The following is a 51,488-nucleotide window of genomic DNA, read 5'->3' on the forward strand; positions in this document are numbered from 1 at the left end:
ATCTCTTCCAGCGTCCGCTTGCCCGACAGCATCGCCTTGGCCTCGGCGCTGTTCCAGCCGGCGTAGCGTTCGGCGAGCGGGCCCGACAATGCCTTGTCCTCGACCATGCGGGCCGCCGCCTTGAGGCCGCGCGCGCAAGAATCCATGCCGCCGATGTGGCCGATCAGCAGGTCCTGCGGGTCGAGCGACTGGCGGCGCAGCTTGGCGTCGAAATTGGTGCCGCCGGTCTTGAAGCCGCCGGCCTGGAGGACCTGGTAGTAGGCGAGCGCCATCTCCGGCACGTTGTTGGGGAACTGGTCGGTATCCCAGCCCGACTGGTAGTCGTTGCGGTTCATGTCGATCGAGCCGAAGACGCCGAGCGCATTGGCCAGGGCCAGTTCGTGCTCGAAGGAATGGCCGGCCAGGATGGCGTGGCCCTGCTCGATGTTGAGCTTGACCTCCTTTTCCAGGCCGAAGCGCTTGAGGAAGCCGTAAACGGTCGCGACGTCGTAGTCATATTGGTGCTTTGTCGGCTCCTGTGGCTTCGGCTCGATCAGGATCGTGCCCTTGAAGCCGATCTTGTGCTTGTAGTCGACGACGAGGTTCAGGAAGCGGCCGGCCTGTTCCTGCTCGCGGGCAAGGTCGGTGTTGAGCAGGGTCTCGTAACCCTCGCGCCCGCCCCACAGCACGTAGTTCTCGCCCTTCAGCCGCTTGGTGACGTCGATGCAGCTCTTCACCGTCGCAGCGGCATAGGCGAACACATCCGGATCGGGATTGGTCGCGGCACCGGACATGAAACGGCGGTTGGAGAACAGGTTCGCCGTGCCCCAGAGAAGCTTGACGCCGGTCTGCTTCATCTTTCCGGCAAAATAATCGGCGATTTCATCCAGCCGGGCCGCACTTTCGGAGAAATCCTTGCCCTCGGGCCGTACATCGGCGTCATGGAAGCAGAAATAGGGAGCGCCGAGCAGCGAGAACATCTCGAAGGCCACATCCGCCTTCAGTTTCGCCAGTTCCATCGTGTCGACGCCGCCGGCCTTGGGGAACCAGGGACGATCGAAGGTCTGGCCGCCGAACGGGTCGCCGCCCGGCCAGGCGAAGGAATGCCAGTAGGCGACGGCAAAGCGCAGATGGTCTTCCAGACGCTTGCCAGCCACCACTTCGTCGGGATTGTAGAAACGATAGGCCAGCGGATTGGTCGAATCCGGTCCCTCATATTTGATCTTCTGGATGTCGCCGAAAAAGCCGCTGCTCATGTTCTCTTCCTCTCCAAGATAGTTTTGCCTGATTACCTCAGGCGTAATTGGTTTCACGCCGGTGCTGGTCGAAAACGGTCACGTCAAAACCGTCAAACGAAGGAGACAGATCATGACCGACCTCAACACGATCGCCCAAAACTACATCACCGCCTGGAACGAGAGCGATGCCGGCCGCCGGGCAGCGTTGCTCAAGGCTGTTTTCACCGAAGACATCAGCTATCGCGATCCGCTCATGCAGGGCGACGGCCATGAAGGCGTCGCGGCGCTGATCGACGGCGTGCAGCAGCGCTTTGCCGGCTTCCGCTTCTCGCTGAAGGGCACTCCGGACGGCTTTGCCGACAAGATCCGGTTTTCGTGGAATCTCGGGCCGGAAGGGGTCCCGTCCGTCATCGAAGGCACTGACATCGGCGTCATCGAGGACGGTCGCCTGAAAAGCGTGACCGGCTTCCTCGACAAGGTGCCGGCGCAGTGAGGTCACCTCGTCAAGACGTGGTGGAGAATACCAATCGCCAAAGTCGGTGCTGCCCCTCATCGCCCTGCCGGGCACTTCTCCCCGTATAGGGACGGGGAGAAGGGGGCTGGCCGCAACCTTGGCGCCTTCGTCACTACGCTGGTGATTGGCGAAACCGGTGACGGGAGCGCCCCTCTCCCCGTCCCTATGCGGGGAGAGGATGCCGGCAGGCAGGTGAGGGGCAGCGCCGGCGCCCTGATAAAGAGGGTGGGACACGCCCCAACTCACGCGGTTACAGCCCTGATCGCCGGGTAAAGCGCCCGGTAGCGGTGATAGGCATCGGCATAGGCGTTGCCGAGCGCCGCATCCGGTTCGATCGTGGCGTCTGTCTTCGGCGTCGTGCACACGGCCAGGGGATCCGCCCCTGTCGCGGCGATAAGGCCAAGCCGCGCAGCCCCAAACGCGGCGCCGAAATCGCCGTCGGCGGGGATGTCGACCGGCACCTGCAGCGCGGTGGCGATGGCCTTCAGCCAATAGCGCGAGCGCGAGCCGCCGCCGATCGCCGTCACCCGCGTCAAGGTGGTGCCGGCTGTCTTCAACGCTTCGAGGCTGTCGCGGAAGGCGAAGGCGACGCCTTCGAGCACGGCCTGGGTCAGCACGGCGCGGCCCGATTCATGCGCGAGGCCGGTGAAGGAACCGCGAATGGCGGAATCATTGTGTGGCGTGCGCTCGCCCGAAAGATAGGGCAGGAAGGACACGCCGGTCGGCGCTTTCAGCGTCTCGCCGAGTTCCGACGTCAACTCGCCTGCGCCCCTGCCCGTGATCTCCGACAGCCAGTTGAGCGAATCGCTCGCCGACAGGATGACGCCCATCTGGTGCCAGGTGTTGGGCAACGCATGGCAGAAGGTATGCACCGCGCTTGCCGGATTGGGCAGATAGGCGGCGTTAGCGGCAAACAGCACGCCCGACGTGCCGAGCGAGACAAAGGCGTGGCCGGCGCGGACCGTGCCCATGCCGCAGGCGGAAGCCGCGTTGTCGCCGGCGCCGCCAGCCACCGGAATGCCGGCCGCGATACCCCATTGCGAGGCGAGTTCGGCGCGCAGCCCGCCAGCCTTCGCGGTGCCCTCGACCAGCGCCGGCATATGGCTCTCGTCGAGCGATGTCGCCGCGAGCAGGTCCGCCGACCAGCGGCGCTTGCCGACATCGAGCCAGGACGTACCGGCTGCATCAGACATTTCGGAAATGTGTTCCCCGGTCAGCCAAAGCCGCAGGAAGTCCTTGGGCAAAAGCACCTTTGCCACCTTGGCGAAGACAGCGGGCTCGTTGTTCTTCACCCAGGCCAGCTTCGGCGCGGTGAAGCCAGGAAAGACGATGTTGCCGGTGAGCGCGCGGAAGCGTGGATCGGCGTCGAGCACGGCCGCCTCGATATGGCTGCGCGTGTCATTCCAGAGGATGCAGGGACGCAGCACCTGATCGGCCGCGTCGAGCAAGGTCGCGCCATGCATCTGGCCCGACAGGCCGATGCCCTTAACCGCCGCGAACTGCCCGGGATGCGACGCCTTCAGTTCGGCGATCGCGTCTTGGCAGGCGCGTATCCAGTGCAGCGGATCCTGCTCGGACCAGCCGGGATGCGGGCGCGAAACGTCAAGCGTGCCATGGCCGGAGCCGATGACGCCCTGTCCGGCATAGATCAGCAGCGCCTTGACGCCCGATGTCCCCAGGTCGAGGCCGAGATACATGGTTTCCTCCCACGTTCTTATTTTTTTCGGATTCCGAAAAATATGCTTCAGCCAGTTTTTAAGGCAAGATCCGCTCCGGGTCAATTCTCTGACAAATCCGCGGCGCGTCTCGAAAACAGCGCCGACAGCGGACTGTCCGGGCGTACCATCGAGCGCTCCATCGTCAGCACCTTGGCGAGCGCGCCGTCGCCGGCGCGCAGGGCGGCCTCGATCAGCGTGAGATCGATGACGTCGCGCTGCGCGTGGCTGCCGCCAAAGCGATGGGCGATCGCCCGGATGGGCCGGATCAATCGGATGGTCTCGGCGTAATTGCCCTCCCCGAACGCCTTGATCGCAAGCGTCAGGGGGTGCCCCACATCCCGCGTGAAAGCGGCATTGTCCGCATCGCCCCGCATCGCCTCGCGCTGGGCCTCGAGCAAGGTCCGGGCCGGGGCGTCGAGCCCGGCGCCGACAAAGGCCATCATCGCATGGGCGTCGTTGAACGCGTAATTGCCGGAGGCGGCCCTGGGCACCCAATTGGCAGCCAGCGCCGCCCAGCGGTCGCCGACATCGACGTCACCGAGATGAAGCCGCCACAGGATCGCCGATGCATCGACCATGTTGAGCGCCAGCGTCGATCTGGCGCCGTAGATCGGTCCGTCATAGAGCGCCAGCACCTCGCCGGTCTCGCCGAGATCGTAGTGGAACAGTGCCAGGTGCCACCAATTGTGCACTTGGAGGAAGCTCTCCTTGGTCCAGGCATCGGGATCGGCACGCATCCAGGCAATGCCGTCCCTTTGCCGGCTTTGCATCTCCATCACATGCGCCACCGCATGTTGCGCCCAGCCGTCGCGCGGTTCGATCTCGACCGCTCTGCGACCCAGCCTTTCGGCCTGTGCGTATTCAGCCATCTCTTCGAGCCCGAAGGCCTGCATGCCGAGGATGGCGTGGTAACCCCGCATGTCCGCCTGCCATGACGGCAGGGCGCGGGCGATGCGGTCGCGCAGCATGCGGGCGTTGCCGGTGAAGAAATCGACCTGGTGTCCGACCTGGAGCGCCACGGCATCGAGCGGGAAATCGATCGCTATGTCCTGAAGGATGCCGGAAGCCTGATGCCAGCGGCCGTTGGCGAGGTGGCCGAGAGCTGAGACATGCGCCCGTTCGCGCGTTGTCGCGGCAAGCGGCAGCGCCGCCTCGTGGCAGGTCCTGGCCACGGCCGTAGCTTCCGGCTCGGTGGCAAGGCCGAAGAGATAGCCCTTGAAGACATGCGCCATGACGAAACCGGGGTCCTGCGCGATGGCGCGATCGACGGAGTTGACCGGATCGCCGATGAAACACTGCAATTCGCGCACGGCCTGGCCGTAGAGCGCGAATCCGGCTTCCGTCGCGCCCGAAACTGCCAAGCCGAATGTGTCTTTGATTGGCATGCGAGAGTCCTTGGTCAGACCCGGATGAGCATGATGCCCCTCGGTCCAACATCATCTTAAAGCATGGGCGAAGGCGATGCCATTTCACGGGCACCTCTGCGCCATGTCAGTTATTTTTGCAGTTCATCAACCATGAGAGGCAGATTAGGCTTTGTAAAACTGGACGAATTGTGGCTTCAATGCGGCGCGGGTAAGGGGCTTGAAATCGCGATCTGAGAGGGGACGCGATGCGGCACTTTGAAATACAGCCTCCGAACAGCGGTTCGGAGCACATCGGCGAGGCTATTTCTTTGACGCGGCGAAGGCCTAGGCGAATCAATCCTGGGTTTATTAGCTTACTTGCAACTACAGCGCTTATGTTGCTGCCTGGCTCCGCGGCCTTCGCGGCATGCGTGCTGGTTCCGTCTCCGGGAAATGACACCTTCACTTGCGATAGTAGCGATTCGAGCGGCAGCCTCAACGATACCAGCGGCAACAACACGCTGACCTTCCCTGCCGGCGGTACCGGCCAGGTGAGCGGCAATGTCACATTCGGCGCCGGCACGGACCGCATCGACATGCAGTCCGGCACCATCACCGGCGTGGTCGATCAGGGCGACGGCACCGATTTCTTCACCATCGGCGGCGGCACGGTCGCCGGCAATGTCCAGCAGGGCGCCGGCATCGACGACTTCAGCATGAGCGGCGGCCAGGTCGGTTCGCTGAACCAGGGCGACGGGCTGGACACCTTCACCATGACGGGCGGCCGCATCGTCGATTTCTTCGACGATGGGGACCGTGCCGTGATGACCGGCGGCCGCATCGGCCGCGTCAACATGAAGCTCGACAAGAACTATTTCAACATGTCGGGCGGCATCATCGACCGCAACCTCGTCACCGGCTTCGATCAGGACACCATCATTCTCTCCGGTGGCACGATCGGCGGCAACATCAGCGTCAGCGGCGGCAACGACAGCGTGACGATCACAGGCGGCACGGTGGGCGGCGATGTGCTGATGAGCTTCGGCGCGGACAATTTCGTCTGGAACGGCGGCGGCATCATCTATGGCTCGGTCGACCTCGGCGCCGACAACGATACCGCCAAACTCAGCAATCTCACCAACGCCAATCTCGGCGGAGCCGATGCGCTGAATGGCGGCCTCGGCACCGATGCGCTTACCTTCGACAACGTCAAGCTGGAAGGCATCGCCAGGGTCCAGAACTGGGAAACCATAGACGCCACCAACGATACCCAGTTGATCCTCGACGGCAATCTCGTACTGGGCGACAGCGGCACGGGCACCGGAAGGCTCAGCGTCGACCAGGCAAGCACGCTCTATGGCGGCGGTGGCTTCAACAGTTCCATCCAGGCCTTCACCTCGGGCCAACTGGCCGATGTGGTCAATGCCGGCCGCATCGACCTGACCAACGGCGGCACCGGTGCTTCCGATCGCCTGACCATATCGGGCAATTATGTCGGCATGGGCGGGCTGCTCCTCCTCCAGACCGAGCTTGGCGACGACAGCTCCGCTTCCGACCGGCTGGTGCTGTCCGGCGGCACGGCCTCCGGCTCGACCGGCATCGCCGTGGTCAATGTCGGCGGCGCCGGGGCGCAGACCACGTCCGACGGCATCATGCTCGTCCAGGCGGTCAACGGCGCCACGTCGAGCGCAAGCGCCTTTGCCCTCGATGCGCCGGTCGCCGCCGGCGCCTTCGAATATTATCTCTTCAAGGGCGGCGTCAGCGCCGGCAGCGCGGAGAACTGGTATCTGCGTTCGACGCTGAACACACCGGCAACACCGGCCGCCGGGCCGTCGGCGCTCGAACCGACGCCGCAACCAGAGCCGGAGCCGCCGCAGGCCGAGCCGCCGCCGCCGCCGTCCGAGTTGCCGCCGGTGCCGGTGCCGACCGATGGCGACATCAACAATCCGCCGGTCGATTCGACACCGCCGGTGCAGGCGAGCGACCCCGAACCCGAGGCGCCGCCGCCACCGCCGCCAGCGCCGCCGGCTGATCCACCACCGCCACCACCGGTGGTGCCGACCGCCGTTCCGGACCTGCCGACGCCGGCTGCCGGCGAGACGATCCTGCTCTACCGCATCGAGGTGCCCACCTATTCGGCCTTGCCGCCGGTGGCCGAGCACCTTGCGATGACGACGCTCGGCACCTTCCACGAGCGGCGCGGCGAACAGAGTCTGTTGTCGAACGCCGAGCTGTCGCCTGTCTGGGGCCGCATCTACGGCCAGGACGCCAAAATGGGCTGGTCGGGAACGGTGTCGCCGTCTTTCGACGGCACCTTGTTCGGCCTGCAGGCGGGCTTCGACGTCTTCGGCCGCGAAACCGCTTCGGGCGGCTTCGATCGCGCCGGCCTCTTCGTCGCCTATGCCAGCATGAAGGGTGACGTGCGCGGCCAGGCTCTGGGGCAGAATGATCTGTCCGTGGGCGGGCTCGATGTCAGCGGCACCAGCGTCGGCGGCTACTGGACCCGCATCGGCCAGGGCGGCTGGTACCTCGACGGGGTGCTCATCGCCACCTTCTTCGGCGGCGACGCGACGTCGTCGCGCGACGTTGGCATCGACATTGGCGGAACGGGTGTCACCGCCTCGCTGGAGGGCGGCTATCCCATAGCGCTGGCGCAGGGCTGGACGCTGGAACCACAGGCGCAACTGATCTGGCAGCATCTGTCGCTCGACGATACCAAGGACCGTTTCTCGTCGGTCTCATTCGATAGCGACGGCAGCGTCACCGGCCGGCTGGGCGCTCGGCTGCAGGGCGAAGCCTCTGTCAACGGCATAGCGCTGCAGCCCTATCTCAAGGCCAATATCTGGCATGATTTCGGCGGCACCGACCGTGTCAGCTTCGACACCACCGACATCTCGACCGAGGGCAGGTCGACCTCGTTCGAGTTCGGCGGCGGTATCGTCGCCAAGGTGACGGACAAGGTCAGCATCTTCGCCACCGGCGATTACACCACCAACCTCGACGGCGACAAACGCCGCATCCTCGAGGGCAATCTGGGCTTCAGCGTCAAATGGTGAAGCAAGCTGTGCTGATGTTCAGCTAGTGCCAGCCTGACCTGAATCTCAACACGCCTTGGCCGCGCCTGCTTTCTCAATTGCCGGACCGCATCGCCACCGTGGCGATGCCGGCGCCGACCAGCAGCGTGCCGCCGGTGCGGTTGAAGATGCGGATCGCCCTGGGATTGCGCACCACGTTGCGGGCGCGTGCCGCGATCAGCGCGTAACCGAAGGCGTTGGCGAAGGCGAGCGCCAGGAAGGTCGTCTCGAAAACCAGCATCTGCGCCCAGAAACTGGCATGCCGGTCGAGAAACTGCGGCAGGAAGGCGACGAAGAAGGTGATGCTCTTCGGGTTGAGCGCGGTGACCAGCCAGGCATGCGCCATCATCTTGGCCGACGACACGGCGTCGGTACGCGGTTCGGCCTTCAGCGTGCCGCCGGCGCGGAACAGTTTCACGCCGAGATAGATCAGATAGCCGGCGCCGATCAGCTTCAGGATGGTGAAGACACCAGCGGAAGCCGCCAGCAGCGCGCCGATGCCCAGCATCGACAAGGTCATGGCGGTGAAGTCGCCGAGCGCCACGCCGACGGCCATCGGCAAAGCGGTGCGCCAGCCCTGGCCCAGCGCATAGGACACGACCAGAAGGATGGTCGGACCCGGGATCACAAGGAGGATGGTCGACGCGGCAGCGAAGGCGGCCCAGTTTTCGAAGGACATGCTCGTCTCCTTTGAGCTCAAAGAAGAGGATAAATCCTTGGGTCCCGAAGAATGTAAAGGGCCGAATCTTTGTTTTTCGCGCATTCCGGCCGGGCAACCGGTACGACCCTTACGGGTCGACGACATCAATTGGGCCAGCGGCAGCCCGGTGTCAGTTCGCGCCGCCCAGCGTGCTCACGATATCGGCCAGGCTGACATTGGCACCGAGAACCGTGGCGGCCGCGACAATGGCAGCGGCAAAAAGCTTGATGTCGGTTTTTAACGTCTTGCACATGGAGGCCCCTCGCTGATCATCGGGAGAGGTAGGAAACACCAGCGCCGGGATTGTGACCTGACAGGGGTGATTTTGTGCCTGACACTGGATGACGGTCGCCGGGAGGGCGGAACGGCGTTTCCGGCAATGCGCAAACGCAAGCAGCGCAAGGCATTCACGCTTTATCAACCATGAATGATGAAAATGCCCGCTATCCGGCCGGACCGTGCTTCCCGCCGACAGCGTAGGGTTTGGGTATATGCGTGAGTTGCCGCAAGGTCCGACGCCGCCGCGAAACGGCGACGCAATCGAAACCGATCTTCTCCTCTCCCGCCGCGCCGTCCTGTCCGGGGCGGGCGCCTTGGCGCTGCTCGGCGTCGCCGGCTGCTCGACTTCGGGTGGCGGCGGCCTGCCGGCGCTCCAGCTCGACGATACGGTCACCGGGTCGGTGCCGATCCGGCCCTCGATCAGCGTCGACAAGAACATCACCAGCGCCGACGTCATGTATGCCGCGCTGACCGACAACGGCTTCAACGTGCCCGAGGTGCCCTATCTCAAGGTGAAGCCGGAATTCCGCCGCCAGATCGTCGTCGATACGACAGGCGAGGCCCCCGGCACGATCGTCGTGCATCTCAAGGAGCGCATGCTCTATCTCGTCCAGCCGGGTGGCGACGCCATCCGCTACGGCGTCGGCATCGGCAAGGACGGTTTCCGCTGGTCCGGCCGGGCCAACATCCAGTACGGCCGCGAATGGCCGACCTGGACGCCGCCGCCCGAAATGATCCAGCGCAAGCCGGAACTGGTGAAGTGGCAGGGCGGCCAGCCCGGCGGCCTCACCAATCCGCTTGGCGCCCGCGCGCTCTACATCTACCAGGATGGCAAGGACACCGGCTACCGCATCCACGGCTCGCCCGAATGGTGGAGCATCGGCCAGGCGATGTCGTCGGGCTGCGTGCGCCTGATCAACCAGGACATCATCGACCTCTACAGCCGGGTATCGAAGAAAAACCCCGTCGTCGTCATGTGATCGTGGCCACGTTTTGCGGCCGCCAGACTCTTCCGTTGCGCGAGGCGAGAAGACAGGCCAAGGTGCCTTGAAAACCTCGGGAGACGTCAGGAATGGCCGGAACTTTTGTTATCGCGCAGGGCGGCGGCCCTACCGCCGTCATCAACCAGACGGTGGTGGGCGCCACTCTGGAGATCCGCAAGCGCCATCCCGGCGCCAAGGTGCTGGGCTCGATCCACGGCGTGCGCGGTATTCGTGACGGCAACTATGTCGACCTTTCGGCCATTCCCGAGGACCGGCTGCGGCTGATTGCCGGAACGCCGAGCGCGGCACTGGGCTCGACGCGCGACAAGCCGGATGCTGCCTATTGCGAGGTCATCCTGAAGGGCCTGCAGAAGGCGGGCGCCGACGCCTTCATCTATATTGGCGGCAACGACACCTCGGGCACGCAGCAGATCCTGACCGATGCCGCCGGCGGCAAGATCGCTTTCGTCCATGCGCCGAAAACCATCGACAACGATCTCGAGGAAAACGACCATACGCCGGGCTTCATCTCGGCGGCCGAATTCGTCGCCGGCGCCTTCCTGTCGGTCGACCTCGATTTTCGCGCGCTGCCCGGCATCTATGTCGGCATCGTCATGGGCCGGCATGCCGGCTTCCTGACCGCGGCCGCCGCGGCCTGGCAGCTCGACCCCGACAGCGGCCCGCATCTCGTCTACGCGCCGGAGCGGCCGTTCTCCGCCGCAGGCTTCATCGAGGACGTGCGCGCCACGCTCGACCGCCACAAGCGCTGTATCGTCGCCGTGTCGGAAGGCGTCAGCACCGCCGACGGCAAGGCGCTGGTCGAAAGCCTGGTGCCGGCGGACAAGCTCGAACGCGACCAGCATGGCAACGTCAAATTGTCGGGCAGCGACCTGCCGGCGGCGCTAGAGCGCGCGCTTGCCGACGGGCTGCCGGGCAAGCGCGCCCGCGTCGACGCACTCGGCTATATGCCGCGCGGCTATGTCGGCGCCATCAGCGCGGTCGACGCGCAGGAGGCCTTCGATGCCGGCGCCTTCGCCGTCGGCGTCGCCGAACAGGGCGGCGGCTCGGTCGCGCTGCAGTATGATGGCAGCAAAATAGTGCTGAAGAAGGTGCCGCTGAAGAACGTCGCCGGCAAGACCCGGCACATGCCCGACGATTTCATGAAGTCCGACGCCAACCAACTGTCCGAGACCGGCATGGCCTATCTCAAGCGGCTGGTGCCGGAAAAATACAAGGTCGGAAAACCGTTCGTCTGATCTTGGGCTTGGAATTAATGCCTGGTGCCGCCTGATGGAAAACTGGTTCAGCAAGCGCATCGTCGACGACAGGACGATGATGCTGACCGAGCCGTTCGTGCACGACTATGTGCGCGCCAACATCTGGCATTTCACCGGTCGCGACGCCGACCTTCTGGTCGACACCGGCATGGGCATCTGTCCGCTGGCGCCGCAGATAGAGACGCCCGCAGGCAAGCCGCTTCTGGTCGTCGCCACCCATATCCACCTCGACCATGTCGGCTCGCTGCACGAATTTCCGCTGCGGGCCGGGCCAAGGATGAGCGCGGCGCAATTCGAGAGCATGGATGAGGCCGCGACCTACGCCTACATGTTTCACGATCTCGAGGGCGCGGTTTCGAAGCTGCCCGAGCCGGGTTGGAAGTCGGCGGATTACAAGATCCCATCGGCGCCGCTGACGCGGACCCTTGATGAGGGCGACGTGGTCGACCTCGGCGACCGGCAATTTCGCGTGCTGCACCTTCCCGGCCACTCGCCGGATTCGATAGCGCTGTTCGACGAGGCCGATGGCCTGTTCTTTAGTGGCGACGCCATCTATGACGACACGCTGATCGACGATCTGCCGGATTCCGACAGGGGCGCTTATGCCAGCACGATGCGGCGCCTGCTCGACCTGCCGATCCGCATCGGCCATGGCGGCCACGGCCCGAGTTTCGACGGCAAGCGCATGCGTGAAATCGCGTCGGCCTATCTGCGATCCGGAAGCGCGCTCTGAATTAAATCTTCGTAAGGTCGGGCAAAAACCCTAATTCGGGCCATTCGGCACCCTAGATACCTCGTGTCGATCCGGCCGGCCGCCATGTACGGCGAGACAGGCCATCCCGGCCGTCGACACGCTGACGGGCGCCTTCTCCCAAGAGCCGCCCGAGGCGCCGGATCAACCCTCGCCCGGACAGAACGACCATGTCACCTCTTGGTATTCTTCGTAGGCATCGCGTCGCCGCCCTGCTGGGCGCCGCGCTGATCATCTCCCCCGCCGTCGTCTCCCTCGCTCAAAATGCCGGCAATGGCGGCTTGAGCAACGTCGCTGCGACGACGCAGACCCCTGTCGCAGGGATAACGGCTCCGAGCGGCTCGTTCGCGCCGACCGTGGCCGCGACCAAGCCCGCTGTCGTCACCGTCACGACAGTCATGAAAGGGCAGCCGGAAGTCATGAGCGAAGGTTCGCCTGACGGTTCGCCCTTTGGCGGCAATTCGCCCTTCGACGACTATTTCCGCCAGTTCTTCGGCGATCAGGGCATGCCTGGTCCAAAGACGCCTCCGCAGCAACAGCAGTCGCAGCGCGCCGAGGCGCTCGGTTCGGGCTTCATCGTCAGCGCCGACGGCACCATCGTCACCAACAACCACGTCGTCGACGGCGCCTCCTCGATCAAGGTCACGCTCGACGACGGCACGGAGCTTCCGGCCAAGCTGGTCGGTCACGACGCCAAGAACGATCTCGCGGTGTTGAAGATCAAGGCCGGCAAGTCGCTGCCGACCGTGAAATGGGGCGACTCCGACAAGCTCATGACAGGCGACCAGGTGCTGGCAATCGGCAATCCGTTCGGCATCGGCACCACGGTGACGGCCGGCATTGTCTCGGCGCGTGGCCGTGACCTGCACAGCGGGCCGTTCGACGATTTCATTCAGATCGACGCGCCGATCAATCACGGCAATTCCGGCGGCCCGCTGGTGGATGTCAGCGGCAATGTCGTCGGCATCAACACGGCGATCTATTCGCCGAATGGCGGCAGCGTCGGTGTCGGCTTCGCCATTCCATCGGACCAGGCTCAGAAGGTGGTCGCCAAGCTGATGAAGGGTGGCGACATCGAATACGGCTATCTCGGCGTCGAGATCCAGCCCGTCACCCCGGACGTGGCCAGCGCCATCGGGCTCGACCATCCCGCCGGCGCCTTGGTCTCGCAGGTCAATGACGGCTCGCCCGCGGCCAAGGCCGGTGTCGAGACCGGCGATGTCATAACCAGCTTCGCCGGACAGGACGTCAAGGATCCCAAGGATCTGTCGCGGGCTGTCGCCGACCGTCGCGCCGGGTGCCAGGGAGACACTGGATGTCTGGCGCAAGGGCAAGGCCATGCGGATTTCCGTCGATGTCGGCCGCAACAGCGACGATGTGAAAACGGCATCGACCGGCGATTCCAGCGCGCCGGGCACTGAACAGGGCTCCCGCGCGCCGGCCATCGGCCTCGGCCTGATGGACATCACGCCCGATATCCGCCAGCAGATGAACCTGGCCGACAACGAGCGCGGCGCGGTGGTCGCCACCGTCAACCCGGACAAGGCCGCGGCCACCGCCGGCATCCAGCCCGGCGACATCATCGTCGCCGTCAACCAGGCGCCGGTGAAGAACGCCAGGCAGGTCACGCAAGCCATCGCGCAGGCCGGCAAGTCAGGCCGCAAGTCGGTGCTGCTGCTGGTCGAACGCGAGGGCAGCCAGATCTATGTCGCCGTCCCGTTCGCCAATGGCTGAACCGTGATCCCGCATTTGGCTCGTAGCAGGTTCGACGAACCTGCTACGAGCTGCTAGCGCGCCGCTGTATCGGCGCGGATGAGCACTGTCACCGAACCATTCTGGAGCAGCAAGCGGTAGCCCCGCAGCGCGTCTGCGACCGCTGGGTTGTCGCGAAGTGGCTTCGGCGGAGGGGGGTTGTCCGCGATCTTCAGCAATACCGGGGCACTGGGTACCGTCGTCCCATCGTCAAGGACGATGTCCGGCCGTTTGGTGGTCACTTCCTTCGCAATATCGAGAATGTATGTGTCCCGCAATGCTTGCAGTTCCGTCCGTGTGACCGGATCCCTCCCCGCCTCGATCAGCAGCCCGGAATCCCTGACCATCCACGCGGAGGGGTGACGACCGACAAGGCGGCCACCGACCGCCCGCACGAGTGGGTTGCCGACCTGCAGCCGAGAGCCGATCGACATGACGGTGGGGCGATCGACGGCGATGGCGATGGCGGCTGTAGCCGCGTCCAGATCGCCGCGAGGCTGCAACAGCGCTGAGACCTGTCCCTGAAGGGCGATCAGTATCAACAGAAGCAGGCCGAGCGCGGTTCCGGTCCTGGCCAAGATGGTCAGGTCCCGCCACGGCGGCCGCCGGACAAATTGGAGCAGGAACGCCAAGGCGCCAAATGTCAGGAACGGCAGCGCCTGATAGGTCCAACCCTTGCCCATCATGAGGAAAGCGGGGACATAAGCTGTCCCGGCCAGAAGCAGTATTTTCGCATCGCGATGAATACGGTCGGGGCGAGCCATTGCGAGCGTGGTCGCCGCCATTGCCAGGAACGCTTCGATCGGCCAGAGCGTCAACATATCAACGACCGGCGCGCGCATCGGCAGATAGACCTGACGCAGCAACGGCAAGACATCGGTGAAGAAGGGGCGCATGAAGACTGCGACCGCAGTCAGATAGATGACGGTCAAGATGCCGCCGACGATATTCTCCGTCGTCCAAAGCGGACGCAATGAGCGTCGTTGCAGCGCAACCACCAAGGCCGGCACCGCCAGCGCCAGCACACTGTAAGGAGGCTTGATCATGACGAAGACAGCGGCGCCGGCACCCGCAACGATCCGCTCGGCAGCGCTGCCGGCGTGGAAGTCCACTCTGTGATCGCGCACCGAGAACAGTGCCAGCCATGGCAGCAAGGCAATGACGGAAATCTGCTCGCGTTGGCCGAAATCCAGCGGCAGCAGGAACAGCACGCAAAACACCGCGACCGGAGCGAGCCTGGCGTATCGCTTGAGCGATTCATCGGCCTGGATGAGAATGCGGGCCGAAAACCAGATTGAAGCAACCGCCAGCGCCGCCAGTCCAACGCTCAGCCAGAGTTCCGCCGCGAGCCCGGTCAGCCGCTCCATGACAAGGAAGGGCAGATAGAGCCAGGTTGAAAACGGCGGGTTGGCCTCGGCAATATCAACGTAAAGGCGTTCGCCATTGAGGACGCGGTCGCCGACCGTCAGCAGCCAGGAGACGTCGACATTGACCGGTAGAAGAAGCGAGGTGATGGTCGCATAGGCGACGATCAGCAACGTTGCAGCGGCCGGAGCACCGAGACGAGACGCGGCCTGGCTGGAATTCAAGCTTGCCGGCTTGCCCGGGGCAATGAGCGGCGCATCCATGCCAACGGCCTTCACCACAACAGCTGATATGGCGGAGTTCTAGCAACCAATCGGTTAAGGGCGTTCTAATCGGACGCCAGTCGCATCGAAACGGTTCGAGCGGAACCGTTTTCTGAAAGCCTAGAGCTTGCGCAGCGCCACTTCCTCGACCAGGTGGTCGGCGCCCTTGCGCAGGATCAAGTCGGCGCGGGCGCGCGTCGGCAGGATGTTCTCGCGCAGGTTCTTCAGGTTGATGTTGGTCCACAGGCCCTCGGCGATTGCCTTGGCCGCATCCTCCGACAGCCGCGAATAGCGATGGAAGAAGGAGTCCGGGTTGCGGAAGGCGGTCTCGCGCAGCCGCATGAAGCGGGAAATATACCACTGGTGGATCAGCTTCTCATCGGCATCGATATAGATGGCGAAGTCGAAGAAGTCCGACAGGAAAGGCACGATCTTGCCGTCCTGCGGCAGCTTGCCCGGCTGCAGCACGTTGATGCCTTCGAAGATCAGGATGTCGGGCCGGTCGATGGTGACGAACTCGCCGGGGATGACGTCATAGGTGAGGTGCGAATAGACCGGCGCGCGGACGTCGGGCAACGCCGACTTGATGCCCGAGAGGAAACGCAGCAGCGCGCCGACATCGTAGCTGTCGGGAAACCCCTTGCGCTCCATCAGGTTTTCGCGGCGCAGCACCTCGTTGGGCAGCAGGAAGCCGTCGGTGGTGATGAGGTCGACCTTGGGGCTCGACGGCCATCGCGCCAGCAATTCCTTCAGCACGCGCGCCGTGGTCGATTTGCCGACCGCGACCGAACCGGCGATGCCGATGATGAACGGCGTCTTGGCGACATCGACGGCATTGAAGAAGGCCTGGCGCTGCCTGAAAAGAAGCTGGCTCGCCTCGACATGCGCCGACAAAAGCCGCGACAGCGACAGATAGATGCGCTTGACCTCTTCGAGGTCGACCGGGTCGTTGAGCGACCGCAGGCGGCGAAACTCGTCCTCGCTCAGCGTCAGCGGGGTGTCGGCGCGGAATTGCGACCATTGCTCGGCCGAGAAAAAGCGAAACGGGGAATATTTCTCGGTTGGCGCGAGCTGATCCATCGAGATACCTGCCCTCCCTCGCGGTCAGCCCTTGGGCCGTGACGCCTTCTCGGCGATGCCCGAACGCCCGGTGCGGCCTTCGAGCTCCCTGAGCACGTCGTTCAGCGGAACGCCCGCTATGCCGAGAACGACGAGCCAATGATATATGAGATCGGCGCTTTCCGAAACGAGGCCCTGTTTGTCGCCCTTGACGGCGGCAATCACGGTCTCGACCGCCTCCTCGCCGAGCTTCTGCGCCGCCTTGTCCATGCCGCGCGAAAACAGCTTGGCCGTCCATGAGTCCGGATCGCCGGAATGGGCGCGGTCACTGACGATTTTTTCCAGGTCGGAGAGCGAAAACTCGGCCATGTCAGTCTATCTTCTTGTTTAAGCCTGCTCTTTTCCGAAAGCCGGTTCAAGGAACATGCTCTAGGACCTGTTTCCCAGCGAGTCCAGCCGCATCGGCAGGCCGGCCGCGGCCATATGCGCCTTGGCTTGCGCGATGGTGTAGGTGCCGAAGTGGAAGATGGAGGCCGCCAGAACAGCCCCTGCATGGCCGTCACGAATGCCTTCGACCATATGATCCAGCGTGCCGACGCCACCCGATGCGATGACTGGCGCACGCACCGCGTCCGATACCGCCCGGGTCAGCGCGATGTCGTAGCCGGCCTTGGTGCCGTCGCGGTCCATCGAGGTCAACAGGATCTCGCCGGCGCCGCGATCGACCATTTTTCGCGCAAACTCGATGGCGTTGATGCCGGTCTTTTCGCGCCCGCCATGGGTAAAGATTTCCCAGCGGTCGGCTTCATTGGGCGCCGACACTTTCTTGGCGTCGATGGCGACGACGATGCACTGGTTGCCGAACTTGTCGGCGGCTTCGGCGACGAAATCCGGGTTCTTCACCGCGGCCGTGTTGATCGACACCTTGTCGGCGCCGGCCAGCAGCAATTTCCTGATGTCGGAGACCTGGCGCACGCCGCCGCCGACGGTCAGCGGCATGAAGCATTGTTCGGCGGTGCGGGCGATGACGTCGAAGATGGTCTCGCGATTGTCCGACGAAGCGGTGATGTCGAGAAAGCAGAGCTCGTCGGCGCCGGCGGCATCATAGGCCTTGGCTGCCTCCACCGGATCGCCGGCGTCGATGAGATCGACGAAATTGACGCCCTTGACGACACGGCCGTCCTTGACGTCGAGGCAAGGGATGACACGGGCTTTCAGCATCAGCGGCCCTCTATCGTGGCAAGCAGATCGTTGAGCAACTGGCCGACCAGCGGCGGCACCTCGGCCTGGGCATCGAAGGCCGGATCGTAAGCGGAAACGGTGATGCCGACGACCGGCACCGCAAGCGCCATGGCGCAGGCCGCGTGGCGCAGCTGCTCCGCGTTCGGTCCGCCTGATGTGACATAGCGGTTGGCCTGCAGCGCCTTGGGATCATGCACGTCGAGATCGAGATGCATGTGCACGCTGTTGGCGCCGGCGGCCTTCAATTGTTCCGTCGCTTGCGCCACGCCGGGGCATTCCGTCCGGATGACCGGCAATGTTTCGAGAAGTTTTTCCTCCGCCGGATCGAGATCGCGGGCGTTGACGAGCACGCAGCGCGCGGGATCGATCGGCCTGAAGCCGGGAATGGCCGATGCCATCGGGCGCCAGCACAAGCCGAGCACCGTCGACAGCGCCATGCCGTCGAGAAAACCGTATACGGACGTCTCGGGCGTGTTGAGGTCGCCATGCTGGTCGGCCCAGATGATGGCGTCGGCGCCTTCGCCGGCGACCGCGCCGGCACTGGTCAGGCAGTTTCCGGCCAGCACGATGGGAAACCGCCCCCTGTCGCGGGCGATGCGGACCTCGCCCGAGACGGCGTTGCAGACGGCGAAACCCGTGGCGATCTCGCGCTCCTGGTCGTCGCCGACCCTGCCGATATCTTCGACCGTGACGTCATGGCCGGCAAGGGTCAAGGCGTCGACCAGCCCGCCCGAGATCAGCGCGTCGGGCCCCTGGCCCATGCCGCCATGATAGTGGCCGCTGTCATAGGAGGCCAGGATGAGCGAAACCTTCACGACCGCGTCTCCGTCGCCGGCCTGACCTGCAGGATCGCCAGCGCCTCTGCGGGATCGATGCGGCCGTCATAGAGCGCGCGGCCCGAGATGGCGCCTTCGAGTTTTTGCGCGTCGGGCATGGTCATGCGCACGATGTCGGCGATCGAAGCCAGTCCGCCGGAGGCGATGACCGGGATCGACACGGCGTCGGCGAGATCGATGGTGGCGTCCCAGTTGATGCCGGTCAGCACGCCGTCGCGGTCGATGTCGGTGTAGATGATGGCGGCCACGCCGGCGCCCTCGAATTTCCTGGCCAGTTCGATGACGCCGAGGCTCGACGCCTCGGCCCAGCCTTCGACGGCAACCTTGCCGGCCTTGGCATCGATGCCGACGGCGACCTTGCCCGGAAATGCCTTGCAGGCCTGCCTGACCAGATCTGGATCGCGCACCGCCACCGTGCCGAGGATGACGCGGGCCAGCCCACGGTCGAGCCAATCCTCGATCTGCTCCAGCGTGCGGATGCCGCCGCCGAGTTGCACAGGGTTCTTCGTCGCTTTCAGGATGGCGCCGACCGCGGCGCTGTTGACGCTCTGGCCCTGAAAAGCGCCGTTGAGATCGACGACATGCAGCCACTCAAAACCCTGCTCTTCGAAGGCCTTGGCCTGCGCGGCCGGGTCGTCATTGTAGATGGTCGCGGTCGCCATGTCGCCGTGCTTGAGGCGCACGCATTGGCCGTCCTTGAGATCGATGGCTGGAAACAGGATCATACGGCTTGGGACTCCTGGAACGTTTGGGCGCCCGAATTGGCCGGTGGAGCGCTGCGATCCATCACAGGTCCGCGCTGCCCCTCATCGCCCTGCCGGGCACTTCTCCCCGTATAGAGACGGGGAGAAGGGGGCAGTTCCGGCCTCGTCGCCTCTTTCAGAATTGTCGAAAACATCGAAGACAGCGTTTTTCTCCCCGTCCTTATACGGGGAGAAATGTCCGGCAGGACAATGAGGGGCAGCGCCAACGGTCGGTGCGGATGGCTCATCAGGGCCTCCAGCGCAGGAAATTCGTGATCAGCGCCAGGCCCAGCGCCTGGCTCTTTTCAGGATGGAACTGCGTGCCGGCCAGATTTTCGCGGGCGACCGTTGCGGTCACCGGGCCGCCATAGTCGGCAACCGCAAGGACCTCGTCGGAGTTTTTCGCATCGAGATGGTAGGAGTGGACGAAATAGGCATGCAGCCCGTCTGGCCCGGTCGGAATGCCGGAAAACAGCGGGTGCCGACGCCTCAATTCGATCGTGTTCCAGCCGATCTGCGGAATCTTCAGCGCCGGATCGGCAGGCTGGATCTCCTTGACGTCACCCGATATCCAGCCGAAGCCGTTGGTGATGGTCTTCTCGAGGCCGCGCTGCGACATCAGCTGCATGCCGACGCAAATGCCCAGGAAAGGCCGGCCCTTGGCGATGGCGACCTCCTCGACCGCCTCCCACATGCCCTCGACGGCGCGCAGGCCGGCCGCGCAATCGGCGTAAGCGCCGACGCCGGGCAGGACGATGCGGTCCGCGGTGCGCACACGGTCGGCATCGGCCGTCAGGTCGATCTCGGCCGCGATTCCGGCCTCACGCGCGGCGCGCTCGAAAGCCTTGGTGGCCGAGCGCAGATTGCCCGAACCGTAATCGATGATCGCAACGCGCATCTCAGCGCCGTCCCGGAATGTGGGTCAGCCCCAGCGCCATGCCGGGCTGCGCCGGGCGCGCCAGAGCGGCATCCGGAACGATGCGCGGCGCGGGTGCCGCTTCATCCGAAAGACCTTCGACCTCAAGGGCATAGCGCATGTCGGCGTCCCCGAGCCGGCCGGCCTCGACGACGCCCCATTCATGCCAGCCGCGGCGGCGCATCGCCGCGATGCGCAATCCCTGGCCCTCCAGGCCGACATAGAGCGAGACGAGCAGCGACAGCAGCGAGCCGGCCACGCCGAGGCCAAGTTTCTGACCAAGCATCGAAAGCACGCCCATGATGACAAAGGCCAGCGCCGCTTCGACCCACAGCCGGTGCCAGGCAAGCCACAGCGGCGGCACCAGCAGGCCGAGCCAGGTGAAGCCGTCGCGGACCAACGTCGTCATGTCGACTTTCTCGCTGCGGCCAGGTGGCTCCATCACGACATAGGCGGTCATGAGGCTATCCCTTCAAAGAACCCTTGGTGGAGGGAACCGCGTCGGGCTGGCGCGGATCGCGCTCGAGCGCGGCGCGCAGCGCGCGCGCCACCGCCTTGAAGCAGGTCTCGGCGATATGATGGTTGTTGGCGCCATAGTGGTTGGTGACATGCAGCGTGATGCCGGCATTCTGCGCCAGCGCCTGGAAGAACTCACGCACCAGTTCGGTGTCGAAGGTGCCGATCTTGGGCGACGAGAACGAAACGTTCCAGACCAGGAAGGGGCGGCCAGAGACGTCGATCGCCGCACGCGTCAGCGTCTCGTCCATGGCAAGGTCGATCGAGGCATAGCGCATGATGCCGCGCCGCTCGCCCAACGCCTTGGTCAAGGCCTGGCCGAGCGCGATGCCGGTGTCCTCGACCGTGTGGTGGTCGTCTATGTGCAGGTCGCCCTTGGCCCTGACGGTCATGTCGATCAGCGAATGGCGGGAAAGCTGGTCCAGCATATGGTCGAAGAAGCCGACGCCGGTGGCGATGTCCGATTTGCCGGAGCCGTCGACATGGATCGACACCGAGATGTCGGTTTCCCTGGTCTTGCGGCTTGCATCGGCGGAACGGGGCGCCATCACTCTATCCTTGTGCCAGTGGTTCAGACCGCGACCGGTTCACGGGCCTCAAGCGCTCGCTGGCTTGAAAACGAGAGCCTTCTAGCAGCATGATCCGGCGATTGCCAGTTGCGATCCCGGCCGCTATCGAGCGGTTTGCAATCATTGGCCCCATGCATACATATGGCCGATCAAAGTCACTCGTACCGCGCCAAATCGCCTTTTAAAGGGATGGCGCTGCTCGGAGCAGGAAATGTCCAATGAATTGACCATGCATGCCACGACGATCGTGACCGTGCGCAAGGGCAACAAGGTGGTGATCGCCGGCGACGGCCAGGTCAGCCTTGGCCAGACCATCATGAAGGGCAATGCCCGCAAAGTGCGCCGCATCGGCAAGGGCGGCAATGTGATTGCCGGTTTCGCGGGCGCCACCGCTGATGCCTTCACGCTGCTGGAGCGGCTCGAAGCCAAGCTCGAACAGTACCCCGATCAACTGACCCGCGCCTGCGTCGAACTCGCCAAGGACTGGCGCACCGACCGTTATCTGCGCCGGCTGGAGGCGATGATGCTGGTTGCCGACAAGTCGGTCTCGCTGGCGCTGACCGGCAATGGCGACGTGCTGGAGCCCGAACATGGCGTCATGGCCATCGGTTCGGGCGGCAATTACGCGCTGGCCGCGGCGCGCGCGCTGATGGACACCGACAAGGATGCCGAGGAGATCGCCCGCAAGGCGATGCAGATCGCCTCCGACATCTGCGTCTACACCAACAACAATTTCGTCGTCGAAACGCTCGATGCCGCCTGAGAGGGTGGTGCCCTACGATTTTCGGCCGGTGACCAAAAAGGACCTGCCGATGATCGCCGGCTGGCTGGCCGAGCCGCATGTCGCCGAGTGGTGGAACGATCCGGAGACGGAAATCGCAGAGATTGCCGATCACATAGACAGCATTTCCGTCGAGCCGCTGATCGTGGAGCTCGACGGCAAGCCGATCGCTTATCTCCAAAGCTACGACCCCCATATGGAGGACGATCATCCCTATTCCGATCAGCCGTTCGGCACGCTCGGCATTGATCTTTCGATCGGCCGGCCGGAACTGGTCGGCATCGGCCATGGCTCGGCGATCGTGCGCCAGTTCGTCGAAGACCTGTTCGAGGAAGGCGTGCCGCGCGTCATCATCGACCCCGATCCCGCCAACATCAGGGCCATTCGCGCCTATGAAAAGGCGGGATTTCGGGCCATAGACCGCAGGCAATCGATCTATGGCGACGCCGTGCTGATGGCGATCGACGCCGAAGACGCGCAAGAGGGGTAATCCAGGCATGGCCACATCCAGCGAGGACAAGAGCCTTTCTGCTTACGAGGATAGCTGGCGGATGGGGCTGATTATCGTCGCCGGCCTGCTCGTCGCCCAGGCCGTCACGCTCTATCTCATGGGCCATCCGCCGATCTGCACCTGCGGTTATGTCAAGCTGTGGCATGGCGTGGTGAACAGTTCGGAGAATTCCCAGCACATTTCGGACTGGTACACCTTTTCGCACATCATCCACGGCTTCCTGTTCTATGCGCTGGCCCGGTTCCTGTTCCCGCGCTCGCCGATCGGCTTGCGGCTGGCATTCGCCGTCCTCATCGAGGGCGGCTGGGAAATCCTCGAAAACAGCCCGTTCATCATCGAGCGCTACCGCGCCGGCACCATCTCGCTCGATTATTACGGGGACAGCATCATCAATTCGGTGTCCGACACACTGGCCATGGTGCTGGGATTTGTGATGGCGCGAAGGCTACCTATATGGGTGATCGTCAGCCTCGCCGTCCTCTTCGAACTGGGTACCGGCTATCTCATCCGGGACAATCTGACGCTCAACGGGATCATGCTGCTGCATCCGTTCGAGGCCATCAAGCAGTGGCAAAGTGGAATTTAGTGATATGAGCACATTTTCTCCCCGCGAAATCGTTTCGGAACTCGACCGCTTCATCATCGGCCAGAAGGACGCCAAGCGCGCCGTGGCCATCGCCTTGCGCAACCGCTGGCGCCGCCAGCAGCTCGAAGGCCAGATGCGCGAAGAGGTGATGCCGAAGAACATCCTGATGATCGGCCCGACAGGCGTCGGCAAGACCGAGATCTCGCGCCGCCTGGCGCGGCTGGCCGGCGCGCCGTTCGTCAAGGTCGAAGCGACCAAATTCACCGAAGTCGGCTATGTCGGCCGCGACGTCGAGCAGATCATCCGCGACCTGGTCGAGATCGCCATCGGCCTGGTGCGCGAGAAGATGCGCGAGGACGTCAAGGCGCGCGCCCATGTCAACGCCGAGGAACGTGTACTGGAAACTCTAGTCGGCAAGACGGCGAGCCCGGCGACGCGCGACAGCTTCCGCAAGAAACTGCGCGACGGCGAACTCGACGACAAGGAAATCGAGATCGAGGTGGCCGACACCGGCAATGGCGGCATGCCCGGCTTCGAGATTCCCGGCATGCCGGGCGCCAATATCGGCGTGCTCAACATCAACGACATGCTGTCGAAGGCGATGGGCGGCAAGAAGACCAAGCTGCGCAAGACCACGGTGAAGGAATCCTACGACCTGCTGGTCGCAGACGAATCCGACAAGCTGCTCGACCAGGACGAGGTGGTGCGCCGGGCGCTGGACGCGGCGGAGAATGACGGCATCGTCTTCCTCGACGAGATCGACAAGATCGCCGCCAGGTCTGACATTTCGGGCGGCCCTTCGCGTGAAGGCGTGCAGCGTGATCTGCTGCCGCTGGTCGAAGGCACCACGGTGGCGACCAAATACGGGCCGTTGAAGACGGATCACATCCTGTTCATCGCGTCGGGCGCATTCCACGTCTCGAAGCCGTCCGACCTGCTGCCGGAATTGCAGGGACGCCTGCCGATCCGCGTCGAGCTGCGTGCGCTGGAGAAGGAGGACTTCGTCCGTATCCTGACCGAGACCGAGGCCAGCCTGATCAAGCAGTATATCGCGCTGATGAAGACCGAGGGCGTCGAGCTCACCTTCACCGACGACGCCATCGATTCGCTCGCCGGCGTCGCCGTCGACCTCAACGCCAGTATCGAGAATATCGGCGCGAGGCGGCTGCAGACGGTGATGGAGCGGGTGCTGGACGAGATCTCCTACGATGCGCCCGACCGCAACGGCACGGCCGTCACAATCGACGCTGCCTATGTCCAGAAGCATGTCGGCGACCTCTCCAGAAACACGGATCTGTCGCGGTTCATCCTTTGAACGGCAGCGCCGGACCGTTCCGGCGCGGGGTCCGGTGACACCTTCCGGCAGGAGCCATGTGTGGCCAGATGGTACCATCTGGCCACCTTTCGTCTCGCCGGATGATGACGCGCTCTCGACTCAACCAAGAGCAATACCCTAGTTTGCGCGGCAATTCTCTAGGCGGCGGCGCATGAAAAAACTCATCCTGGTCATTCTCGGCTTGACGCTGGCGGCGACGCTGTTCGCCGCCGATGCGGCGACATTGGTGCCGGCGGGAAACCGCAATGCCGAGCAGCCGGACATTCCCGGCGCCTCAAGCCGACGCACGCAGGCGACCAACACCACCTTCCAGGCGAAGTACCGCAAGGTCTACGCGCTGCTGCAGAACGACGCCGATCTGCGCGCCAAGATCAAGAAGGCGGCAAGCGCCTATGGCATCGACCCCATGCATATCGTTGGCGCCATTGTCGGCGAGCACACCTACAATGTCGACGCCTATGACCGGCTGCAGACCTACTACGTCAAGGCGATCTCCTATCTCTCGAGCAAGCTCTCCTTCGCCTATGACGGCGAGGACATCACCGATTTCGTGCAGCGACCGGAATTCAAGAAATGCGCCGCGATTTCGGACAGCTACGATCTGTGGGAATGCCGCGAACAGGTCTGGAACCGTTCGTTTCGCGGCAAGACAGTCGGCGGCGAGGATTTCCCCGACAACCGTTTCGGCGCCACCTTCTTCCAGCCCTACTATGCCGGCCAGACCTTCGGCCTCGGCCAGCTCAACCCGTTGACCGCCCTGCAGATGAGCGACCTCGTGCACAAGGTGTCCGGCTTGCCGAAGCTCGACGTCTCCGATCCCAACTCGGTCTACAAGACCATCATGGATCCGGACCTGACGCTGCCATATGTCGCGGCGACGATCAGGAAGTCGATCGACGCCTATAAGAGCATCGCCGGCTTCGACATTTCGGGCAATCCAGGACTGACCGCCACGCTCTACAATGTCGGCAATCCGGAGCAGCGGGCCTATGCGCTGAAGGCTGAAAACGGCAAGCGCCGCGCCGCCGGCGAGCCGGAGAAGCTGCCGGAAGAGAATTATTACGGCTGGCTGGTCAACGACAAGCTGCCGGAGCTCAGGGCGCTGTTCTAGCGGCTCCGGCGTGGTGGCATTAGCTCGTTGACGCCTGCGCCCCTCATTGCCCTGCCGGACATTTCTCCCCGTATTGTGACGGGGAGAAAGATGCTGATATCAATGATTTCGCCAATTTTTAGCGGTGCATGATGAATTGCGGCGAGGGTGCCACAGCTCCCTTCTCCCCGTTCTACGGGGAGAAGATGCCGGCAGGCAGATGAGGGGCGGCGCCGCCATCGGCGAGCCGATGCGACCGTTCAGGCCGCCAGCAACGCCTTCAGCTTGACGTCAGGCGATTCTAGCGCCTCCACCGACGGCTTCGCTCGCTTGCCGATCAGCATTTCGGCGAGCCTTATGTCGCGGGCCACCGCATTGCCCGGGCCGATGCCGCTGGCCGCCACCAGCCTGCCGTCCTCGGCCAGATGAAACAGGATGAAAGCGCCGTCGTCGAGATCGCGACGCACCGTGCTGCGGCCTTCGTCGGAAAGTCCGGCGATCTGCAGGGACAGGCCGTACTGATCCGACCAGAACCACGGCACCGCCGCATGCGCCTCGCCGGCGCCAAGCATGTTCCTGGCCGCCAGCGCGCCCTGTTCCTGCGCATTGCGCCAGGCTTCCAGCCGCACGCGGCGGCCGCCGTAGACGGCGAGCGGAAACGAGCAGCAATCGCCGGCGGCGAAGATGTCGGGATCGCTGCTGCGCAGCTCGGCGTCGACTGCGATGCCATTTTCGATGGCCAGGCCGGCTTCCGCCGCGAGTTCGGTCACGGGCACGGCGCCGATGCCGATGACGGCGAGGTCGGCTGATATCTCGCGCCCGCCGGCAAGCATCACTCGCACCTCCTTGCCGTCGTCGGCGATGGAGGCGATGCCTTGCCCGCAGACCACGTCGACACCCTCGGCGACATGCGCTTTGTGAATGATTTCGGCGATCTCGGCCGGAACGCCACGCATCAGGATGCGCGGCTGCGCCTCGATGACGGTGACCGAAGCGCCGAGCTTGCGCGCCGCCGCGGCAAGCTCGAGGCCGATGAAGCCGCCGCCGATGACGGCGATGCGGTTGCCGGCACGAAGATGGGCGCGAATGGCCAGCGCGTCGGCGAAGGTTCTGAGATAGACGCAGCGCCCGCCAAGGCCAGGCATCGGCAGCTTGCGCGGCGTCGAGCCGGTGGCGAGCAGCAGCTTGTCGTAGGGCAGCGCCGAGCCGTCGGACAGGCGCACCGTGTGCGCCGCGCGATCGATAGCCACGGCCTGGACGGAATGGATATGCCGGATCGATTTTTCGGCCAGCACCTCGTCGCTGGCGATCGCCTTGATTGCCGGCGCGTCGCTGGCCATCGCCTCCTTGGACAAAGGCGGCCTCTCATAGGGCAGATGCGGCTCGTCGCCGACCAGCGTCACCGGCCCGTCATAGCCGAGATCGCGCAAGGCAAGGGCTGCCCGACCGCCGCATTCGCCGGCTCCGATGATCACCATCCCGCGTGCCATGCCGGTCACCCGATCTGAACGAGGACTTTGCCGGCGTCGACCTTGACCGGATAGGTCTTGATGTTGACGCAGACCGGCGCGCCCCTGGCCGCGCCGGTCTTGTAGTTGAAGCGGCCATTGTGCTTGGGACATTCGATGATGTCATCCATCACCAGCCCGTCGGCGAGATGCACCTTCTCATGCGTGCAAAGTCCGTCGGTGGCGAAATACTCGTCGTCCGGGCTGCGATAGATGGCGAAGGTGCGCCCGCCATGATCGAAGCGCATCACGTCCTCTTCATCGATGTCACCGGCGGCGCACGCCTCGACCCAATCGCTCATTCAGTCCTCCCCTGGAGCCGTTCGATGTCATTCCGCCGCCGTGGCGACGGCGTCGTTGTGGAATTCCTCGCGGTATGGCCTGGCGGTCGGCGGCAGCTCGCGCTTGAGGAAATAATCCTCGTTGCGCAGCTGGCGGCGGAAGACCGGGATCATCTCGCGGTACCCGGCCAGGATCGATCGCGTCGGTGCCGGCAGATCGTGCTTGATCAGCGCATGCAGCCTGGGCAGCGCATGGTAGGGCACCATCGGGAACATGTGATGCTCGACGTGGTAGTTCATGTTCCAGTAGATGAAGCGGCTGATCGGGTTCATGTAGACGGTGCGGCTGTTCAGCCGGTGGTCGGTGACGTTGTCGGCAAGGCCGCCATGCTGCAGCAGGCCGACCATGACATGATGCCAGGCACCGTAGAGCCTGGGCAGGCCGACCAGCATCAAGGGCAGGAACGATCCGGTGTAGAGCGCCAGCGCGATGGTCGCGGCATAGATCGCCGTCCAGATGCGGGCAATGCGGATCGCCTTCTGCTGTTCCTGCTCGGGAATGAAGGTCTTCTCGGCCGCGCTGATGTTGCCGGCGGCATTGCGCAGCATGTCTGACATCGCGTGCCAGGCGTCAAGCACGCCGACAAAACCGAGGACGAGGCGCACCAGGTCCGGCGGCCGCATGACCGAAATCTCAGGGTCGCGGCCGACGATGATGGTGTCGGTGTGATGGCGCGTGTGGCTCCAGCGCCAGGTCACCGGATTGCGCATGATCATGAAGCAGGCGACCTGATAGACCGCATCATTCATCCACTGCGTGCGGAACGCCGTGCCGTGGCCGCATTCGTGCCAGCGTGAATCGGTGGATGAGCCGTAGAGCACGCCATAGGCGAAGAAGAACGGTACGCACCACCAGCTGCCCCAGAACCAGGCGCCGCCGGCGCTGCTGATGGCGAGGGCGGCCAGCCAGATCGCCGTGTCGCGGATCGCCGGACCATCGGAGCGCTGCATCAGCTCCTTCATCTGCTTGCGGGGAATGTCGGTGTGATACCACTCGGCCGCCGACAGGCCGTTTTCGACGGCAAGTCGGGCGTCGCGGCCGATCAGGCTATAATCACGCCGGGACGGCGCTGCGGTCATGATTGCCTCCCAAGGCAGGGGCATTCGCCATGCGAATGCCGATCACCACTGGTTTCATGCCTAGAAATAACGCCGCGCCATGATAGACTCAACGTCACAAAGATAGTTTCTATCATTTCCTATCAAAGTGGTATATCAATACCAGGCAATCGAACGGGGCGATCATGGCGAAACGGCCGACGATAACAGATCTGGCGCGCGTCTCCGGCGTCAGCGTCGCCACGGTGGACCGCGTGCTCAACAATCGCTTGCCGGTTCGCGAGGAAACGGCACGCCGCGTCTACGAGACCGCGACCGAGATCGGCTATCACGCGGCCGGCCTGATCAAGCAGCGTATGCGCCATGAATTGCCGGAATACCGGCTCGGCTTCCTGCTTTTGAGAGGCAACGATGTCTTCTACACGGAGTTCGCGCGGCAACTCGAACTCGCGGTGTCGCAATCGCAGCGCTTTCGCGGCGTCGCGATCATCGACTTCGCCGTTTCGCTGACGCCGGACGAAATCGTCGAGCGCACGCGCAAGCTGGCGGCCAAGTGCAAGGCCGTCGCCCTGGTCGGGCCGGATCACCCGGCGCTGACGGTCATTGTCGAGGAGATGAAGGCCAGGGGATTGCCGGTTTTTTCGCTGCTGTCCGACTTCGCCGCCGGCATTCGCGAGGGCTATGTCGGCCTCGACAACCGCAAGGTCGGGCGCACGGCAGCCTGGATGATCTCGAAAGCGGCGAAGCGGCCGGGCAAGGTCGCGCTTTTCGTCGGCAGCCACCGCTTCCACGGCCATGAACTGCGCGAGATCGGCTTCCGCTCCTTCTTCCGCGAACAGGCGCCGGACTTCACCCTGCTCGAAACGCTGGTCAATCTCGAGGCCAACCAGATCACGCAGGACACGCTGCTCGACCTGCTCGGCCGTCATCCGGACCTCGTCGGCTGCTATGTCGCGGGCGGCGGCATGGAAGGCGCGGTCGCGGCGCTTAGGCAGGCCAAGCCAGCAGAGATGCCAGCGGTGGTCTGCAACGAGATATCGGCGGTCTCGCGATCCGCCCTGGCGGACGGGGTGCTGACCATGGTGATCTCCACGCCGCTGGCGGCTTTGTGCCGCGAACTGCTCGATCTCATGGCGCACGCCATCGAGACGGGCGCGGCTAACGCTCCCGGCCAGACCTTCCTGCCGTTCGACATCTACCTGCCCGAGAACATCTAGCGAGCCAGGGCTTTCAGCGCGTCGCCCGACGGGGGCATCCAAATTTGACGCATTAATGATTGCTAATATATACATGCCCGATGGGCGGAGATGGGTTTGGGTACATCGCTTTTGGGAGCGACGAGCTCTATGCGCGTGGCGCGCTCTTCAGCGCCCTTCGCCTGCTTTACTATTGCCCGGATGCCAGGGTCATGGTCCTGACCGACAGGCCCTCCATTTTCGACGGCTATCCTATCGAAACGATCGAGCTAACGGCCGAGAGAAAGGCCGAGATGTCCTTCGGCAATCGATACAGGTTTGGCATCAAGGCAGCCGGCATCGTCGATTTGCTGCGGCGTTGCGAGCGCCTGTTCTTCATGGACACGGACATGTATCCGACCGGCGACATATCGCGATGTTTCAGGCGAATTACAGCGTTGTCCTCCATAATGTGGCGGTGCGAAGGGCGCCCAAAGGCCCCTTATCGAGCGCTCGAAGGCAAAGGGCTCTCAATTGGAGGCCACATCCTGACCGGAGATGAAACCATGTGGGCGAGCGGCGTCCTTGGCGTTCATCATAACAACATTCCTGCGCTGGAGCGAGCATACGCCGCCAGCGAGAGAGTCAGTGAAATCGTGCGTTTGCATACCCCGGAACAATTCTGCATCGGCGTCGCGCTATCACAGGATGGGCGAACGATCAGCCGCCAGCAGCTGCCTATCCGCAATTACACCACCACCGGAACAAAGCTTCACGCCCGAAGGCGAATTGGAGTTTTCTTCGATGTCAGCGGCAAGCTCAGCGTCGAACAGCAGGTGAGGCAGGCGGCGGGATACAGGGTCTGGAGAGCGCCGCTCGATCTCTTGCTGCAGAGAGACATCTGGCATTTCTGAACTGCCATCGCCTGTCGACGGCATCCAGGGAACGGACCTGGCGCGCTGATGCCATAGGCCTCGCCGCCGGCGCCGGGCGTGCGCCTGTCTGCTCCGCCGCCAACCAGCGGCATTCTTCCGGCAGCATCCGCACACCGTCGACGCGTCCGCCAAAATCGCACGTCCGGTTTTGGAATCGCCCTTGACGCCTCCCGACGGAATGGAATAAATATTTCATCGGTGATGTATTTTGGTCCTTACGTTCCGGGAACATCTGTTTCAAACAGAGGCTTTGGCGTTCCAGCAAACGGCAGGCGCCACCGGGGAGAAGACAATCGGGAGAGATTCCCCGGGGAGATCGGGGATTCCGGAGAAATCGGTGCAACCGGACACCAAAGTGGAGGAGAGATTAAAATGAAGAAACTGCTTTTGGGCGTCGCCTTCGCGGCGCTGATGAGTTCATCGGCCATGGCCGCCAAGATCGGCGTCTCGATGGCCAAGTTCGACGACAATTTCCTTACCGTGCTGCGCAACGGCATGATCGAGCAGGCCAAGGGCATGAGCGGCGTCGAGCTGCAGGTCGAGGACGCGCAGAACGACGTCGCCAAGCAACTCGACCAGATCAAGAACTTCGCCGCTTCGGGCGTCGACGCCATCATCGTCAACCCGGTCGACACCTCGGCCACGCAGGCAATGTCGGATGCGGCCGCCGCGGCCAAGATCCCGCTGGTCTATGTCAACCGCCAGCCGGTCAATGTCGACACGTTGCCCGACAACCAGGCCTTCGTCGCTTCCAATGAGGCCGATTCCGGCACGCTCGAAACCAAGGAAGTCTGCCGCCTGTTCAAGGAAGCCGGCAAGAAGGAAGCCAATGTCTATGTCATCATGGGCGAGCTTTCCAACCAGGCCGCCGTGCAGCGCACCAAGGACATCGACGATGTCATCGCCACCCCGGACTGCAGCTTCATCAAGATCATCGACAAGCAGACCTCGAACTGGGATCGCGACCAGGCGCAGAACCTGATGACCAACTGGCTGTCGACCGGCAAGAAGTTCGACGGCGTCATCGCCAACAATGACGAAAGCGCCATCGGTGCCATCCAGGCGATGAAGGCCGCCAACATCGACATGAAGTCGGTTGTCGTCGGCGGCGTCGACGCCACCCAGGACGCGCTTGCCGCCATGCAGGCGGGCGACCTCGATGCCACCGTGTTCCAGGATGCCGCCGGCCAGGGCGCGGGCGCGCTGGACGCAGCGCTGAAGCTCGCCAAGGGCGAGAAGGTCGAACACAAGGTCTATGTCCCGTTCCAGCTGGTCACGCCTGCGAACATCGACAAGTTCTTGAAGAAGAACTGAGCCGCGGACATACGGAGCGGCGCTCTCGCGTCAAGGCAGCGCCGCTCCTCTTCCCCTCGGCGCCTTTAAGGTGCTCGAGGAACGACCGCGGCTGACGGAGGATAGAAGATTGGCACAGACATCTCACGGCGTCGGCGGCGTCGGCTATGACGCCAGGAAGCGTATATGGCCGGCCGAATTCAACGTCTTCCTGGCGCTCGTCATCCTCGTCGTCATCTTCGAGCTGATCGGCCGGATCTTTCTCGGCGACAGCTTCCTGTTCAACACCCGCAGCGACGTCTCCGGCATCTTCAACGAGGCGCGGCTGCAGATCATCATCCTGCAGGTGTCGATCGTCGGCATCATCGCCATTGGCGTCACGCAAGTGATCATCACCGGCGGCATCGACCTGTCCTCGGGCTCGATCGTCGGCGCGACCGCCATGATCGCCATGAGCTTCGCCCAGGTCGCGACCGTCAACGGCAATCCCAATCCCAAGGCGATGTTCCTGGCGCAGGGCTGGACCGACCTGCCGGTGATCGTGCCGGTGCTGGTGGCGATCGGCTGCGGCCTGCTCGCCGGCCTCGTCAACGGCGCCCTGATCGCCTACACGCGCATCCCGCCCTTCATCGCCACGCTCGGCATGATGGTCACCGCGCGCGGCATCGCCAAATGGTGGTCGAAGGGGCAGCCGATATCATTCCCGACAGACAGTTTCGCGGCAATAGGCAAGGGCCTGATGCCGGTCATCATCTTCCTGTCGCTGGCCGCGCTGTTCCAGCTCATCATGACCTACACCCGATACGGCAAGCACTGTTACGCGATCGGCTCCAACGAGGATGCCGCGCGCATGTCCGGCATCAAGATCGCCAACCACAAGATCCTCGTCTATGTCATCGCCGGCATTCTCGCCGCGCTCGCCGCCGTGGTGCTCTCCTCCAAGAACCTCACCGCCCAGGCCGGCATGGGCGTGATGTACGAACTCGACGCCATCGCCATGGCGGTCATCGGCGGCGTCTCGCTGTCGGGTGGCCGTGGCTCCATCATCGGCACGGTGATCGGCGCGCTCATCTTCGGCGTCATCATCTCCGGCTTCACCTTCCTGCGCCTCGACGCCTACTACCAGGAGATGGTCAAGGGCGTGATCATCGTCGGCGCGGTTGTTCTCGATCAGTGGCGCCAGCGCATGCGGGCATTGAGGGCTTGACCATGTCAGACATCGTCCTGAAGACCGAAAACCTCACCAAGCGCTATGGCGGCGTGCATGCGCTGGAAGGCGCGAACTTCGAGCTGCGCAAGGGCGAGCATGTCGCCATCATGGGCGACAACGGCGCCGGCAAATCGACCTTCGTGCGCCAGATCACCGCCGTCGAGCAGCGGACAAGCGGCCAGGTCTGGTTTGACGGCAAGGAAGTGAATTTCGCCGGCCCGATCGAGGCGCGCGAGGCGGGTATCGAGACGGTGTTCCAGAACCTGGCGCTAGCCGACGATCTCGACGTGCCGTCCAACCTGTTCCTCGGCCGCGAAAAGGTGCTGTTCAATCTGGGGCCATTCTCGATCCTCGACCGCAAATACATGCGCAAGGCGACCGAGGCGGCACTGGTCCGCACCGCGGTGAAAATTCCCAATTTGTCCAACACCATCCGCCACATGTCGGGCGGCCAGCGCCAATGCGTGGCGATCGCCAGGACGGCCACCTTTGCCTCCAAGCTGATCATCATGGACGAGCCGACGGCGGCCCTTGGCGTGCAGGAAACGGCGCAGGTCGAAAACATCATCCGCACGCTGAAGGACAATGGCGAGCCGCTGATCCTGATCAGCCACAACATGCGCCAGGTGTTCGACCTCTGCGACCGTATCGTCGTGTTCCGGCGTGGCCGCATCGTCGCCAATCTGCGCAAGGAGAATACCGACGGGCAGGACATCGTTTCCTACATCACCGGCGCCAAGACCGGGGAGGCGGAACTCGCGGCCTAAGGGCCGGGCGCGGCGGCGATGGTCATCGCCTTCCCGTCGATTTGTCTTGACCGGAAAATCATCCAGCGCCCATGACCGGCGCCCCGCTTCGAACCATCCCCTAGAGGAAAATTTCCATGACTGTTCGCTTCGCCCTCCTTGGTGCCGGCCGCATCGGCAAGGTCCACGCCCGCGCCGTGGGTTCCAACCCCCAGGCAAAACTGGTCGCCGTTGCCGACGCCTTCGAGAAGGCGGCGAGCGAACTGGCGAGCGCCTATGGCGCCGAGGTGCGCACCATCGACGCCATCGAAAAATCGAAAGACATCGACGCGGTCGTCATCTGCACGCCGACCGACACGCATGCCGATCTGATCGAGCACTTCGCCAAGGCCGGTAAGGCGATCTTCTGCGAGAAGCCGATCGATCTCGACGTCAAGCGCGTCGAGAAGTGCCTGGCCGTGGTCGACAAGGCCAAAGCGACGCTGATGGTCGGCTTCAACAGGCGCTTCGACCCGCATTTCGCCGCCGTGCGCAAGGCGATTGACGACGGCGCCATCGGCACGGTCGAAATGGTCACCATCACCTCGCGTGATCCCGGCGCCCCGCCGCTCGACTACATCGCGCGCTCCGGCGGCATTTTCCGCGACATGACCATCCATGATTTCGACATGGCGCGCTTCCTGCTTGGCGAGGAGCCGGTGGCGGTCAGCGCCCATGCCTCGGTGCTGGTCGACAAGAAGATCGGCGAAGCCGGCGATTTCGATTCGGTCAGCGTCATCCTCGAAACCGCATCGGGCAAGCAGGCGGTCATCTCGAATTCGCGCCGCGCCACCTATGGCTACGACCAGCGCATCGAGGTGCATGGCTCGAAAGGCATGGTGGCGGCCGAGAACCAGCGGCCGGTGTCGATCGAACTGGCCAACGAGAAGGGCTATACGCGCCCGCCGCTGCACGACTTTTTCATGACCCGCTATCTCGACGCCTACGCCAACGAGATCGCCGCCTTCATCACGGCGGCGACAAAGGGCAAGAAGGCAGCGCCAAGCGGGGCCGACGGCCTTGTGGCACTGAAGCTGGCGGACGCGGCGCTGAAATCGGCGACGACAGGCAAGACAGTGCGCCTAGGCTAGACAGTAAGGTCGTCGATCTACAGGGCTTTATGACTAGCCGTAACATTCATCATGTCGTCATCCACCGGCGAAGCAAGGAGCGAAGCGACGCGGCGCAGACCCGAGGATCCATGCCGTTACATAGAAGCGGCTCCAACGGTTCAGAATTTTGGTCCGCTGCGTTCTTCGGCAGAGGTCACGGAATGGATCCTAGGGTCTCCGCGACGGAGCTTCGCTCCTGCTTCGCCCTAGGATGACGACGTTGGGGATGCTTCGACCAAGTTTCCCAACGTTGCGATAAGGCACCGAAGAAACCTCAATGAATCTCATGAAACTGTTGGCAGTCAAGAACCCAGGAGCAGAGCAATGAGCACCGATCGTAATTCACAGACACGCGCCATCGTCACCGGCGGTGCGCAAGGCATCGGCTTTGCTGTCGCCGAGGCATTGGCCGACGAGGGCTGCCGGGCGCTGGCGCTCATCGGCCGCTCGCAGGAGAAGGGCGACAAGGCTGTTGCCCATTTCAAGAAATCTGGCGTCGACGCCATCTTCATCAGCGCCGACGTTTCGAAGGTTGCCGAGTGCAAGCGCGCGGTCGCCACTGCGCTCTCGCATTTCGGTACGATCAACGCCCTGGTCAACGCCGCCGCCACCTCGGCGCGCGGCTCGCTGGTCGAGACATCGGAAGAGCTTTTCGACCAGATATTCGACACCAATGTGCGCGGCCCCTTCTTCCTGATGCAGGGCGTCGTGGCGCATCTGCTGGAGAAAAAGACCCCCGGCTCCATCGTCAACGTGCTGTCGATGTCGGCGCATACCGGCCAGTCCTTCCTGACGCCCTATTCGACCAGCAAGGGCGCGCTGATGACGCTGACCAAGAACGTCGCCAACGCCTATCGCTTCAACCGCATCCGCTGCAACGCCGTTCTGCCCGGCTGGATGGATACCGAGGGCGAGGACATCGTGCAGAAGAAATGGCACGACGCACCCGACGACTGGCTGGCGAAGGCCGAAGCGGCCCAACCGATGGGCCAGTTGGTGAAGCCGGACCAGCTCGCGCGGCTGATCAGCTACATGGTCAGCCCGCAATCGGGCGTCATGACCGGATCGCTGGTCGACTACGACCAGAGCATCGCCGGCTCGTCGCCGGAATAGTGCCGACGTTGCGGCTGGCCCTTTCTCCCCGTCACTATACGGGGAGAAATGCCCCGGCAGGGCAATGAGAGGCAGCACCGACTTTGACAATTACCGGTCCATACCCTGCCACCTCGCTTGTCTCTCCGACGTAGGCGCCGCCCCTCACCTGCCTGCCGGCATCCTCTCCCCGTATAGGGACGGGGAGAGGGGTGCTGTCATCGACGGTTTCGCCACCTGACCCTCATCGCCCCATCGACAAACGCCGCCGCTTCGACTATATGAGCGGCATGATCCACCTGTCCGCCACCTATTGGTACTTTAGCAGCTCGCTGGCGGCGGGAGGATTGCGCTCGATCTGAAGATTGCAGCAAACAGTCCGACAAGCCGCCAGACCTGGCGGCTTTTTTGTTTCAGCCGGCAGGTTCCCAAACAGGAGCAGAAAGCCGTGTTGACCACTACAGACGACCTTCGGGTCAAGGAACTTAGACTGCTGAGCACGCCGGAAGAGGTGATGCGCGAGATACCGCGCTCACTCACGGCGACACGCACCGTTGCCGCCTCGCGCAACGCCATCCACTCCATCCTGACAGGGGCCGACGATCGACTTGTTGTCATCGTCGGCCCTTGTTCCATTCACGATCCGGTTGCGGCCGTTGACTATGCCAGCCGTCTGGCGGCGCTGCGCGAGGCCCTGGCCGACCGGCTCGAGATCGTCATGCGGGTCTATTTCGAAAAGCCGCGCACCACTGTCGGCTGGAAAGGCCTGATCAACGATCCCGACCTCGACGGCAGCTTCAACATCGACAAGGGGCTGCGGATGGCGCGCAATGTGCTTTCCGCCGTCAACAATCTCGGCCTGCCGGCGGCGACCGAATTCCTCGACATGACGACGCCGCAATACATTGCCGACCTCGTCGCCTGGGGCGCCATCGGCGCGCGCACGACCGAAAGCCAGATCCATCGCGAGCTGGCCTCGGGCCTCTCCTGCCCGGTCGGCTTCAAGAACGGCACCGACGGCAATCTCAGGATCGCCGGCGAGGCGGTGAAGTCGGCCGCCCAGCCGCATCATTTCATGGCGGTGACCAAGGGCGGACGCAGCGCGATTGCGGCGACGACCGGAAACGAGGATTGCCATGTCATCCTGCGCGGCGGTGTCCAGCCGAACTATGACACGGCAAGCGTCGAGGCTGCTTCGGTGGAACTCGCCCGCATCGGTATCGCGCCGCGCCTGATGATCGACGTGAGCCACGCCAACTCCAGCAAGAAGCCCGAGAACCAGCCGAAGGTGGCGGCGGACGTGGCGGGCCAGGTGGCGGCGGGCGAGGAGCGCATCATCGGCGTCATGATCGAAAGCAATCTCGTCGCTGGCCGGCAGGATGTCGTGCCCGGCAAGCCGCTGGTCTACGGCCAGAGCATCACCGATGGCTGCATCGACTGGGCGACCACCGAGACCGTGCTGCACGGGCTTGCCGGTGCCGTAGAATGGCGCCGCTCGGCGCGGCGCGCCATGCTGGACAGTCGGCAAGGGGCCGCCTGACACGATGGCGATGCGGGAGGGGCGGCGCCGGGACTTACGCCGCCATCAGCCCTTCCCATGCGGTGAAGACCGAGACCGCGAACAGCAGCAGCCCGGCGGCGCGCCCGGCAAGGACGGTCGCCCGCGGATTGGCGATCAGAAGGCTGCGGCTGCGGCCGGCAGAAATGGCCAGCCCGCCATAGATCGCCGCCTGCGTCAGCACGGTCAGCAGGCCCATGATCGTCGCCTGCATCCAGATCGGACCGTAGTGCGGTTTCAGGAACTGAGGGTAGACGGCCAGGACGAAGAGATAGGCCTTCGGGTTGATCAGGCAGGTCACGAAACCCTGGCGAAACGCTTTCCATGCGGAACGGCTGCCGGCCGGCCCCTCGCGGCCGACGGTGATGGAGCTGCGCATCAGCGTGATGCCGATATAGGCCATGTAGGCGGCGCCGGCGATCAGCAGCGGCTTGAACAGGATCGGCACGAAATGCATGAGCAGGCCGACGCCGACAGCGCCGTTCAGCGTGTGTACCATGCCGCCGACCATGATGCCGCCGGTCGCGGCCAGCCCTCTGTCGCGTCCGCCGGTCAGCGCGTTGGCAAGCACGAACAGCATGTCCATGCCTGGAACGGCGATGATGCCGAACAGGAGAAGAAAGAAAAGCCAGAGATTTTCCGCGTAGCTCATGTCAGTTGCCTGTCGCCTCTTGGGGGCGTGCCGCCAAGGAATTGTTGATTTTCAAGCCGATGGGCGATCCTATAGATCGAGCCAACTGACGATGGTGTGTCAGTTGTGATCACAGCCGGGGAGAAAAATGCGCAAGGCCTCGCGCCTGTTCGAGATCATCCAGATCCTGCGGCTGGCCAGGCAGCCGGTGACGGCGGCAATGATTGCCGGGCAACTGGAAGTGACGATACGCTCGATCTACCGCGACATCGCCGCGCTGCAGGCCATGCGCGTCCCGATCGAGGGCGGCCGTGGCATCGGCTATATCCTGCGTCCCGGCTTCGACCTGCCGCCGCTGATGTTCTCGATCGAGGAGATGGAGGCGATCGTGCTGTCGCTGGCGTTGCTCGAGCGCACGGGAGACGACGAGCTCAAGCAGGCGGCCAAGCGCGTCAGCGCCAAGATCGCCGGCGCGGTGCCGCCGCCCTTGCGCCAGACGCTCGACGCCAATGCGCTGCATGCCTGGGGCTTTGCCGCGCCCGCCGCCGGCACGATCGACCTGGCGCTGGTGCGCCGCGCCATCCGCGACGAGGAGAAGCTCGACCTTTCCTACCGCGACGAAGCAGGCCGTGCCTCCGAGCGGCTGATCCGCCCGATCGCGCTGATCTACTACGCCGAAACCGCCAACATCGTCGCCTGGTGCGAGCTGCGCCAGGCAATCCGCAATTTCCGCAGCGACCGCATCGAGGACTGCCAGCCGACCGGGTTACGCTTCAAGGACGAAGGCGACCGCTTGCGGCAAATCTGGGTCAATGGCTGGGAGACGAACGCGGCTATAGGCGTCTGACTTTTACCTTACATCCACCCAGCGCTTTTCCGCATGCGAACGCGCCATCGCGTGCACGGTGCGCTCGATCTCCAGCCCTTCGGCGAACTCGATAAGCCGGGCCGGCTTGCCGGCCAGCCGCGTCAGCAATTCGTGGCACTCGATGATCTTGAGATCGTTGAAGCCGAGGCTGTGGCCGGGCGCCGGCACGAAAAGATCATAGGGCTTGTGCTGCGGCGCCACCAATATGGTGCGATAGCCCTGTTCGGTCGGTCGGTCCGACGTCAAATAGAGCTGGAATTCGTTCATCCGCTCCTGGTCGAACAGGATCGAACCCTTGGAGCCGAAGATCTGGATGGCGATACGGCCCTTGCGGCCCCAGGCCGAGCGGTTGACCTGCAGCGTTCCGGCAATGCCGTTTTCCAGATGCATCAGCACGCTGGCGATATCGTAGGTCTCGACCGCGCGCCGCCCGCCCGCCGCCAGCTTGCGGTCGGCATAGGGCTTGGCCATGTCGCAGATGACGCTGGCGACGCGGCCGAACAACGCCGTGACCAGCGACAGCGGATGCACGGCGAAATCGTCGAGCGCGCCATAGCCGGAAGTCGCTTCGTGCTTCCAGAAGAACGGCGCCTCGGGATCGGCCATGAAATCCTCGTCCATCTCGATGCGCAGATGGTTGACCTCGCCGATGATCTTCTCGTCGAGCAGCGCGCCGATGTGACGGATGGCCGGGCTCTGGATGTAATTGTAACCAAGCGCGGCAATCTTGCCTGATGTCTTGGCGGCGGCCGCCATTGCCTCGGCCTCGGCGAAGCTCGGCGCCATCGGCTTTTCGCACCACAGATGCTTGCCGGCTTCGAGGATGGCGATGGCCATTTCCGGATGAAACTGGTTGGGCGTCGTCAGCGAGACGACGTCGACCTCCGGATCGTTGACGACGGCACGCCAGTCGCCGGACGCCTTGGCAAAGCCGAACTCGCCGGCCTTGCGCCTGGCAAGGTCCTCGCTGACCTCGCCGAGATGGACGAGCCGCGGCTTGGTCGCATCGGGGAAGACGGCTCCCACTGCGCTCCACGCGATGGCGTGGCACTTGCCCATGAAACCCGTACCGATAAGACCTACGCCGACCATCCAACTTTCTCCACTGCCTGAGCGATGGATGGATGAATTAGTCCATTTTCTCCGGAAATGGAATGTCTGCCTCATTTTTTATGGCGTTCTTGCGCAGGCCCGCTATGATGGGGCACAGAGAGCCTCCAGACAGGCTTGGGCGGAGACGATGGACGAACAGGTACCTCGCGACTTCGAGACGCTGCGCGCCACCATTCTGGACCGGCGCGAGAGCCTGCCCAAGCGCATCGCGCAGATCGCCGCCTATGCGCTCGACAATCCGGACGACATAGCCTTCGGCACCGCCGCCAGCATCGCCGCTTCGGCCGGCGTGCAGCCCTCGACCCTGATCCGCTTTGCCCAGCAACTCGGGTTCGACGGCTTTACCAGCCTGCAGCAGGTGTTCCGCGAGCGGTTGCGCGAGCGCAACTCCTCCTATGACGAGCGGCTGCAGGCGCTACGCGCCAAGGCCGAGGGCGGCGCCGGCCACCGGGCGATCTTCGACGGTTTCATTGCCGCCGCCAGCACCTCGCTCAACGACATTTCCCGCACACTGGACGACGCGCATCTGGAAGACGCTATCTCGCTGCTGGCAAAGGCGCAGACCATCTATGTCTTGGCCAAGCGGCGCTCCTATCCGGTGGCGAGCTATATCGCCTACGCGCTGGGCAAGCTGAAGATCCGCAACCAGCTGATCGAATCGGCTGCCGGCCTGAATGCCGAGATGGTCGGCTTCGCCACGCCGGCGGACGCCGTCATCGCCATCAGCTTCTCGCCCTACGCACCGGCCACGATCGAGGAAGCGCGCAGCATTTCCGAGCAGGGCGTACCGATCGTTGCCATCACCGACAGCTCATTCTCGCCGCTGGCCCAGTTCGCCAGGGTCTGGTTCGAGGTGGCCGAGGCGGATTTCGCCGGTTTCCGTTCGCTGTCGGCGACAATGGCGCTGGCCATGGCGCTGACCGTCGGCGTCGGCGAGAAGCGGCGTGACGTGAGCCGCAAGCGCAAGGCTTGACCAGACATCCAAAAAGGCAATTTTAGGCTAGGGAATGCTCATTCCATATTGACTATGGATTGGAATTATTATTTCATATTGCTGGCGCCACGCTGCCGCTCGCGCGTGTTACCCAACAATGTTGTCCATGACGACAAGACCGACGGGAGGTTCCAATGAGCGAAGCCGTGGACGCAAGACAGGCGCCGCTCGATGTCATCACCATCGGTCGCGCTTCCGTCGACCTCTATGGCCAGCAGATCGGCTCGCGGCTCGAGGATATCACGTCCTTCGCCAAGTCGGTCGGCGGCTGCCCGGCCAACATTTCGGTCGGCACGGCGCGGCTCGGCCTGCGCTCGGCGCTGCTGACGCGCGTCGGCGACGAGCAGATGGGCCGCTTCATCCGCGAGCAGCTGAAACGCGAAGGCGTCAACACCGACGGGCTGAAGACCGACAAGGAACGGTTGACCGCGCTTGTTCTGCTTTCGGTCGAGAGCGAAGGCGTTTCGCCGATGATCTTCTACCGCTCCGACTGCGCCGACATGGCGCTTTCGGAAGAGGATATCGACGAGGCGTTTATTGCCTCGGCCCGCGCCATCGTCGTCACCGGCACGCATTTTTCCCGCCCCAACAGCGACGCCGCCCAGCGCAAGGCGATCCGCATCATGAAGGCCAAGGGCGGCAAGGTGGTCTTCGACATCGACTATCGGCCGAACCTGTGGGGTCTCGCCGGTCACGCCGAAGGTTTCGAGCGCTACGTCAAGTCGGACCGGGTCTCGGCCCAGTTGAAGACGGTGCTGCCCGATTGCGACCTCATCGTCGGCACTGAGGAAGAGATCATGATCGCGTCCGGCGCCGACGACTGCCTGAGCGCGCTGAAGACGATCCGCGCCCTGTCCTCGGCGACCATCGTCTTGAAGCGCGGCGCCATGGGCTGCATCGTCTATGACGGGCCGATCAGCGACGATCTCGAGGACGGCATCGTCGGCGAAGGGTTCCCGATCGAGATCTACAATGTGCTGGGCGCCGGTGACGCCTTCATGTCCGGTTTGCTTCGCGGCTGGCTCGGCGGTGAAAGCTTCAAAACCGCGGCGACCTGGGCCAACGCCTGCGGCGCCTTCGCCGTGTCGCGGCTGCTCTGCGCGCCGGAATATCCGACCTTCGAAGAGCTGCAGTTCTTCCTCAAGAACGGCAGCAAGCATCGCGCACTGCGCAAGGACGAGGCGATCAACCACATCCATTGGGCAACCACCCGCCGGCGCGACATTCCTTCACTGATGGCGCTCGCCTGCGACCACCGTGTGCAGCTCGAGGATGTGGCGGCCAAGACCGGCGCCGATCCAGCGCGCATCCGCGATTTCAAAGTGCTGGCGGTCAAGGCGGCGGCCAAGGTCGCTGCCGGCCGCGACGGCTACGGCATGCTGATCGACGAGAAGCATGGCCGCGAGGCGATGTTCGAATTCGCCAGGCATCCCTTTGCCTGGCTGGGCCGGCCGGTGGAATTGCCGGGCTCGCGGCCGCTGCGCTTCGAATTCTCGCAGGATATCGGCTCGCAGCTCACCGAATGGCCCGTCGATCACTGCATCAAGTGCCTGTGCTTCTACCACCCTGACGATCCGGCGGAACTCAAGGAAGAACAGCAGCAGAAGCTGCGCGCGCTGTTCGAGGCCGCGCGCAAGGTCGGCCGGGAACTTCTCATCGAGATCATCGCCGGCAAGCATGGCAAGCTCGACGACACGACGATCCCGCGCGCGCTGGAGGAACTCTATGCGCTCGGCATCAAGCCGGACTGGTGGAAGCTCGAGCCGCAGGCGTCGAGCGGCGCCTGGGCCAAGATCGAGGCGGTGATCCTGAAGCACGATCCCTGGTGCCGTGGCATCGTGCTGCTTGGTCTGGAAGCGCCGCAGGACGAACTGGAGGCGGCTTTTGCCGCAACCGCCAAGGCGCCCATCGTCAAGGGCTTTGCCGTCGGCCGCACCATCTTCGTCCACGCGGCCGAACAATGGCTGGCCGGCAAAATGTCCGATGACGAGGCGGTCGCGGACATGGCCTCGCGCTTCGAACAGTTGACCGAGGCGTGGCTTGCCGCGCGCGGCCGCAAGGCGGCATAACAGGCCGCGACACAGGGACTGCGGAGGAAAACACGATGAGCAAGACAATCCGCCTGACGATGGCGCAGGCGCTGACCCGCTTCCTGTCCCGCCAGATGACCGAGATCGACGGCAGGACAGTGCCGATCTTCGGCGGCGTCTGGGCGATCTTCGGCCATGGCAATGTCGCCGGCATCGGCGAGGCGCTTTACCAGGTGCGCGATGAGCTGCCGACCTTCCGCGCCCACAACGAGCAGGCGATGGCGCATGCGGCGATCGCCTACGGCAAGGCCAATTTCCGTCGCCGCTTCATGGCCGCGACCTCTTCGATCGGCCCCGGCGCGCTGAACATGGTGACGGCGGCTGCGCTTGCCCACGTGAACCGGTTGCCCGTCCTGTTTTTGCCGGGCGACGTCTTCGCCAACCGCATCCCCGACCCGGTGCTGCAGCAGGCCGAGGATTTTTCGGACGGCACCGCGACGGTCAACGACTGTTTCCGGCCGGTGTCGCGCTATTTCGACCGCATCACGCGGCCGGAGCAGATCATACCGGCGCTGAGCCGCGCCATGCAGGTGCTGACCGATCCGGCCGATTGCGGCCCGGTGACGCTGTCGCTCTGCCAGGACGTACAGGCCGAAGCCTATGACTATCCCGAGAGCTTCTTTGCCGAGCGGGTCTGGCGCCAGCGCCGGCCGCGTCCGGACCGTAGCGAACTGGCGGCGGCCGTGGCGGCACTCAAGGGAGCCAGGAAGCCGCTGATCATCGCCGGCGGCGGCGTTCTCTATTCGCAGGCTTCCGACGAACTGGCGACGTTCGCCGAAGGCGCCGGCATTCCGGTCTGCGAGACGCAAGGCGGCAAGTCCTCGCTGCCGGACGACCACAAGCTCAACATGGCGGCGGTCGGCGTCACCGGCACTTCGGCCGCCAACCGGCTGGCGGAAGAGGCCGATGTGGTGCTCGCCATCGGCACGCGCCTGCAGGATTTCACCACCGGCTCGTGGGCGCTGTTCAAGAATTCCGGCAAGACCATCATCGGGCTCAACGTGCAGCCCTTTGATGCCGGCAAACACCGGGCGCTGCCGCTGGTCGCCGACGCAGCGGAAGGGCTCGCCGAGCTCGGCGCCGCGCTGCAAGGCTGGAAGGCGCCTGTCGCCTGGACCGACAATGCGGTCACTGGCAAGACCACCTGGCAGGCCGACGCGGCCAAGGTGACGGCATCGACCAACGTCGCCTTTCCATCGGATGCGCAGGTGATCGGCGCCGTTCAGCGCGCCATGGGATCAGGCGTGACGCTCCTGCATGCCGCGGGCGGCCTCCCGGGCGAATTGCACAAGCTCTGGCAGGCGGGCGCGCCCGGCTCCTACCATGCCGAATACGGCTTCTCGACCATGGGCTACGAGATCGCCGGCGGGCTCGGCACCAAGATGGCGAAGCCCGGCGAGGAGATCGTCGTCATGATCGGCGACGGCTCCTATCTGATGCTGAATTCCGAGATCGCCACCTCGGTGATGCTCGGCCTGAAACTGACCATCGTGCTGCTCGACAACAGGGGGTTCGGCTGCATCAACCGGCTGCAGATGGCGACTGGTGGTGCCAACTTCAACAACCTGTTGAAGGACTCGCGCCACGAGATCCTGCCCGATGTCGACTTTGCCGCGCATGCCGCCAGCATGGGCGCGACATCAGAAAAAGTTTCGTCGATCGCCGGGCTGGAGACGGCGCTGGCTCAGGCGAAAAAGAACGACCGCACCACCGTGCTGGTCATCGACACCGACCCGCTGGTTTCCACCGATGCCGGCGGGCACTGGTGGGACGTGGCGGTGCCCGAGGTCTCGGCCCGGCCGCAGGTGAACGCGGCGCGCAAGGCCTATGACGAGAAGCGGCGGATGCAGAGCGTCGGCGATTGACGCCGGCGCTGAAGCTCCTTCCTTCTCCCCGTCTCTATACGGGGAGAAGGTGCCGGCAGGCGGATGAGGGGCAGCGCCAACCAACAGGTAATAAGCAGTTCTAACCCGGAGTGACGACTTGAAAGCCAAACTGGGCATGTCCCCCATCGCATGGTGGAACGACGATCTTGCCGAACTGAGCGATGACGTGTCGCTGGAAGAATGTCTGCGCCAGTCGCGCTCTGCCGGCTTCACCGGCATGGAAATGGGCCGGCGCTTTCCCAACGACCCAAAGGTGATGCTGCCGATCCTGAAGGCCGCCGACGTCACGCTATGCGGCGGCTGGTTTTCCGGCACGCTGGTCGACGAGGAGATGGCTGCGAACAAGGAGCGCATCCAGCCGATGATCGACCTGTTCAAGGCGGTCGACGCGCCCTGCATCGTCTATGGCGAGGTCGGACGCTCGATCCAGGGCGACCGCTCCAGGCCGCTCGCCACCAAGCCGAAACTTTCGGGCGACGAAATGAAGGCCTACGCGCGGCGCCTGACGGAATTCGGCGAATGGTGCGCCGAGCAAGGCATGCCGCTTTCCTACCATCACCACATGGCGGCGGTAGTCGAGACCGAGCCGGAACTCGACGCCTTCATGCGCCATTCCGGCGAAGGAATCCCGCTGCTGCTCGATGCCGGCCATCTGGCCTTTGCCGGCGGCGATGTGCTGCGCGCCATCGACAACCACCACAAGCGCATCAGCCATGTCCATGTGAAGGATGTGCGCATGGATGTGATCGACAAGCTCGACCGTACGAAGCAGTCCTTCCTCGACGCCGTGGCGCTCGGCGCCTTCACAGTGCCGGGCGACGGCTCGCTCGATTTCGGCGCCATCGTGCAGCGCTTCGCCGATCATGGCTATGAAGGCTGGTTCGTGGTCGAGGCCGAGCAGGACCCCAGGAAGAACCCGCCGTTGAAGATGGCGCAGGTCGGCTACAAGGAGCTGATGCGGGTGATGACCGCCGCCGGCTACACGGTCGAGACGCAGGGCTTCCCGAATGTCTGAAGGCTGGATTGGTCGCCACGGGTGGCTTATCTGAGAACTGGTTCGGCAACTCTCGGATGGCGCGATGAAAGATTATGAACACCCGTTCTTCCGGCCGCTGTGGCGGCGCATCGCCGTCGTCGCGGTCTGCGTCATCTGGTCGATCATCGAGTTCGCCAGCGGCACGCCGTTCTGGGGCGTGATCGCGCTCGGCTTCGCCGGCTATGCCGTCTGGCAGTTTTTTTATCTGTACAAGCCCGTGGAGGAGGCGAAGGCGACGCCTGAGGAACCCAAGGTCGGCATCGAACCCAAGGAATGATGGAAGAAGTTCCAGTGGATTGGATACGTGCGTAACGGATCGCATACGTTGGTGATTGGCCGAAACGCTCCTCGCTTCGTCATCCTAGGGCGGAGCAAGGAGCGCAGCGACGCGGCGCAGACCCTAGGATCCATGCCGTTGGATTGAAGCGTTGCGACGGTGCAGAATTCCGCTCCGCTCCGCTGCGGGGTCACGGAATGGATCCTAGGGTCTCCGCGACGGAGCTTCGCTCCTGCTACGCCCTAGGATGACGAAGTTGGGAGGCTTCGGCCGATCTCGAAGATTTGCGATAGGAGAGACAAAAATGTCGAAACTGCTCGTCAAAGCCGACAAGGGCAATGGCCGCGTCGCGCATGTCACGCCGCAAGGCGCTGGCTGGACCTATGTCGGTTTCGATCTGCATCGGCTGAAGCCCGGCCAGAGCGCCTCGGGACAGTCGGACGACCGCGAAGTCTGCCTGGTCTTCGTGACCGGCAAGGGTACGGCAAAAGCCGGCGGCAAGGATCTCGGCCTGCTCGGCGAGCGCATGTCGCCTTTCGAGGGCAAGCCGTGGTCGGTCTACGTGCCGCAGGGATCGGACTGGTCGGTGACGGCCGACACCGAGCTGGAACTCGCGGTATGCTCGGCGCCCGGCCTTGGCGGCGGCTTGCCGGTCCGGGTGATCGGGCCGGACGATCTCGGCCAGGAGGTGCGCGGCAAGGGCACCAACACGCGCTACGTCACCAACATCCTGCCTGAGGGGCAGCCGGCCGACTCGCTTCTGGTGGTCGAGGTCATCACGCCCGGCGGCCACACGTCGAGCTACCCGCCGCACAAGCACGACCAGGACAATCTGCCCGCTGAATCCTATCTCGAGGAAACCTACTACCACCGCCTCAACCCGCCGCAGGGTTTTGCCTTCCAGCGCGTCTATACCGACGCCGACAAGGATGGCCGGCGCGCGCTGGACGAAGCCATGGCGATCGAGGACGGCGATGTCGTGCTGGTGCCCAAGGGCTATCACCCTTGTGCCGCCTGCCATGGCTATGACCTCTATTACCTCAATGTGATGGCCGGGCCGAAGCGGACGTGGAAATTCCACAACGCGCCCGAGCACGAATGGTTGATGAAGGCCTGACCGTTCTGCGTTTCCGGTTGAATTTGTTGGTCCAGTTGGGAAAAATCGTCGGCTAACGACCCTGAGGGTCGATTTGCCTTCGAAAACCCTTCAAAGCTTCGTCAATCCGTCATGGAAATCACCTATGGCAACGTTTCTGACGAGGACTTCCCATGCGTTATGCCATCTATTTCACCCCCAGGCAGGACGAGCCGCTGGCGCGTATCGCCGCCAACTGGCTGGGCCGCGACCCGTTCGGTGCCGCGACCGGCCCGGTTGAGGCCGTGGCCGACCTGTCGGCGGCGGAAGTGGCCTTCCACACCGCTTCGGCGCGCCGCTATGGCTTTCACGCCACGCTGAAAGCGCCCTTCCGCCTGGCCGCCACCGAGACCGAGGCTTCGCTGCGCGCGGCGCTAGACCATTTTGCCGAAGCAACGCCGGTTGTGACGATCCCGCGTCTGGTCGTCAGCCAGATCGACAGCTTCTTCGCGCTGGTGCCGGATGGTCCGCTGCCTCCGCTCAACCGCTTCGCCGACGACGTCGTGCGCGATTTCGACCGGTTTCGCGCGCCGTTGAGCGAGGCCGAGATCGAGCGGCGCAGCCCGGATTCGCTGAAGCCGGCGGAGTTTCGCAATCTCTGCCAGTGGGGCTATCCCTATGTTTTCGAGACCTTTCGCTTCCATATGACCCTGTCGGGCCGGGCCGGCCCACAGGAAAGCCCTCGCCTGCGCGCGGCGATCGACGGCCTTTTCGCCGATGTGCTGCGCCAGCCCGTGCTGGTGGATGCGCTGACATTGTTTGTCGAACTCGAACCCGGTGCGCCGTTCATGGTGCTGTCCCAGCACGCGCTTGGACGCCGCCCGGCCAGAAAAACCGCCTGACAGGCGCCGGAAGAAGCAAGGACCAGCCGCAATGACCGCCGAAACTGTTCTTTCCAACGCCCGCATCGTTCTTGCCGACGAGATCGTCGAAGGCTCGCTGGTGCTGCGCGACGGCTTTATCGCCGGCATCGATGCCGGCGCGGCCCGGACCGGCGAGGACATGGGCGGCGACTTCATCATTCCAGGACTGGTCGAACTCCACACCGACCATCTCGAGGGCCATTATGCGCCGCGGCCGAAAGTGCGCTGGAACCCGATCGCCGCGGTGCTTGCCCATGACGCGCAGGTGGCGACCGCCGGCATCACCACCGTGCTCGATGCGCTCCGCGTCGGCATGGACGAGGACGCCGACCTGACATCGGACGACATCCGCAAGCTGGCCGATGCGATCGAGGACAGTGTCCAGCAGGAGCGGCTGCGGGCAGACCATTTCATCCATCTGCGCTGCGAGGTCTCGGCACCGGACTGCCTGAGGGCCTTCGCCAATTTCGAGACAGACGACAGGGTGAAACTGGCGTCGCTGATGGATCATGCGCCGGGCCAGCGCCAGTTCGTCAACCTTGAAACCTACGCCTACTACTACCAGCGCAAGCTGAAGCTCTCGGATCAGGATTTCAAGAAATTCTGCGAGAAGCGGATGGGCGAGTCGGCACGCAATTCAGGACCGAACCGCGTCTTCATCGCCGCCGCCTGCCAGGAGCGCGGCATCGTGCTCGCCAGCCATGACGACGCCACGTCGGCTCATGTCGACGAGGCCATCGAGCAGGGCGTGAGGGTCGCCGAGTTCCCGACCACAGAGGAAGCGGCGCGGGCCTCGAAGGCCGCCGGGCTCGGCGTGCTGATGGGCGCGCCCAATGTCATGCGCGGCGCCTCGCATTCGGGCAATGTTTCGGCACGCACCCTGGCCAGTGACGGCCTGCTTGACATCCTGTCGTCCGACTACATCCCCTTCAGCCTGATCCAGTCGGCCTTCTTCCTCGGCGACATGGTCGAAGGCATTTCGCTGCCGCAGGCCGTCGCCATGGTCTCGAAGAACCCGGCGCAGGCCGTCGGCCTTGACGACCGCGGGATCATCGAACAGGGACGCCGCGCCGATCTGGTGCGGGTGCGCGTCGACGATCGTGTTCCGGTCGTGCGCACCGTGTGGCGGCAGGGATGCCGGGTGGCATGATGGTGTCGGCCTTGATCGAGCGCGAACTGTCCGCCGAAACCTTTCCGATCCGTCATGGCGTCTTTGTTGCCGTCGTAGGCCCTAGCGGTGCCGGCAAGGACACGGTGATCGGTTACGCCAAGGCGCTTTTCGCCGACGAGACGCAGCTGGAGTTCGTTCGCCGCGTCATCACCAGGCCGAGCGATGCGGCGAGCGAGGATCACGACACGCTGGCCGACGCCGCCTTCGCCGAGGCCGAGGCCGATGGCGCCTTCGCCATCTCCTGGGAAGCGCATGGCCTGCGCTATGGCCTGCCCGCCGATGTCGACTGGTCCGTTTCCAATGGCCACGTCGCCGTTGCCAACGTATCGCGCGCGGTCATCCCCACCTTGCGCGAACGCTATGCCAATCTGGCGATCGTCGAGATCACCGCTTCGCCCCAGGTGCTGGCCGAGCGGCTGGCGATGCGCGGCCGCGAGTCGCGCGGCGAAGTGCTGGCACGGCTGGCGCGCAGCGCCAGTGTGACCTTGTCCGGCCCTGGCGTCACCTCGATCGACAACAGCGGTCCGCGCGAGGTGGCCGGTGAGCGCTTCGCCGAGCTGCTACGCAAGGCAATGGCCTTCTCCGACATGTCGGGGCTGATCTGATCGAGGCCAGTTTCACCCGTCTGCTTGCGCTGCCGCCGGAACGCTTTGGGCTGCTGGCCGCGTAGGGTGATTCTGGACTACGATCCGGGAATTCGCCCCCAGGGAATCAGGGTCGAGCAAGACAGGAAGCCTTGATGCAGACACTGACACCCATCCTCTCGACAGTCACGGCGGCATTTCTCGCCTCCCTGGTCGAGGTCGTCGAAGCCTTCACCATTGTGCTCGCGGTCGGGGTGACACGCAGCTGGCGTCCGGCCTTGACGGGTGCTGCGCTGGCTCTGGCAGTGCTGGCAGCCCTGGTGCTGGCGTTCGGGCCGCTGCTGGCGCTTGTCCCCATCAACACGCTGCAGTTCATCGTTGGCGTGTTGCTGATTCTGTTCGGCATGCGCTGGCTGCGAAAAGCCATCCTGCGCAGCGTCGGCGTCATCGCCCTGCATGACGAAGAGGCGGCCTTCGCCAAGGAAACCGCCGCGCTGCACCGGCAGGCTGACGATCGGCGCGCCGACTACATCGCCGGGCTGGCCTCGTTCAAGGCGGTGCTGCTCGAGGGTGTGGAGGTGGTGTTCATCGTCATCGCTGTCGGCGCCGCGCATGGGCAGACATTTTACGCCGGCATGGGCGCGCTGGCCGCTTTCGTCTTGGTGATGCTTGTCGGTCTCGCTGTCCACCGGCCGCTGGCGCGCGTGCCCGAAAACGCCCTCAAATTCGTGGTCGGCCTGATGCTGACCAGCTTCGGCATCTTCTGGACCGGCGAGGGCATCGGCGCCGACTGGCCGGGTGCCGATCTTGCTCTGCTCGCCATCTTCGCCATCGTCGCGCTGGCATCCTTCGCCATGGTGCGCTGGCTGCGCGGCACCAATCCCACAGCCGCCGGAGGGCTCGCCCGATGAACGTCCTTCGCCTTGTCGCCAGGGAATTCTTCGGCATGTTCGTCGATGACGGCAGTCTGGCGCTGCTGGCGCTGGTCCTTGTGGCCGCGGTTACCGCGGGGGTGAAGCTGCTCGCATTGCCGCCGCTGCTCGGCGGCGCCCTCCTGCTCGTCGGCTGCCTTGCCATCCTTTTGCAAAGCGTTCGCCGCGCCGCACGCCACGCTCACCGGTAGCGGACAGGCTTCAGCGGCGCCACGGGGATCATCATCGTCTTGCCCCGGCACCCTTGACTCACGTCCAGATGGTACCGGTATCAAATGCGCGAAGCCCCCTAGAGCGGTTCCTGTTTTGAGAGAATCGTAGGATTCCCAAAGCAGCTGGTTTGTGATTCAAGATGCTGGCTGGATTGGAGGCCAGCATCTGATGACGCGAGCGCTTTCAAACGATCTCCGTGAGCG

49 protein-coding genes and 1 pseudogene (1 of these 50 running past the window's edge) are annotated in these 51,488 nt (G+C 64.0%); 32 read left to right on the forward strand and 18 right to left on the reverse strand.

The window, feature by feature from the left end; all coding sequences use genetic code 11:
- On the reverse strand, positions 1-1,235 hold the 5' portion of the coding sequence (xylA, locus tag EN804_RS29190; RefSeq protein WP_127871181.1) for a xylose isomerase. 91 nt of this gene lie to the left of the window's left edge; 1,235 of the gene's 1,326 nt are visible here — the first part of the coding sequence; it begins with the start codon at positions 1,233-1,235; the stop codon falls past the left edge of the window.
- Positions 1,236-1,347: 112 nt separating this feature from the next.
- On the opposite strand from xylA, the gene EN804_RS29195 reads away from it, so the two are divergent.
- Complete coding sequence (locus EN804_RS29195; RefSeq protein WP_127279346.1) at positions 1,348-1,710, forward strand: nuclear transport factor 2 family protein; 363 nt, start codon at positions 1,348-1,350, stop codon at positions 1,708-1,710.
- A 263-nt stretch (positions 1,711-1,973) separates the two neighbouring features.
- Here the strand turns inward: EN804_RS29195 and xylB are convergent, their stop codons facing one another.
- Entirely contained in the window at positions 1,974-3,428 is a 1,455-nt protein-coding gene (gene xylB, locus EN804_RS29205) for a xylulokinase (RefSeq protein ID WP_135921864.1), read from the reverse strand.
- Between the two features lie 80 nt (positions 3,429-3,508).
- Positions 3,509-4,834: a tetratricopeptide repeat protein gene (locus EN804_RS29210; protein WP_135883886.1), complete on the reverse strand. Its 1,326-nt coding sequence runs from the start codon at positions 4,832-4,834 to the stop codon at positions 3,509-3,511.
- A 227-nt stretch (positions 4,835-5,061) separates the two neighbouring features.
- Here EN804_RS29210 and EN804_RS29215 point away from each other — a divergent pair, with 227 nt between their 5' ends.
- Positions 5,062-7,851, forward strand: a complete 2,790-nt coding sequence (locus EN804_RS29215) for an autotransporter outer membrane beta-barrel domain-containing protein (RefSeq protein ID WP_135921865.1) — start codon at positions 5,062-5,064, stop codon at positions 7,849-7,851.
- A gap of 73 nt (positions 7,852-7,924) precedes the next feature.
- Here the strand turns inward: EN804_RS29215 and EN804_RS29220 are convergent, their stop codons facing one another.
- Positions 7,925-8,548 (reverse strand): LysE family translocator, encoded by a 624-nt coding sequence (locus EN804_RS29220; RefSeq protein WP_135921866.1) that lies wholly within the window; start codon positions 8,546-8,548, stop codon positions 7,925-7,927.
- Between EN804_RS29220 and EN804_RS37430 the strand changes: the two genes are divergently transcribed.
- The 5 genes and pseudogenes from EN804_RS37430 to EN804_RS29245 all read left to right on the forward strand — a co-directional run bounded on the left by EN804_RS37430 (position 8,547) and on the right by EN804_RS29245 (position 13,593).
- Positions 8,547-8,810 (forward strand): hypothetical protein, encoded by a 264-nt coding sequence (locus tag EN804_RS37430; protein WP_189524589.1) that lies wholly within the window; start codon positions 8,547-8,549, stop codon positions 8,808-8,810. The two genes, EN804_RS29220 and EN804_RS37430, sit on opposite strands and share 2 nt — an antisense overlap.
- A 250-nt stretch (positions 8,811-9,060) precedes the next feature.
- The gene (locus EN804_RS29230; RefSeq protein WP_127279473.1) at positions 9,061-9,828 is read left to right on the forward strand and encodes a L,D-transpeptidase; all 768 of its coding nucleotides are present in this window, start codon (positions 9,061-9,063) and stop codon (positions 9,826-9,828) included.
- Between the two features lie 92 nt (positions 9,829-9,920).
- Positions 9,921-11,087 carry a diphosphate--fructose-6-phosphate 1-phosphotransferase gene (locus EN804_RS29235; RefSeq protein WP_135921867.1) on the forward strand — a complete coding sequence of 389 codons (1,167 nt, stop codon included), beginning with the start codon at positions 9,921-9,923 and terminating at the stop codon, positions 11,085-11,087.
- Between the two features lie 34 nt (positions 11,088-11,121).
- Positions 11,122-11,841: an MBL fold metallo-hydrolase gene (locus tag EN804_RS29240; protein ID WP_135921868.1), complete on the forward strand. Its 720-nt coding sequence runs from the start codon at positions 11,122-11,124 to the stop codon at positions 11,839-11,841.
- Positions 11,842-12,029: 188 nt separating this feature from the next.
- Positions 12,030-13,593, forward strand: a pseudogene (locus EN804_RS29245) (DegQ family serine endoprotease).
- A 53-nt stretch (positions 13,594-13,646) separates the two neighbouring features.
- Here EN804_RS29245 and EN804_RS29250 read toward each other — a convergent pair.
- The 9 genes from EN804_RS29250 to hisB all read right to left on the reverse strand — a co-directional run bounded on the left by EN804_RS29250 (position 13,647) and on the right by hisB (position 21,099).
- A complete protein-coding gene (locus EN804_RS29250) occupies positions 13,647-15,239 on the reverse strand; it encodes a hypothetical protein (protein WP_135921869.1) in 1,593 nt (530 codons plus the stop codon).
- Between the two features lie 120 nt (positions 15,240-15,359).
- Positions 15,360-16,319, reverse strand: a complete 960-nt coding sequence (coaA, locus tag EN804_RS29255; protein ID WP_127280827.1) for a type I pantothenate kinase — start codon at positions 16,317-16,319, stop codon at positions 15,360-15,362.
- A gap of 24 nt (positions 16,320-16,343) precedes the next feature.
- A complete protein-coding gene (locus EN804_RS29260) occupies positions 16,344-16,667 on the reverse strand; it encodes a phosphoribosyl-ATP diphosphatase (protein WP_127280828.1) in 324 nt (107 codons plus the stop codon).
- 60 nt (positions 16,668-16,727) lie between these two features.
- The gene (hisF, locus tag EN804_RS29265) at positions 16,728-17,522 is read right to left on the reverse strand and encodes an imidazole glycerol phosphate synthase subunit HisF (RefSeq protein WP_189521938.1); all 795 of its coding nucleotides are present in this window, start codon (positions 17,520-17,522) and stop codon (positions 16,728-16,730) included.
- Complete coding sequence (locus EN804_RS29270; RefSeq protein ID WP_135862737.1) at positions 17,519-18,355, reverse strand: arginase family protein; 837 nt, start codon at positions 18,353-18,355, stop codon at positions 17,519-17,521. The genes hisF and EN804_RS29270 overlap by 4 nt, the downstream gene beginning before the upstream one ends.
- On the reverse strand, positions 18,352-19,101 hold the full coding sequence (hisA, locus tag EN804_RS29275; RefSeq protein ID WP_135921870.1) for a 1-(5-phosphoribosyl)-5-[(5-phosphoribosylamino)methylideneamino]imidazole-4-carboxamide isomerase: 750 nt from the start codon (positions 19,099-19,101) through the stop codon (positions 18,352-18,354). Before hisA ends, EN804_RS29270 begins: the two co-directional genes overlap by 4 nt.
- 265 nt (positions 19,102-19,366) lie before the next feature.
- A complete protein-coding gene (hisH, locus tag EN804_RS29285) occupies positions 19,367-20,017 on the reverse strand; it encodes an imidazole glycerol phosphate synthase subunit HisH (RefSeq protein WP_135921871.1) in 651 nt (216 codons plus the stop codon).
- 1 nt (position 20,018) lies between these two features.
- Positions 20,019-20,495 (reverse strand): DUF2628 domain-containing protein, encoded by a 477-nt coding sequence (locus EN804_RS29290; RefSeq protein WP_135883876.1) that lies wholly within the window; start codon positions 20,493-20,495, stop codon positions 20,019-20,021.
- A 4-nt stretch (positions 20,496-20,499) separates the two neighbouring features.
- Positions 20,500-21,099, reverse strand: coding sequence for an imidazoleglycerol-phosphate dehydratase HisB (hisB, locus tag EN804_RS29295; protein WP_127871193.1), 600 nt, complete (start codon positions 21,097-21,099; stop codon positions 20,500-20,502).
- A 232-nt stretch (positions 21,100-21,331) separates the two neighbouring features.
- Between hisB and hslV the strand changes: the two genes are divergently transcribed.
- The 5 genes from hslV (at position 21,332) to EN804_RS29320 (ending at position 25,445) form a co-directional block, all read left to right on the forward strand.
- Positions 21,332-21,883, forward strand: a complete 552-nt coding sequence (gene hslV / locus EN804_RS29300; protein ID WP_127279611.1) for an ATP-dependent protease subunit HslV — start codon at positions 21,332-21,334, stop codon at positions 21,881-21,883.
- On the forward strand, positions 21,873-22,391 hold the full coding sequence (locus tag EN804_RS29305) for a GNAT family N-acetyltransferase (protein ID WP_135921872.1): 519 nt from the start codon (positions 21,873-21,875) through the stop codon (positions 22,389-22,391). The genes hslV and EN804_RS29305 overlap by 11 nt, the downstream gene beginning before the upstream one ends.
- 7 nt (positions 22,392-22,398) lie before the next feature.
- Positions 22,399-22,998, forward strand: a complete 600-nt coding sequence (locus tag EN804_RS29310) for a DUF2585 domain-containing protein (protein WP_135921873.1) — start codon at positions 22,399-22,401, stop codon at positions 22,996-22,998.
- A gap of 4 nt (positions 22,999-23,002) precedes the next feature.
- A complete protein-coding gene (gene hslU / locus EN804_RS29315; RefSeq protein ID WP_127871196.1) occupies positions 23,003-24,313 on the forward strand; it encodes an ATP-dependent protease ATPase subunit HslU in 1,311 nt (436 codons plus the stop codon).
- Between the two features lie 172 nt (positions 24,314-24,485).
- Positions 24,486-25,445, forward strand: a complete 960-nt coding sequence (locus tag EN804_RS29320; RefSeq protein WP_127280378.1) for a DUF1402 family protein — start codon at positions 24,486-24,488, stop codon at positions 25,443-25,445.
- 239 nt (positions 25,446-25,684) lie between these two features.
- On the opposite strand, the gene EN804_RS29330 is transcribed toward EN804_RS29320, so the two are convergent.
- Genes EN804_RS29330 through EN804_RS29340 form a run of 3 tightly spaced genes read right to left on the reverse strand, consistent with a single transcriptional unit; the run spans position 25,685 to position 28,353 of the window.
- Positions 25,685-26,914 carry an FAD-dependent oxidoreductase gene (locus EN804_RS29330; protein WP_135921874.1) on the reverse strand — a complete coding sequence of 410 codons (1,230 nt, stop codon included), beginning with the start codon at positions 26,912-26,914 and terminating at the stop codon, positions 25,685-25,687.
- A gap of 5 nt (positions 26,915-26,919) precedes the next feature.
- Positions 26,920-27,234: a MocE family 2Fe-2S type ferredoxin gene (locus tag EN804_RS29335; RefSeq protein ID WP_127280380.1), complete on the reverse strand. Its 315-nt coding sequence runs from the start codon at positions 27,232-27,234 to the stop codon at positions 26,920-26,922.
- 27 nt (positions 27,235-27,261) lie between these two features.
- Positions 27,262-28,353: a fatty acid desaturase family protein gene (locus EN804_RS29340; RefSeq protein WP_135921875.1), complete on the reverse strand. Its 1,092-nt coding sequence runs from the start codon at positions 28,351-28,353 to the stop codon at positions 27,262-27,264.
- Positions 28,354-28,517: 164 nt separating this feature from the next.
- On the opposite strand from EN804_RS29340, the gene EN804_RS29345 reads away from it, so the two are divergent.
- The 8 genes from EN804_RS29345 to EN804_RS29380 all read left to right on the forward strand — a co-directional run bounded on the left by EN804_RS29345 (position 28,518) and on the right by EN804_RS29380 (position 37,474).
- Complete coding sequence (locus EN804_RS29345) at positions 28,518-29,549, forward strand: LacI family DNA-binding transcriptional regulator (RefSeq protein WP_135883872.1); 1,032 nt, start codon at positions 28,518-28,520, stop codon at positions 29,547-29,549.
- Between the two features lie 191 nt (positions 29,550-29,740).
- Positions 29,741-30,421, forward strand: a complete 681-nt coding sequence (locus EN804_RS29350) for a hypothetical protein (RefSeq protein ID WP_245464532.1) — start codon at positions 29,741-29,743, stop codon at positions 30,419-30,421.
- A 393-nt stretch (positions 30,422-30,814) separates the two neighbouring features.
- Positions 30,815-31,756: a sugar ABC transporter substrate-binding protein gene (locus tag EN804_RS29355; RefSeq protein WP_015314570.1), complete on the forward strand. Its 942-nt coding sequence runs from the start codon at positions 30,815-30,817 to the stop codon at positions 31,754-31,756.
- Positions 31,757-31,865: 109 nt separating this feature from the next.
- Positions 31,866-32,942: an ABC transporter permease gene (locus EN804_RS29360; protein WP_135921876.1), complete on the forward strand. Its 1,077-nt coding sequence runs from the start codon at positions 31,866-31,868 to the stop codon at positions 32,940-32,942.
- A 2-nt stretch (positions 32,943-32,944) separates the two neighbouring features.
- The gene (locus tag EN804_RS29365) at positions 32,945-33,712 is read left to right on the forward strand and encodes an ATP-binding cassette domain-containing protein (RefSeq protein ID WP_023772158.1); all 768 of its coding nucleotides are present in this window, start codon (positions 32,945-32,947) and stop codon (positions 33,710-33,712) included.
- 116 nt (positions 33,713-33,828) lie between these two features.
- Positions 33,829-34,821 (forward strand): inositol 2-dehydrogenase, encoded by a 993-nt coding sequence (iolG, locus tag EN804_RS29370; protein ID WP_135921877.1) that lies wholly within the window; start codon positions 33,829-33,831, stop codon positions 34,819-34,821.
- A 345-nt stretch (positions 34,822-35,166) separates the two neighbouring features.
- The gene (locus EN804_RS29375; RefSeq protein ID WP_135921878.1) at positions 35,167-35,955 is read left to right on the forward strand and encodes an SDR family oxidoreductase; all 789 of its coding nucleotides are present in this window, start codon (positions 35,167-35,169) and stop codon (positions 35,953-35,955) included.
- Positions 35,956-36,382: 427 nt separating this feature from the next.
- The gene (locus EN804_RS29380; protein ID WP_135921879.1) at positions 36,383-37,474 is read left to right on the forward strand and encodes a 3-deoxy-7-phosphoheptulonate synthase; all 1,092 of its coding nucleotides are present in this window, start codon (positions 36,383-36,385) and stop codon (positions 37,472-37,474) included.
- Positions 37,475-37,508: 34 nt separating this feature from the next.
- Here the strand turns inward: EN804_RS29380 and EN804_RS29385 are convergent, their stop codons facing one another.
- On the reverse strand, positions 37,509-38,144 hold the full coding sequence (locus EN804_RS29385) for a LysE family translocator (RefSeq protein ID WP_135921880.1): 636 nt from the start codon (positions 38,142-38,144) through the stop codon (positions 37,509-37,511).
- Positions 38,145-38,271: 127 nt separating this feature from the next.
- Here EN804_RS29385 and EN804_RS29390 point away from each other — a divergent pair, with 127 nt between their 5' ends.
- On the forward strand, positions 38,272-38,970 hold the full coding sequence (locus tag EN804_RS29390) for a YafY family protein (RefSeq protein ID WP_135917616.1): 699 nt from the start codon (positions 38,272-38,274) through the stop codon (positions 38,968-38,970).
- A 3-nt stretch (positions 38,971-38,973) separates the two neighbouring features.
- On the opposite strand, the gene EN804_RS29395 is transcribed toward EN804_RS29390, so the two are convergent.
- The gene (locus EN804_RS29395; protein WP_135917618.1) at positions 38,974-40,083 is read right to left on the reverse strand and encodes a Gfo/Idh/MocA family oxidoreductase; all 1,110 of its coding nucleotides are present in this window, start codon (positions 40,081-40,083) and stop codon (positions 38,974-38,976) included.
- A gap of 148 nt (positions 40,084-40,231) precedes the next feature.
- Here EN804_RS29395 and EN804_RS29400 point away from each other — a divergent pair, with 148 nt between their 5' ends.
- From EN804_RS29400 to EN804_RS29455, 11 genes are all read left to right on the forward strand, one after another.
- A complete protein-coding gene (locus EN804_RS29400) occupies positions 40,232-41,077 on the forward strand; it encodes a MurR/RpiR family transcriptional regulator (RefSeq protein ID WP_135921881.1) in 846 nt (281 codons plus the stop codon).
- Positions 41,078-41,232: 155 nt separating this feature from the next.
- Positions 41,233-43,167 carry a 5-dehydro-2-deoxygluconokinase gene (iolC, locus tag EN804_RS29405; RefSeq protein WP_135921882.1) on the forward strand — a complete coding sequence of 645 codons (1,935 nt, stop codon included), beginning with the start codon at positions 41,233-41,235 and terminating at the stop codon, positions 43,165-43,167.
- A gap of 35 nt (positions 43,168-43,202) precedes the next feature.
- Positions 43,203-45,053, forward strand: coding sequence for a 3D-(3,5/4)-trihydroxycyclohexane-1,2-dione acylhydrolase (decyclizing) (gene iolD, locus EN804_RS29410; protein WP_135921883.1), 1,851 nt, complete (start codon positions 43,203-43,205; stop codon positions 45,051-45,053).
- A 118-nt stretch (positions 45,054-45,171) separates the two neighbouring features.
- On the forward strand, positions 45,172-46,089 hold the full coding sequence (gene iolE / locus EN804_RS29415; protein ID WP_127871208.1) for a myo-inosose-2 dehydratase: 918 nt from the start codon (positions 45,172-45,174) through the stop codon (positions 46,087-46,089).
- Between the two features lie 64 nt (positions 46,090-46,153).
- On the forward strand, positions 46,154-46,387 hold the full coding sequence (locus tag EN804_RS29420; protein ID WP_127871209.1) for a DUF3329 domain-containing protein: 234 nt from the start codon (positions 46,154-46,156) through the stop codon (positions 46,385-46,387).
- Positions 46,388-46,691: 304 nt separating this feature from the next.
- Positions 46,692-47,504, forward strand: a complete 813-nt coding sequence (iolB, locus tag EN804_RS29430) for a 5-deoxy-glucuronate isomerase (protein WP_127279305.1) — start codon at positions 46,692-46,694, stop codon at positions 47,502-47,504.
- 152 nt (positions 47,505-47,656) lie between these two features.
- Positions 47,657-48,364: a DUF1045 domain-containing protein gene (locus tag EN804_RS29435; protein ID WP_135921884.1), complete on the forward strand. Its 708-nt coding sequence runs from the start codon at positions 47,657-47,659 to the stop codon at positions 48,362-48,364.
- A 31-nt stretch (positions 48,365-48,395) separates the two neighbouring features.
- Entirely contained in the window at positions 48,396-49,535 is a 1,140-nt protein-coding gene (locus tag EN804_RS29440; RefSeq protein ID WP_135921885.1) for an alpha-D-ribose 1-methylphosphonate 5-triphosphate diphosphatase, read from the forward strand.
- Entirely contained in the window at positions 49,532-50,161 is a 630-nt protein-coding gene (gene phnN / locus EN804_RS29445; RefSeq protein ID WP_167531402.1) for a phosphonate metabolism protein/1,5-bisphosphokinase (PRPP-forming) PhnN, read from the forward strand. The genes EN804_RS29440 and phnN overlap by 4 nt, the downstream gene beginning before the upstream one ends.
- Positions 50,162-50,295: 134 nt before the next feature.
- Positions 50,296-51,051: a COG4280 domain-containing protein gene (locus EN804_RS29450; RefSeq protein WP_135921886.1), complete on the forward strand. Its 756-nt coding sequence runs from the start codon at positions 50,296-50,298 to the stop codon at positions 51,049-51,051.
- Positions 51,048-51,263 (forward strand): hypothetical protein, encoded by a 216-nt coding sequence (locus EN804_RS29455; RefSeq protein WP_127279298.1) that lies wholly within the window; start codon positions 51,048-51,050, stop codon positions 51,261-51,263. The genes EN804_RS29450 and EN804_RS29455 overlap by 4 nt, the downstream gene beginning before the upstream one ends.
- Positions 51,264-51,488 lie beyond the last annotated feature (225 nt).

The organism is Mesorhizobium sp. M8A.F.Ca.ET.161.01.1.1 (assembly GCF_004792105.1).
Classification (GTDB): domain Bacteria; phylum Pseudomonadota; class Alphaproteobacteria; order Rhizobiales; family Rhizobiaceae; genus Mesorhizobium.

Excerpts from the sequence above, each read along its gene's own strand:
- EN804_RS29195 (WP_127279346.1), top strand. The coding sequence starts at position 1,348 with ATGACCGACCTCAACACGATCGCCCAAAACTACATCACCGCCTGGAAC.
- xylB (WP_135921864.1), bottom strand. The coding sequence starts at position 3,428 with ATGTATCTCGGCCTCGACCTGGGGACATCGGGCGTCAAGGCGCTGCTG.
- EN804_RS29210 (WP_135883886.1), bottom strand. The coding sequence starts at position 4,834 with ATGCCAATCAAAGACACATTCGGCTTGGCAGTTTCGGGCGCGACGGAA.
- EN804_RS29215 (WP_135921865.1), top strand. The coding sequence starts at position 5,062 with ATGCGGCACTTTGAAATACAGCCTCCGAACAGCGGTTCGGAGCACATC.
- EN804_RS37430 (WP_189524589.1), top strand. The coding sequence starts at position 8,547 with ATGCTCGTCTCCTTTGAGCTCAAAGAAGAGGATAAATCCTTGGGTCCC.
- EN804_RS29220 (WP_135921866.1), bottom strand. The coding sequence starts at position 8,548 with ATGTCCTTCGAAAACTGGGCCGCCTTCGCTGCCGCGTCGACCATCCTC.
- EN804_RS29230 (WP_127279473.1), top strand. The coding sequence starts at position 9,061 with ATGCGTGAGTTGCCGCAAGGTCCGACGCCGCCGCGAAACGGCGACGCA.
- EN804_RS29235 (WP_135921867.1), top strand. The coding sequence starts at position 9,921 with ATGGCCGGAACTTTTGTTATCGCGCAGGGCGGCGGCCCTACCGCCGTC.
- EN804_RS29240 (WP_135921868.1), top strand. The coding sequence starts at position 11,122 with ATGGAAAACTGGTTCAGCAAGCGCATCGTCGACGACAGGACGATGATG.
- EN804_RS29250 (WP_135921869.1), bottom strand. The coding sequence starts at position 15,239 with ATGGATGCGCCGCTCATTGCCCCGGGCAAGCCGGCAAGCTTGAATTCC.
- coaA (WP_127280827.1), bottom strand. The coding sequence starts at position 16,319 with ATGGATCAGCTCGCGCCAACCGAGAAATATTCCCCGTTTCGCTTTTTC.
- EN804_RS29260 (WP_127280828.1), bottom strand. The coding sequence starts at position 16,667 with ATGGCCGAGTTTTCGCTCTCCGACCTGGAAAAAATCGTCAGTGACCGC.
- hisA (WP_135921870.1), bottom strand. The coding sequence starts at position 19,101 with ATGATCCTGTTTCCAGCCATCGATCTCAAGGACGGCCAATGCGTGCGC.
- hisH (WP_135921871.1), bottom strand. The coding sequence starts at position 20,017 with ATGCGCGTTGCGATCATCGATTACGGTTCGGGCAATCTGCGCTCGGCC.
- EN804_RS29290 (WP_135883876.1), bottom strand. The coding sequence starts at position 20,495 with ATGACCGCCTATGTCGTGATGGAGCCACCTGGCCGCAGCGAGAAAGTC.
- hisB (WP_127871193.1), bottom strand. The coding sequence starts at position 21,099 with ATGGCGCCCCGTTCCGCCGATGCAAGCCGCAAGACCAGGGAAACCGAC.
- hslV (WP_127279611.1), top strand. The coding sequence starts at position 21,332 with ATGTCCAATGAATTGACCATGCATGCCACGACGATCGTGACCGTGCGC.
- EN804_RS29305 (WP_135921872.1), top strand. The coding sequence starts at position 21,873 with ATGCCGCCTGAGAGGGTGGTGCCCTACGATTTTCGGCCGGTGACCAAA.
- EN804_RS29310 (WP_135921873.1), top strand. The coding sequence starts at position 22,399 with ATGGCCACATCCAGCGAGGACAAGAGCCTTTCTGCTTACGAGGATAGC.
- hslU (WP_127871196.1), top strand. The coding sequence starts at position 23,003 with ATGAGCACATTTTCTCCCCGCGAAATCGTTTCGGAACTCGACCGCTTC.
- EN804_RS29320 (WP_127280378.1), top strand. The coding sequence starts at position 24,486 with ATGAAAAAACTCATCCTGGTCATTCTCGGCTTGACGCTGGCGGCGACG.
- EN804_RS29330 (WP_135921874.1), bottom strand. The coding sequence starts at position 26,914 with ATGGCACGCGGGATGGTGATCATCGGAGCCGGCGAATGCGGCGGTCGG.
- EN804_RS29335 (WP_127280380.1), bottom strand. The coding sequence starts at position 27,234 with ATGAGCGATTGGGTCGAGGCGTGCGCCGCCGGTGACATCGATGAAGAG.
- EN804_RS29340 (WP_135921875.1), bottom strand. The coding sequence starts at position 28,353 with ATGACCGCAGCGCCGTCCCGGCGTGATTATAGCCTGATCGGCCGCGAC.
- EN804_RS29345 (WP_135883872.1), top strand. The coding sequence starts at position 28,518 with ATGGCGAAACGGCCGACGATAACAGATCTGGCGCGCGTCTCCGGCGTC.
- EN804_RS29350 (WP_245464532.1), top strand. The coding sequence starts at position 29,741 with ATGGTCCTGACCGACAGGCCCTCCATTTTCGACGGCTATCCTATCGAA.
- EN804_RS29355 (WP_015314570.1), top strand. The coding sequence starts at position 30,815 with ATGAAGAAACTGCTTTTGGGCGTCGCCTTCGCGGCGCTGATGAGTTCA.
- EN804_RS29365 (WP_023772158.1), top strand. The coding sequence starts at position 32,945 with ATGTCAGACATCGTCCTGAAGACCGAAAACCTCACCAAGCGCTATGGC.
- iolG (WP_135921877.1), top strand. The coding sequence starts at position 33,829 with ATGACTGTTCGCTTCGCCCTCCTTGGTGCCGGCCGCATCGGCAAGGTC.
- EN804_RS29375 (WP_135921878.1), top strand. The coding sequence starts at position 35,167 with ATGAGCACCGATCGTAATTCACAGACACGCGCCATCGTCACCGGCGGT.
- EN804_RS29385 (WP_135921880.1), bottom strand. The coding sequence starts at position 38,144 with ATGAGCTACGCGGAAAATCTCTGGCTTTTCTTTCTTCTCCTGTTCGGC.
- EN804_RS29390 (WP_135917616.1), top strand. The coding sequence starts at position 38,272 with ATGCGCAAGGCCTCGCGCCTGTTCGAGATCATCCAGATCCTGCGGCTG.
- EN804_RS29395 (WP_135917618.1), bottom strand. The coding sequence starts at position 40,083 with ATGGTCGGCGTAGGTCTTATCGGTACGGGTTTCATGGGCAAGTGCCAC.
- EN804_RS29400 (WP_135921881.1), top strand. The coding sequence starts at position 40,232 with ATGGACGAACAGGTACCTCGCGACTTCGAGACGCTGCGCGCCACCATT.
- iolC (WP_135921882.1), top strand. The coding sequence starts at position 41,233 with ATGAGCGAAGCCGTGGACGCAAGACAGGCGCCGCTCGATGTCATCACC.
- iolD (WP_135921883.1), top strand. The coding sequence starts at position 43,203 with ATGAGCAAGACAATCCGCCTGACGATGGCGCAGGCGCTGACCCGCTTC.
- EN804_RS29420 (WP_127871209.1), top strand. The coding sequence starts at position 46,154 with ATGAAAGATTATGAACACCCGTTCTTCCGGCCGCTGTGGCGGCGCATC.
- iolB (WP_127279305.1), top strand. The coding sequence starts at position 46,692 with ATGTCGAAACTGCTCGTCAAAGCCGACAAGGGCAATGGCCGCGTCGCG.
- EN804_RS29435 (WP_135921884.1), top strand. The coding sequence starts at position 47,657 with ATGCGTTATGCCATCTATTTCACCCCCAGGCAGGACGAGCCGCTGGCG.
- EN804_RS29440 (WP_135921885.1), top strand. The coding sequence starts at position 48,396 with ATGACCGCCGAAACTGTTCTTTCCAACGCCCGCATCGTTCTTGCCGAC.
- phnN (WP_167531402.1), top strand. The coding sequence starts at position 49,532 with ATGATGGTGTCGGCCTTGATCGAGCGCGAACTGTCCGCCGAAACCTTT.
- EN804_RS29450 (WP_135921886.1), top strand. The coding sequence starts at position 50,296 with ATGCAGACACTGACACCCATCCTCTCGACAGTCACGGCGGCATTTCTC.
- EN804_RS29455 (WP_127279298.1), top strand. The coding sequence starts at position 51,048 with ATGAACGTCCTTCGCCTTGTCGCCAGGGAATTCTTCGGCATGTTCGTC.